The sequence below is a fragment of the Citrobacter sp. wls827 genome (assembly GCF_005280875.1).
GTDB lineage: Bacteria > Pseudomonadota > Gammaproteobacteria > Enterobacterales > Enterobacteriaceae > Citrobacter > Citrobacter youngae.
Map to the genome: position 1 here is coordinate 270,211 of NZ_SZWR01000001.1, position 40,634 is coordinate 310,844.

General features: G+C 52.7%; 29 protein-coding genes. 19 read left to right on the forward strand and 10 right to left on the reverse strand.

Annotation, left to right across the window (positions count from 1 at the left end; genetic code table 11):
* The 3 genes from entF to fes form a co-directional block, all read right to left on the reverse strand.
* On the reverse strand, positions 1–3,877 hold a 3,877-nt coding region (gene entF / locus FDX03_RS01290), incomplete at its 3' end, for an enterobactin non-ribosomal peptide synthetase EntF (protein ID WP_137345454.1).
* The gene (locus FDX03_RS01295; RefSeq protein WP_061067489.1) at positions 3,874–4,092 is read right to left on the reverse strand and encodes an MbtH family protein; all 219 of its coding nucleotides are present in this window, start codon (positions 4,090–4,092) and stop codon (positions 3,874–3,876) included. The genes entF and FDX03_RS01295, both read right to left, overlap by 4 nt.
* A 30-nt stretch (positions 4,093–4,122) precedes the next feature.
* Positions 4,123–5,340, reverse strand: a complete 1,218-nt coding sequence (gene fes / locus FDX03_RS01300; RefSeq protein WP_137345370.1) for an enterochelin esterase — start codon at positions 5,338–5,340, stop codon at positions 4,123–4,125.
* Positions 5,341–5,592: 252 nt separating this feature from the next.
* Between fes and FDX03_RS01305 the strand changes: the two genes are divergently transcribed.
* From FDX03_RS01305 to FDX03_RS01330, 6 genes are all read left to right on the forward strand, one after another.
* Complete coding sequence (locus FDX03_RS01305) at positions 5,593–7,884, forward strand: TonB-dependent siderophore receptor (RefSeq protein WP_061067488.1); 2,292 nt, start codon at positions 5,593–5,595, stop codon at positions 7,882–7,884.
* Positions 7,885–7,934: 50 nt separating this feature from the next.
* A complete protein-coding gene (entD, locus tag FDX03_RS01310; protein WP_061067487.1) occupies positions 7,935–8,597 on the forward strand; it encodes an enterobactin synthase subunit EntD in 663 nt (220 codons plus the stop codon).
* A gap of 117 nt (positions 8,598–8,714) precedes the next feature.
* The gene (locus tag FDX03_RS01315) at positions 8,715–9,656 is read left to right on the forward strand and encodes a D-ribose ABC transporter substrate-binding protein (protein WP_048212337.1); all 942 of its coding nucleotides are present in this window, start codon (positions 8,715–8,717) and stop codon (positions 9,654–9,656) included.
* Between the two features lie 11 nt (positions 9,657–9,667).
* Positions 9,668–10,276, forward strand: coding sequence for a DUF2291 family protein (locus tag FDX03_RS01320; protein WP_048212338.1), 609 nt, complete (start codon positions 9,668–9,670; stop codon positions 10,274–10,276).
* Positions 10,276–11,802 (forward strand): sugar ABC transporter ATP-binding protein, encoded by a 1,527-nt coding sequence (locus FDX03_RS01325; RefSeq protein WP_170971279.1) that lies wholly within the window; start codon positions 10,276–10,278, stop codon positions 11,800–11,802. Before FDX03_RS01320 ends, FDX03_RS01325 begins: the two co-directional genes overlap by 1 nt.
* Position 11,803: 1 nt before the next feature.
* Positions 11,804–12,892, forward strand: a complete 1,089-nt coding sequence (locus tag FDX03_RS01330) for an ABC transporter permease (RefSeq protein WP_048212339.1) — start codon at positions 11,804–11,806, stop codon at positions 12,890–12,892.
* Between the two features lie 127 nt (positions 12,893–13,019).
* On the opposite strand, the gene FDX03_RS01335 is transcribed toward FDX03_RS01330, so the two are convergent.
* Positions 13,020–13,970: a sugar-binding transcriptional regulator gene (locus FDX03_RS01335; RefSeq protein WP_115600791.1), complete on the reverse strand. Its 951-nt coding sequence runs from the start codon at positions 13,968–13,970 to the stop codon at positions 13,020–13,022.
* Between the two features lie 316 nt (positions 13,971–14,286).
* Here FDX03_RS01335 and FDX03_RS01340 point away from each other — a divergent pair, with 316 nt between their 5' ends.
* Genes FDX03_RS01340 through FDX03_RS01355 form a run of 4 tightly spaced genes read left to right on the forward strand, consistent with a single transcriptional unit; the run spans position 14,287 to position 19,051 of the window.
* A complete protein-coding gene (locus tag FDX03_RS01340) occupies positions 14,287–15,117 on the forward strand; it encodes a transketolase (RefSeq protein ID WP_061067485.1) in 831 nt (276 codons plus the stop codon).
* Entirely contained in the window at positions 15,110–16,057 is a 948-nt protein-coding gene (locus FDX03_RS01345; protein ID WP_048212342.1) for a transketolase C-terminal domain-containing protein, read from the forward strand. Before FDX03_RS01340 ends, FDX03_RS01345 begins: the two co-directional genes overlap by 8 nt.
* A gap of 34 nt (positions 16,058–16,091) precedes the next feature.
* Positions 16,092–17,510, forward strand: coding sequence for an L-fucose/L-arabinose isomerase family protein (locus tag FDX03_RS01350; protein WP_048212343.1), 1,419 nt, complete (start codon positions 16,092–16,094; stop codon positions 17,508–17,510).
* Between the two features lie 32 nt (positions 17,511–17,542).
* Positions 17,543–19,051 (forward strand): FGGY-family carbohydrate kinase, encoded by a 1,509-nt coding sequence (locus FDX03_RS01355; protein WP_137345371.1) that lies wholly within the window; start codon positions 17,543–17,545, stop codon positions 19,049–19,051.
* 79 nt (positions 19,052–19,130) lie between these two features.
* Here the strand turns inward: FDX03_RS01355 and FDX03_RS01360 are convergent, their stop codons facing one another.
* Positions 19,131–19,835 carry a GNAT family protein gene (locus FDX03_RS01360; RefSeq protein ID WP_115600793.1) on the reverse strand — a complete coding sequence of 235 codons (705 nt, stop codon included), beginning with the start codon at positions 19,833–19,835 and terminating at the stop codon, positions 19,131–19,133.
* A 144-nt stretch (positions 19,836–19,979) separates the two neighbouring features.
* Between FDX03_RS01360 and FDX03_RS01365 the strand changes: the two genes are divergently transcribed.
* The gene (locus FDX03_RS01365; RefSeq protein ID WP_048212346.1) at positions 19,980–21,098 is read left to right on the forward strand and encodes a YbdK family carboxylate-amine ligase; all 1,119 of its coding nucleotides are present in this window, start codon (positions 19,980–19,982) and stop codon (positions 21,096–21,098) included.
* Between the two features lie 66 nt (positions 21,099–21,164).
* Positions 21,165–21,413 carry a DUF1158 family protein gene (locus FDX03_RS01370; RefSeq protein ID WP_137345372.1) on the forward strand — a complete coding sequence of 83 codons (249 nt, stop codon included), beginning with the start codon at positions 21,165–21,167 and terminating at the stop codon, positions 21,411–21,413.
* 22 nt (positions 21,414–21,435) lie between these two features.
* Here FDX03_RS01370 and FDX03_RS01375 read toward each other — a convergent pair whose 3' ends face one another.
* The gene (locus FDX03_RS01375; RefSeq protein WP_005122005.1) at positions 21,436–21,777 is read right to left on the reverse strand and encodes a RamA family antibiotic efflux transcriptional regulator; all 342 of its coding nucleotides are present in this window, start codon (positions 21,775–21,777) and stop codon (positions 21,436–21,438) included.
* 17 nt (positions 21,778–21,794) lie between these two features.
* Complete coding sequence (locus FDX03_RS01380) at positions 21,795–22,907, reverse strand: MBL fold metallo-hydrolase (RefSeq protein ID WP_048212347.1); 1,113 nt, start codon at positions 22,905–22,907, stop codon at positions 21,795–21,797.
* 191 nt (positions 22,908–23,098) lie between these two features.
* Here FDX03_RS01380 and FDX03_RS01385 point away from each other — a divergent pair, with 191 nt between their 5' ends.
* From FDX03_RS01385 to FDX03_RS01400, 4 genes are all read left to right on the forward strand, one after another.
* Entirely contained in the window at positions 23,099–23,680 is a 582-nt protein-coding gene (locus FDX03_RS01385) for a TetR/AcrR family transcriptional regulator (RefSeq protein WP_048212348.1), read from the forward strand.
* Entirely contained in the window at positions 23,680–24,048 is a 369-nt protein-coding gene (locus FDX03_RS01390) for an MmcQ/YjbR family DNA-binding protein (RefSeq protein WP_137345373.1), read from the forward strand. Before FDX03_RS01385 ends, FDX03_RS01390 begins: the two co-directional genes overlap by 1 nt.
* A gap of 119 nt (positions 24,049–24,167) precedes the next feature.
* Positions 24,168–24,821: an oxygen-insensitive NAD(P)H nitroreductase gene (nfsB, locus tag FDX03_RS01395; RefSeq protein WP_061067479.1), complete on the forward strand. Its 654-nt coding sequence runs from the start codon at positions 24,168–24,170 to the stop codon at positions 24,819–24,821.
* 64 nt (positions 24,822–24,885) lie between these two features.
* Positions 24,886–26,130 (forward strand): mechanosensitive ion channel family protein, encoded by a 1,245-nt coding sequence (locus FDX03_RS01400; protein ID WP_061067478.1) that lies wholly within the window; start codon positions 24,886–24,888, stop codon positions 26,128–26,130.
* Between the two features lie 54 nt (positions 26,131–26,184).
* On the opposite strand, the gene pheP is transcribed toward FDX03_RS01400, so the two are convergent.
* The 3 genes from pheP to FDX03_RS01415 all read right to left on the reverse strand — a co-directional run bounded on the left by pheP (position 26,185) and on the right by FDX03_RS01415 (position 31,045).
* Positions 26,185–27,579 carry a phenylalanine transporter gene (gene pheP, locus FDX03_RS01405; protein ID WP_137345374.1) on the reverse strand — a complete coding sequence of 465 codons (1,395 nt, stop codon included), beginning with the start codon at positions 27,577–27,579 and terminating at the stop codon, positions 26,185–26,187.
* Between the two features lie 125 nt (positions 27,580–27,704).
* Positions 27,705–29,903 carry a TonB-dependent siderophore receptor gene (locus tag FDX03_RS01410; protein WP_061067476.1) on the reverse strand — a complete coding sequence of 733 codons (2,199 nt, stop codon included), beginning with the start codon at positions 29,901–29,903 and terminating at the stop codon, positions 27,705–27,707.
* A gap of 59 nt (positions 29,904–29,962) precedes the next feature.
* Positions 29,963–31,045, reverse strand: a complete 1,083-nt coding sequence (locus FDX03_RS01415) for a YncE family protein (RefSeq protein WP_061067475.1) — start codon at positions 31,043–31,045, stop codon at positions 29,963–29,965.
* A gap of 300 nt (positions 31,046–31,345) precedes the next feature.
* Between FDX03_RS01415 and FDX03_RS01420 the strand changes: the two genes are divergently transcribed.
* The 3 genes from FDX03_RS01420 to FDX03_RS01430 form a co-directional block, all read left to right on the forward strand.
* The gene (locus FDX03_RS01420) at positions 31,346–32,521 is read left to right on the forward strand and encodes a DnaJ family molecular chaperone (RefSeq protein WP_048212354.1); all 1,176 of its coding nucleotides are present in this window, start codon (positions 31,346–31,348) and stop codon (positions 32,519–32,521) included.
* 737 nt (positions 32,522–33,258) lie between these two features.
* Positions 33,259–33,837, forward strand: coding sequence for a LuxR C-terminal-related transcriptional regulator (locus tag FDX03_RS01425; RefSeq protein WP_137345375.1), 579 nt, complete (start codon positions 33,259–33,261; stop codon positions 33,835–33,837).
* Positions 33,838–34,033: 196 nt separating this feature from the next.
* The coding region (locus tag FDX03_RS01430) for an autotransporter-associated beta strand repeat-containing protein (RefSeq protein ID WP_249356961.1) at positions 34,034–40,634 on the forward strand (6,601 nt) is incomplete at its 3' end.

Here is a 40,634-nt window from a genome sequence, read left to right on the forward strand (position 1 = left end):
TGAGCAAGTCACGCATGACTGGCCCAATCTTCTCGAAAGCCATTGGCGTAATGATATCAACGTGCGCGCAGTCCTGGCGATAAATATCCAGACTGGAAATCCACGGCGACCAACTGCGTTCCGGGCTGACTCCTGGCGGTAACGTGCGTTCAGCAACAAACAGCGTCGCGTGTCCCGCAAAAGGTACGCTATGTGCCGTACTCAGCAGTCGAACCGCATCGGCGTAGTTACCTTCAATGGCGCTAAACAATGCGTCGGATGCATTGCCCTGCTGAGCAGTCAGAAACGCCTCCCGCTCACGATCAATTTCCGCCAACACTTCCGGGTCGAGTCCATTGGCCTCTTTTTCCGACCAATTTTGCGTTTCCGGCGGCCAGGTATCCAGCAGGCCGAGAAACGCGACCGTTTCTCCACGCGCGTGTAATCGGGCAGCAATGCCCTGCGCCAGCGTACCGCCCAACGAGTACCCAATCAGATAATAAGGTCCATGAGGTTGCTGACGAAGTAACGTTGCCAGGTGCTGTTCGCACACCGCATCCAGGTTTTCTGCTGTCTGCATCGGGCCATCCGGTCGCGGTGACTGGATACCCATAATCGACCACTGTGGAGGAAGATAGCGTGACAACACGCTAAACTGCCAGGCGAAACCCGATGCCGGATGGAAGCAGAACAACACAGGACCATCGCTTTCACGCAGCGGCAGCAGCGTTTCAAATCCCAGCCGTTGCGACTGCTCGTCATCATTGCTATCCAGCAATGCGCTGAGCTGTTCGACGGTCGAGGCCACCATAATCTGCCCAGGCGTTACCTGGCGCGCAAAAATGCGGCTCAACTGCGCGGCCAGCTTCATCGCCAGCAGCGAATGCCCGCCAAGCGCAAAGAAATCCGCTTCAACATCATTGACCTCGCAGCCCAGCAAGGCCGTGAACGCCTGAGCAATCGTGGTTTCAGTCCCTGCTCGCGGCGCCCGCCCTTCCTGACGTGACGTCAGTTGTGGCATTGGTAACGCTTTACGATCCAGCTTGCCGTTGGCGCTGAGCGGGAGCTCCGCCAGTTGCAGCAGCACTGTCGGTACCATATGTGCAGGCAGGGTTGCGCGCAGACTCTCGCGCAATGCCGAAATATCCAGCGGTAAACCCGATTGTGACACCAGATAGCCCACTAACTGGCGCGCATCGCCGCCTGTCGCTACCGCCTGATTGAATACGCAGGCATGGGCAACAGCATGCTCCACATCTGGTAGTTGCTGCATCACCCGATCAATCTCGCCCAGTTCAATACGCTGCCCACGAATTTTTAGCTGGTCATCACTGCGCCCAAGATATTCCACCGCACCATTTTCCAGCCAGCGCGCCACGTCTCCGGTACGATACATACGTTCGCCTGGGCTAAAGGGATCGGCAACAAAACGGCTCGCCGTCAGATCCGGACGCCCCAGATAACCTTGCGCCAGTTGGATCCCTGTCAGGTACAGGTCACCGGCGACACCAATGGGCACTGGACGCATCATGGCATCGAGGATCCGCAAACCGGTGTTCCAGACCGGATAGCCGATGGGTACGCTGTTGCCGGTTACGGCAGCGAGCTCCTCACCCCAGGCTGGATACCAGCTTACATCTACCGCCACCTCGGTTGGCCCATACAAATTGTGCAGCGGCGCGTGGGTCAGTTGCTCCCATTCGCGGCACAATTCTGCCGGCAGCGCTTCACCGCTACAAAACACCTGTTTCAACGTGGAGCAGCTTTCCCGCGCCGTTTCTGGCGTCAGTGAGCTCACAAATGCCGCCAGCATCGACGGTACAAAGTGCGTTGTCGTCACCCCAAACGTCGCGAAGAACTGTTGCATCGCCAGCGGGTCACGATGTGCCTCTGGTTCAGCCATCACCAGTTTTGCGCCGGCAATGAAAGGCCAGAAAAATTCCCAGACCGAAACATCAAAACTGCATGGCGTTTTTTGCGCCACCACATCGTCGGCCGTCAGCGGATAGTGATTCTGCATCCATAGCAGACGGTTAACGATTGCGGTTTGCCCCACCATCACTCCTTTTGGTCTGCCCGTCGATCCGGAAGTGAAGATGATATAGGCCGTATGATTCGGTCGCGATAAAGCGAATGGTGTGTCATCTTGCTCTGGCAGCGGAGCGGTGTAGCACAGGCTTTCCAGCCCAGGGATACCGCTAAAACGAATCCGTTGTTCATCAGTGGTGATAAGCAACGTAGGTTTGGCGTCTTCCAGCATCATCCGCAGACGATCGTCCGGATATCCGGTATCCAGCGGTAACCAGGCTGCGCCCGCTTCGACGATGCCGTGCAGCGCCAGCGTCAGGAAAACGGAGCGCGGTAAGGCAACCGCCACGCTGTCCCCCGGGCGCACACCGCGTTCGCGCAGCAGTTTTGCCAGTGCCACCACCTGCTGACGCATTTCGCGATAGCTAAACTGATAGCGGGCATCGGCCAGCGCCGGGGCATCCGGTGTTTTATCGGCCTGTTGCGCCACCAGCGCGCTCAGCGTAGTGGACGGGATCTCCACGCTCGTGTCGTTAATCTTCGCCAGCCGCTCATGTTCTGTCGGTAACAACATTTCGGCGTCGCCGCAGCATAGCGATGGATTGTCGGCAAACTGCTCGATAAGCGCGATTAAACGCGAAGCATGCTGCGCCAACGTAGCGGCGTCATATCGCTGCTTATTCGCCAGAATTTCAATGCTCAGCCCACCGTTTTCATCCGGGAACAGCGCCAGCTCCAGATCGTTCACCGGTCCTGTCGCCAGCGTATGGGTGTGCGCCTGTACGCCGGGAATATTCAGCTGATAATCGAATATTTTCACGTTCAGTACCGGGCCAAACAGTGGCTCAGCCCCGGCCGCACGCCCGCTGTCACGGACAATTTGTTCGGCATCATAGCGCTGATGTCGGCGCATTTTCTTCATCTGCCCGGCCAGCCGTTGCGCAAGCGCAGGGAGACTTTCTGCTGCATCAAGTCTCACGCCAAAGGGCAGGACATTTAACACCGGTCCGGTAGCGGTAAGCGCAGCTGATCCCATACGGCGCATAAAGATAAACCCGGCAGCATAGTCCATTCGGCTGCATAAACGACCGAGCCACAATGCAACCAGCGCCAGCGCCAGATCCGCACGCTGAACATCTGGCATACGTGACGCAAGCTGGCGGAATGAACCTTCAGGTGCAGTTAACTTCATGCGAATAATATCCGCGCTGGCTGAGCGACCTGGCAGCGGTTTGTTCGACAATGAAGCCGGCGGCGGCAGTTGTTGGCGTTGCTCAGCCCAGAATGCGCTATCACGTTGCCAGGCATCGCTTTGACGATACTGTTGATACTCTTCCACGACCTCGGCAAACGGCGTAAATGGCGAGGCTGGCGTGGATTCACCGCGCAGCCACGCTGTGTAAATTGCAGCAATCTGGCGAGTAATAGCCGGGAAACTAAAGCCATCAACCAGTAAGTGATGATAGCGCTGATACCAGTACCAGCGTTTATCTCCCACCTGAATGAGCAGATGGAAGACCAGCGGCTTGCCACCGTCAGCGCGCAGATCCTGTTGCAGATCCGCCCGCATCAATGCACGTGCCGCCTCGTGCGGACTGGATTCATTGCGTAAATCGAGAATGTCAGGTTCAGCAAAGGTGAGCGTAGGATCAACCCATTGCCAGATTTCACCGTTATCCTCAGTGAACTGCATCCGCAGGGTATCCGCATGCTCCAGACCGGCCACGACTGCCTTTGCCAGCAGTGGTGCATTCAGTTCACCGGTTAATTCGACATAGTGTGCAACGCTCCACGCCGAGGGCAATGTGGAGAGCTTTTCTGCCATCCAGATCCCCGGCTGGGCTGCAACTAAAGGTAAGCGCTGAGTCATTGCGCCTCCTGTACATCGACATAGTTCGCTGGCGTCAGCGTGGTCCAGTTCGCATCCAGCCATTGCTGGCAGACTTCCTGCGACTGCGGTTCGCACACAACCGTCCAGCCAGCAGGAAGTGAGCACTGCTGAGGCCAAAGGCTGAATTGACGTTGTGGGTTTTGCAGAATGTAAAACTGTCCCTGCGGGTTATCGAAGGGGTTACTGAATTCCATACTCAACTCCTGTCGTGGAACATCGTCCGGTTAAAGCGTGTCGGTGAGCGGTTGCCAGAGCGTCATCAGCCCTTGCATTAAGCCGCCGCGCCAGCAAAGCGCATCATGACCACCCTCAACCTGACGCCAGAAAATAGACTGTGGTGCAGAGGGAAATTGGGCGAATAGCGCCTGATTAGCACGAAAAATAATCGGCTCGCGGGTCCCGGCTTCCAGCACAATACGTAGACCCTGAACGCTTACCGTTCCGGCCTTCAGTTGTTCAATAATCACGCCATCCTGATGACCACCGCGATGCGGCCACCAATAAGATCCGGACTGACTGAGTACGCAGCCAAACCGTTCCGGCCAGTTCAGTCCAGCATACAGCGAAGCCAAACCGCCAAAACTTTGCCCGGCAACCACCGTACGCTGCGGGTCATCGGTGAATGGCGTCGTGGTTTTGACCAGCGGCAATAATTCCTGCTGAACTGCCAGCCAAAAATCAGCGTTACACGGCAACTCATGGCTGCGATGCGGCGTATCAATGGCATCAATCAGGAGATATACCGCGGGAGGAAGCTGGCCACGATGAGTGAGTGAGGTCAGCGCCGGCCAGACAGGCAGACTCTGTGCCCAAAATTGTCCGTCCAGCAGAATAGCCAGGGGACGTTCTTGCGGGTTGGCTTCACCGGTGGTGAAAACCCACACCCGGCGCGTATTACCCAACCGATCGCTGTGCCATTGCAGGCATACTGCGGGCAAGTCGGGATTTTCAGGGCGATCCCATCCTGGCTGTACGGGAGCATCTGGCATCTCCAGCGCGGACACCGCATGCCCCCGGCCCCCTTTCCAGCTTTGAGTATTGAGAGGATCCGCAATAGCCTGTGGCAGCAGTTGTCGCCAGCCTTCGCGTAGCACAGTGCGATCGGGTGTTTCACCCGGTGCCAGCGTAGCAAAAATATCGTTCCGTTCTGTTGGAATAAAACAGTAACTGCCGCGCCAGTTGGCGCTGAGAGAAACACACCAGCACCAAACATTTGTTCCATCAATGCGTTGCATCGACTGAGGGGTAGCGTTTTGATGATGATCGGTGACGCCGGTGATATAGACCCACACGCGACGAATGGCGGACTCTTTTTCCGTTCCCTGCGGGTCACGCCACCAGAACGTTACCCGATAATTTCCGTTGTCTTCACGCTCCCACTCCGGGCCTTTTTTCGACTGCCACCACGCCTCGCTTCCCATCATTAACGTCGTCACCGCCATAACCCCATGTTTATTGTGAAATTTTATATCTGAGCGTGAAATATATTGATAATATTATTGATAACTATTTGCATTTGCAATAGCGTATTGACGCGCTGTGGGAAGCGCGCACAGTTTTTCACCACTTATAAACCGACCTGGCGCTGCGTACTTTTTCTGGAACGGAGGGGTTTACGCAGATGCGGGCGACATCAGGCCTGGTGCCCAAAACGGCACACGGGTACTCGTGGCTAAAAGAAAGCAGGACATACAATGAACAACAAGATTCATTCACTGGCCTTATTGGTCAATTTAGGGATTTACGGGGTAGCCCTGCCCGCGATGGCAGAAGATAAAACCGATAGCGCCGCCGTCTCTCATGAAGACACCATCGTCGTCACCGCCGCTCAGCAGAACCTGCAGGCTCCAGGCGTTTCGACCATCACCGCAGATGAAATCCGTAAGAACCCTCCGGCTCGCGACGTGTCGGAAATCATCCGTACCATGCCAGGCGTTAACCTGACCGGTAACTCAACCAGCGGTCAACGTGGCAACAACCGTCAGATAGACATTCGCGGCATGGGCCCGGAAAACACCCTGATTTTGATCGACGGCAAGCCGGTCACCAGCCGCAACTCTGTGCGTCAGGGCTGGCGCGGCGAGCGTGATACCCGTGGTGATACCGCCTGGGTGCCGCCAGAAATGATCGAGCGTATTGAAGTGCTGCGCGGCCCAGCCGCGGCACGCTACGGTAACGGTGCTGCGGGTGGCGTGGTGAATATCATCACCAAAAAAGGCAGCAGTGAATGGCACGGCTCCTGGGATACCTATTTCAATGCCCCGGAACACAAAGACGAAGGTTCGACCAAACGCACCAACTTTAGCCTGAACGGCCCAATGGGCGGAGATTTCAGCTTCCGTCTGTACGGTAATCTCGATAAAACCCAGGCCGACGCATGGGACATCAACCAGGGTCATCAGTCAGAACGTACCGGCACATATTCAAATACCTTACCCGCCGGTCGTGAAGGGGTGATCAACAAAGACATCAACGGTATTGTGCGTTGGGATTTTGCCCCACTTCAGTCACTTGAACTGGAAGCGGGTTATAGCCGCCAGGGCAACCTGTACGCGGGCGACACGCAAAATACCAACACTAACCAGTTGGTGAAAGATAACTACGGTAAAGAAACTAACCGTCTGTACCGTCAGAACTACTCGCTGACCTGGAACGGCGGCTGGGATAATGGTGTCACCACCAGCAACTGGGTGCAGTACGAACATACGCGGAACTCTCGCACGCCGGAAGGTCTGGCCGGTGGAACAGAGGGGATCTTCGACCCGACTGCTTCACAAAAATATGTCGATGCCGACCTGAATGACGTCATGCTGCACAGTGAGATCAGCATTCCGTTGGATCTACTGGTCAATCAAAACCTGACGCTGGGTACTGAATGGAACCAGCAGCGCATGAAGGACATGCTGTCTAACTCGCAGACCTTTATGGGCGGTAATATTCCAGGCTACAGCAGCACCGATCGCAGCCCATATTCGAAAGCCGAGATCTTCTCTTTGTTTGCCGAAAACAACATGGAGCTGACCGACAGCACCATGCTGACACCGGGTCTGCGTTTCGACCACCACAGCATTGTGGGCGACAACTGGAGCCCGTCGTTGAACCTGTCTCAAGGTTTGGGCGACGACTTTACGCTGAAAATGGGTATCGCGCGCGCCTATAAAGCACCAAGCCTGTACCAACTCAACCCGAATTACATTCTGTACAGTAAAGGCCAGGGCTGCTATGCCACCGGTTCTGCCAGCGGTATTGGCTGCTACATGATGGGTAACGATGACCTGAAAGCTGAAACCAGCATCAACAAAGAGATTGGTCTCGAGTTCAAACGTGACGGCTGGCTGGCTGGCGTCACCTGGTTCCGCAACGATTACCGAAACAAGATTGAAGCGGGTACGGTACCGTTTGACAGAACCTCTATCAGCAAGAAAAACGCAACAACGGGCAAAACTACAACAACCTACACCGATATCTATCAGTGGGAAAACATTCCTAAAGCGGTGGTAGAAGGCCTGGAAGGAACGTTGAACGTGCCGGTTAGCGAAACCGTTACCTGGACCAACAACATCACCTACATGCTGCAAAGCAAGAATAAAGAGACTGGCGAACGTCTGTCGATTATTCCTGAGTACACGCTGAACTCAACATTGAGCTGGCAGGCGCGTGAAGATCTGTCACTGCAATCCACCTTTACCTGGTACGGCAAACAGCAGCCGAAGAAATACGATTACCAGGGTAAACCGGTAACCGGCAGCTCGGCACAAGAAGTGAGTCCGTACAGCATCGTCGGCCTGAGCGCGACCTGGGACGTGACCAAAAACGTCAGCCTGACCGGCGGCGTGGATAACGTCTTTGACAAACGTCTGTGGCGTGAAGGCAATGCCCAGACCACTGGCGATATCGTTACCGGTAATTATATGGCGGGCGCTGGCGCGTACACCTATAACGAACCGGGTCGTACGTGGTTCATGAGCGTGAATACACACTTCTGATAGCGTTGTTCCCTCTCCTCCCGGTGGGGAGAGGGAAACGATACAAAATCATGCGTACAACACACACATCGTTGCCTTTCGCAGACTATTCGCTGCAGATCATCGAATTTGATCCCAACAGCTTTCACGAGCACGATCTGCTCTGGCTCCCTCACCATGCCCAGCTAACCGCTGGCGCACGTAAACGTAAAGCAGAGCACCTGGCAGGACGTATCGCCGCAATACATGCTTTACGTGAATACGGTATCAAAACGGTGCCCGGCATCGGCGAGCAGCGACAACCGCTGTGGCCACATGGCCTCTTTGGCAGTATCAGTCATAGCGCGACAACGGCACTGGCTGTCGTCTCACGCCACCCCGTCGGACTGGATATTGAGGCTATTTTTTCGCCGCAGGTCGCAGCTGAGCTGGCTGACAGCATTATAGACAACACTGAGAGAAAGGTTTTGCTTCATGCGTCACTCCCCTTTCCACTTGCCTTAACCCTGGCCTTCAGCGCCAAAGAGAGTCTGTATAAGGCATTCTCCACCCAGGCAAGCGGGTTACCTGGTTTCGCCAGCGCAAAAATTACCGCCCTCACGACTCAGCATATAACCCTGCAAATTATGCCATCATTTTCGGCAAACCTCGGCAATCAGGACGTCAACGTGCGTTGGTTTCAGCGTGGTAACAACATCATTACGCTGTGCCCGGCCTCGCCATCAGGATCGTGATCCTTTTCTCCTTTTAAGAAATTAGCTGCGCAAATCGTAGACAGTTCGATTATCTCGATTTATCGTTAATTTGAATAATAAATCATATTTGAATAAATATTCAAAGTGGAGAAAAAGATGAACAAGACCCTGGTTAAATCCGTATTACTGGCCTCGATCCTGACCGCCTCGGGTTCGCTGTATGCTGCTGACAACGGATTGATTGCGATTATTACCCCTTCCCACGACAACCCGTTCTTTAAAGCCGAGGCCGACGGCGCGGTTGCCAAAGCAAAAGCGCTGGGATACACGACGCTGGTTGCCTCTCATGATGATGACGTCAATAAACAAAACCAGCTGATTGAAACCGCCATTGCCCGTAAAGCGAAAGCAATCATTCTCGATAATGCGGGTGCGGATGCCACCGTGGGTCCGCTGGAAAAAGCCAAAGCAGCAGGCGTGCCTGCCTTTCTGATCGATCGCGAAATCAATAAAACCGGCATCGCCGTCGCACAAATCGTGTCGAATAATTATCAAGGCGCACAGCTCGGTGCGGAGACGTTCGCCAAACTGCTGGACGGAAAAGGGAAGTACGTTGAACTACTGGGGCGTCAGTCCGACACCAACGCTCATGTACGCTCGCAGGGATATCACGATGTACTCGACGATTACCCGGACATGAAAATGGTGGCCCAACAAACAGCAAACTGGAGCCAAACCGAAGCCTTTACCCGCATGGAATCCATTCTGCAAACCAACCCGGATATCGTAGGGGTGATCTCAGGGAATGACACTATGGCGCTGGGTGCCGAGGCCGCACTGAAGGCTGCCGGGAAAAATAATGTCATCGTGGTCGGTTTTGATGGTAGCGACTACACCCGCGATTCAATCATCAATAAAAGCAATATCAAAGCGACCGTGCTGCAACCCGGCTGGCAACAGGCACAAATGGCGGTTGAGCAGGCAGATTATTACCTGAAAAACGGCAAAGCCCAGAAAGAGGAAAAACAGCTTATGGATTGCGTGCTGATTGATGAAACCAATGCCAGCAAGCTGAACTCGTTTAATTTGAGCCACTAAACGGAGGCACTATGTCGTTAACACAATGGGGTGCCGCACTGGTTGGGTGCGCCGCCCTGTTGCTGACGGCCTGCACGGTAGTTGACCTCGACGAAAACGGCAAACCCATCATCCCGGCCGATCCACAGGCCAAAGCCAGTTTCGACAACCAAACTCCCGATCAGATCGCGCAACAAACCTGGCAATCCCGTGTTCTGGAGGCGGCGCAGCAACATGCTCTGGATGCTTCAGCGCTGACCACTCGCCTGAAGGCCCCCTCACCCGCTCCCGAAAGCGTGTTTGTACGCCTGACCAGCACGATTGATAGCATCGACACCACCAATGGGCGTGAACGCACCATCGTGGTGAAGGTCAATGACATGCCCGTCACAGTCCAGATTGGTCCGGTAATGCGCGGCAATGCTATTCGTGATGCCAGCGGTTTCAAGTTCGAAGATTTTACTAATCAGGTTCAGTTTGCCCAACTTTCACGGGCCTATAACCGCGAAGCGGCAAAACACTTATCCGCCGTAGACACGAGTTGGCAAGGGAAGACTGCGACAGTGCTGTTCGCCGTGACGTTGAATGCTGGAAAAGCGGAAAACGCGGCAGCGCTGACGCTTGAACAGGAGACTCATTAATGCGCAATACCTCAGCTGATGACATCATCCTGCGCACCCATGCTATTTCCATGTTGTTTCCTGGTACGATTGCGCTGGACAGCGTGGATTATCAGGTCTGGCGCGGCAAAGTGAACGTGATTATTGGTGAAAACGGCGCGGGAAAATCCACACTGATGAAGATCCTCGCGGGTGTTCAGCAGCCCAGCAGCGGCGAGATGTCGCTTAATGGAAATCCCGTGCGCTTCGCCAATACCCGGGACGCAGCGGCACACGGAATTGGCATGGTGCATCAGGAACTAAACCTGTTTGAGAACCTCACCGTCGCGGAAAATATTTTCCTCGGTCGGGAAATTCAAACGGGCATGGCTCCCATTGATGAGGCCGAACAGGAAAAACGTACCGCCGAACTGTTAACCCGACTCGATCAGCCAATATCACCACGCGATCTGGTTGGCAATCTCAAAGTGGGACAGCAACAACTGGTCGAAATCGCGAAGGCCCTGGCTGAAGATGCGGATATCCTGATCCTTGACGAACCCACCTCAGCGCTCAGTAAAACTGAAGTCGAGATCCTGTTCCGTGTCATTCGTGAACTGACCCGCCAGGGGGTGTCAATTATCTACATTTCCCATCGTCTCGAAGAATTGATGTCGATTGGCGATGTGATCACCATTTTACGCGATGGTAAATTTCAGGCCGAAGCCAGGGTGAGCGAGATCGATGTGCCATGGATTGTGCGCGAGATGTTGGGCAGCGATCCGGTGAGCAACTTTCTCGAACCTGGCCGCACGTTTGGCGCCCCGGTTCTGGAAGCGGAACATATTACCTGCGTCAATACTGCGGGCAACGCGGTCGTCAATGATGTCACCTTTAACGTTCACGCGGGTGAAATTGTCGGTATCTATGGGCTGATGGGAGCCGGACGAACTGAATTGTTCGAGTGCTTGTTAGGTACTGAGCGCAACTATCTCGGCAAACTGTGGCTCGACAGCAAACCGGTCCCGCAACGCTTAACGACCGCCGATCGCATCCGTATGGGGATGAGTCTGGTGCCAGAAGACCGCAAACGCACGGGGATTTTCCCTATTTCATCCGTTGCCACCAATCTGACCATTGCCAGCCTGTGGCGCCGTTTGCAGCGCGGCTTTGCCATTGCCCGTAAAGATGAAGAGGCGGTAGTCGCCAGCACAATTGGTAATCTGTCGATAAAAGTCTCCTCACCCGATGTGGAAATTCAGGCGCTGAGCGGCGGTAATCAGCAAAAAGTGGTGATTGGTCGCTCTCTGCTCACCAATCCCAAAATTCTATTTCTTGACGAACCGACACGTGGCATCGACGTCGGGGCAAAAGCCGATGTGTTCCGCATGATGGTCCAACTTTCACAGCAGGGGATTGCTGTGGTCTTCTCCACCTCGGATTTAAAAGAAATTATGGCGGTTTCTGACCGCATTCTGGTGATGTCCGGCGGCAAGCTAACGGCCGATATCGCCCGCGATCGTGCCGAAGAGTCGGCGCTGGTAACCGCAAGTGCTCAGGGGTTCTGACATGAAAACACTACAATCTGCTGTCGTCGCGCCTCGCTCCACAGTCGCTTTCTCACGGGAAAATATCCTGCTGTTGATCCTAAAATTACGCACCTTTATTGCACTGTTTTTGATAGTCGGCTTTTTTGCTTTTACCGTACCGGGATTCCTTTCTGGCGGCAGTATGGTCATTATGATCAAGCACATTGCCATTAACGCATTTCTGGCACTGGGGATCACGTTTGTCATTATTACCGCCGGGATTGATCTCTCGATTGGCGCGACGCTGGGGCTGTGCGGCATGATTGCCGGATGGCTTATCACCAAAGGTATTGTATTACCGATGTTCGGCATAGCAATTTTTCCCAGTGTCTGGGTAATTGTACCTGTCGTTCTGTTGATTGGTGGACTGATTGGCGCGACGAATGGCTGGATCATCACCCGGTATAACGTTGCGCCGTTTATTTGTACGCTTGGCACCATGTACGTTTTGCGCGGCGCGGCAATGCTGACCTCCGATGGGCAAACCTTCCCAGGGCTTTCCGGTAATCCTCAGCTCGGTAATACCGGTTTTGATGAGATTGGTGCTGGAACGTTGTTTGGCATTCCGTGGGCCATCTGGATGATGATAGCGCTGGCCCTGGTCATTGCTTACGTCGCCCGTCGCCTGCCTTTTGGTCGCCACGTGTACGCCATCGGCGATAACGAACGCGCTGCTGAGCTGTCAGGAGTAAAAGTAAAACAGGTGAAAATCTGGGTCTATACCCTGTCAGGACTGTGTGCCGCCATTGCCGGTATTGTGGTCTCAGCGCAACTTTCCGCCAGCCATCCGGCGAACGGTACGGCATTTGAGATGAACGCCATTGCCGCCGTTGTACTTGGTGGTACGTCGCTGGCGGGTGGGCGGGGCACGATTTTAGGGACATTAATTGGTGCCTTCGTCATCGGTTTTTTGGCCGATGGTCTGGTCATGATGGGGGTCAGCGAATTCTGGCAGATGGTGATTAAAGGCATCGTGATTATTGTCGCAGTCATCATCGACCAGATGCAAAATCGCATGCAGCAAAAAGCCGCCGTGGTCGCGCAAAAAGCAGCGATGGAAACGCAGTAGCCCTCAAGGTGCTGTGCTTATCAGGCCTACGTCGCGTATGACAGTAGGCCTGATAAACTACGCTTAACAAAACGCTGATGACTATAACCAGCCCCTGGGGCTGGTTATAACTGAACTCGCCGCGACATCACCCTTTTACCAGACTACGCGCTGTCGGGTAGTCTGTGATCAGTACGTCAATATAATTTCCCTGCAGTGCGCCGCGAATCGCATTCTGTTTTTCCACTCCGCCCGCCAGCGCAATCACATGGTTGCAGTCGCGGATCTGCGAAAGCTCCATGCCGATGACCGGATCTTCCTCATGGCTAAGTACCGGATTTCCCGCTGCATCGTAATAATGCAGACAGATATCCCCGACCGCGCCGCGTTCGGCCAGCAGTCGCAACATTTCTTCGTTGTAGTAGTTGCCTGAGTTTTTCAGCAGTTGAGAAGGCTCGAGTTCACCAATGCCGACAATCGCCACATCCACTTCGGCAAACTTTTCAACCACAGCAGCAACGTCCGGGCTGTTAACCAACCGCGTACGTTCCTCCACCGAATGTTCAATGCTTTGTGAAGGCAGTAGCCAGGCCGGACAGCCAAGATGCGCCGCCAACTGCTGGGTAAGAATCGTGGCCTGCACGTTGCCGTTCGGCCCTACGCCCCCCAGCAACTGAATGACGCCCGCTGCACGGATATTTTGCGGGTGCATCTCATCAACCATGCAACGAATGGTGCTACTCCAGGAGGAAATCCCAACCAGGTCCTCGGCACGCAGGCGGGTTTCAACATAGTGTGCCGCCGCGCTGCCAATAGCATGTTTGATTTGCGTACTGCTGGGGTTATCTCCAACATCAACGACAATCGCCTGGCGAATACCAAACTGCTCTTCAATGGCTTTTTCCAGCTCCACAAAGATATTGGTCGGCTGTACGACGGTGATTTTCACCAGCCCTTCTTTCTGGCAACGCGTCAACGCACGGGAGACAAAGGACTGCGACAAGTGCAGCAGCGTAGCGATCTCAGACTGTTTTTTATTTTCGGCATAGTAGAGTGTGGCTATCTTAACCAGCAACCGCTGTTCATCCTGCTTTGACATGGCATTCCCCCTGGTAAACTACCTGTTATTTTTATTCATACCTGAATAGATAACAAGCCATCTGCACCTTTCCTGTTAACTCGTTAGTGTGATCCTTTTCTCTTTTCTCCAAAATTTGGTGGCATAAGCCGTAGACAAACTGCCAGACAAGGCATATCTTCAATAATGAATAATAAATCAGTAGTGAATATTTATTCTAACCAATAACGACAGACTGTTTTATCTGCAGATTACGCAGTGAATAGAGAGACAGTTGCACTACTGCACCCGTACGGAATATTTATTCAACTAAGATTAAACATTCAAGAGGTGTCTTATGAATCCGTTTTTGCTCTCAATACCAGAGCTAGAAAAGAAAGCACGTGCCGTGCGTCGCCGCATAATCGTGTTGAATGCTGAAAGCCCGGCTGGCGGGCACACTGGCGCTGACCTGTCGCAGGTTGAACTGCTGACAGCACTCTATTTTCGCATCCTGAACTGCTCTGTGGCGCTTAAAGAGAGCGACGAGCGTGATATCTACATCCAGTCGAAAGGTCATGCCGTGGGGGGGTACTACTGTGTACTGGCAGAAGCGGGGTTTATTCCGGTGGACTGGCTGGCGACCTACCAACACGCCGATTCGCATCTGCCAGGCCATCCGGTAAAACATAAAACACCAGGAATCGAACTGAACACAGGGGCTCTTGGCCACGGCCTACCGGTTGCAGTAGGGATTGCGTTGGCAGCTAAACGTAGCAATAGCAAGCGCCGGGTATTTGTCGTCACCGGTGACGGAGAACTGGCCGAAGGCAGTAACTGGGAAGCGGCCCTGGTCGCCGCCCACTATAAACTCGATAACCTCATTATTATCAACGATAAAAATAACCTCCAACTCGCCGGAGCAACCAAAGAGATCATGAACACCGATCCGCTGGATGAAAAATGGCGTGCCTTCGGCATGCAGGTTACAGAGTGCCGTGGGAACGATATGAATGATGTGGTGCGCACGCTGGAAGGATTAACACCCGAAGGCAAACCGCACGTTGTCATTGCACACACCACCAAAGGGGCCGGGATCTCCTTTATTCAGGGCCGCCCGGAATGGCATCACCGTGTGCCAAAAGGAGAAGAAATTGAACTGGCGCTGGAGGAACTGAAAGATGCGTAATAGCGAACACCTCGCCACCGTGATGGTGAACACGTTAATTGCCGCAGTCAAACGCGGGATGGATGTTGTACCCGTCGTGGCCGACTCAACATCAACAGCTAAAATCGCCCCATTTATGCAGGAATTTCCCGGCCGTCTGGTCAACGTAGGTATTGCCGAACAGACGCTGGTCGGCGCCGCTGCTGGTCTGGCGTTGGGCGGTAAAATCGCCGTCACCTGTAACGCCGCGCCCTTCCTGATTTCACGGGCTAATGAGCAAATTAAAGTCGACATTTGCTACAACAATACCAACGTGAAGTTGATTGGTCTGAACGCGGGGGCCAGCTACGGCCCGCTCGCCAGTACGCACCACAGCATTGATGACATTTCCGTGCTGCGAGGCTTTGGCAATATTGAGATTTACGCCCCATCCTGTCCAGTGGAATGCCGACAAATTATCGACTATGCCTTAAGCCACGTTGGTCCGGTTTATATTCGCCTTGATGGCAAAGCCTTGCCCGAATTGCACGACGAAAACTACCGCTTCGCCCCGGGGAATATCGATATTCTGCGGGAAGGAAAAGATGTTGCGCTGGTCGCGATGGGCTCAACCGTGCATGAAATTGTCGAGGCTGCCACACAGCTGGAACAGGCTGGTATTGATGCCAGCGTAATCAGTGTACCGTCAATTCGCCCCTGCAATACCCAACAGTTGCTGGCGGCATTAGCCCACTGCAAGGCTGTGGTCAGCGTAGAAGAACATAACGTGAATGGTGGCGTGGGTAGTCTGGTGGCTGAAGTGCTGGCAGAAGCAGGCAGTGCGATTCCACTGCGTAGATTAGGCATTGGCGATGGCCAATATGCCATCGCCGCCGATCGTGCGGCAACACGCGCGCGCCACGAAATTGACGCAGCGGGCGTCGTGAAAAACGCCACCGCGCTGTTACAGGCAACACGATAAAACAATAATAACAGAACACTTACTGGAGAAAGCTATGTCCCGAATTCCTCAACAACTGACCATGGCTGTCATCATTGGCAATCGGGGATTTTTCCCGAGCTATCTGGTTGCTGAAGCCCGCGAACAGGCCAGCGCACTCTTTGACCGGCTGGGCATTAAAACCATTATGCTCGACGATACGCAGACCGAGCTCGGTGGGGTTGAAACCCGTCAGGATGCGAAAATTTGTGCTGAATTATTCCGCACACACCGCGATGACATTCACGGTGTGGTGGTACTGTTGCCTAACTTTGGCGACGAAAAAGCGATAGCGGAAACGCTGCGTCTTTCTGGTTTAAATGTGCCGGTGCTGGTACAGGCGCAGGAGGACAATCTTGATAAAATGGGACTGGCCACCCGCCGTGACAGCTTCTGCGGCAAGATCTCCCTGTGCAATAACCTGCGCCAGTACGGTATACCGTTTACGCTGACCACTCAGCATGTCTGCGATCTGTCAGGCGAAGTGTTTGAACAGGATCTGAAACGCTTCGAACAAATCTGCCGGGTTGTTACCAGCATGCGCGGTGTACGCGTCGGCGCAATCGGTGCACGTCCGGCCGGGTTTAATACCGTCCGCTACAGCGAAAAATTACTCGAAAGGCTGGGGATCGCCGTGGAAACACTGGACCTGTCTGAAGTCTTTACCCGCATCAAACGACTGCGCGACGACGATATTCGCGTGGATGAGAAGCGACGTCTGTTGCTGGATAACGCCGACGCCAGCACCATTCCAACTGACAAACTGGTCACAATGGCAAAACTGTTTGTCGTTATCAGCGAATGGGTTGTTGCCAACGATATTGATACGACAGCCATCCAGTGCTGGACCTCGCTGCAGGAAAATTTGGGTATCAATGTTTGTTCGATCATGAGCGTAATGTCCGGGCAGTTAATGCCCAGCGCCTGCGAAGTGGACGTGATGGGTGCATTGTCAATGTACGCGCTCGCCAGCAGTAATTTAAGCCCTGCATCGATTGCTGACTGGAATAATAATTTCGGCGACGATCGTGATAAATGTGTCCTGTTTCACTGCGGTAACTTCGCATCAGCCAGTCTGGATAACCCGAAGATGGGCACGGCAGATATTATCGGCACCACGGTGGGAAAAGAAAACACCTGTGGTGCGGTACATGGACGCATGAAAAGCGGTGCGCTGACCTACTTCCGCCTGAGCACCGACGATTTAACCGGTGAAATCAAAGCCTACGTCGGGGAAGGGCAATCGGTTGACGATCCACTGGACACTGTTGGCTGCCGCGCGGTAATTCAGGTGCCTCATCTGGAGGATCTACTGTCCTGGATCTGTCGCAACGGCTTTGAGCATCACGTGGCCATGAACCATTCCGCCAGCGCCGAGGTGCTGCATGAAGCCTTCACCCGCTATCTCGGGGTGGACACCTTTTTCCATCGCTAATACTCAGGGAATCAGAGGGGCTGGAGAAAACAATGTCAGCACAAAAAGACATTATTGTTGCGCTCGATGAAGGCACCACCAATGCCAAAGCCGTCGCGCTGGATAGCCAGGGAAATGTGGTCGCGAAATTCTCCCGGGCGTTGGCGATCCACACGCCCCGCGAAGGCTGGGTTGAACAGTCGGGCGATGCGCTGCTGGAAGCATCGCTGGCTGTGGTGGCACAAGCCATTGCTGCCGTTGGCGCACATCGCGTCGCCGCGCTGGCGATCAGCAATCAACGTGAAACGGCGATCGGCTGGTATCGTACCAGCGGACGCCCCATCGGCCCTGCCATCACCTGGCAGTGTTCGCGGACGGCCGATTTTTGTCGTGCATTACGTGAACAGGGCCGAGAGGCACACATAAAATCCGCCACCGGATTACCCGTCGCCCCGCTCTTTTCTGCCTCTAAAATGCGCTGGCTACTGGAGTCTGTTCCCAACGGTATGGCGCTCGCACAGCAAGCCGAAATATGTCTCGGAACCATCGATAGCTGGTTATTGTGGAACCTGACACACGGCCAGTCATTTCGTTGCGACATCTCGAACGCTTCGCGTACGCAATTGCTCAATCTGAACAGTGGCCAATGGGATAGCGAGATGCTGGCGCTGTTTGGTATCCCACGACAGGCACTGCCTGAAATTTGTCCTTCCAGCTACCCTTTTGGCGTCACACAAGGCCTGGCGACGATACCTGATGGCATCCCTATTCTGGCGATGATCGGCGACTCTCATGCCGCGCTGTTTGCTCATGGACTGGGGACCGAAGGCTGTGTCAAAGCCACCTATGGCACCGGATCTTCCGTTATGGCTCCTGTATTCACGACACAGTCTGCGGTGAACGCGTTGGCAACGACCATCGCCTGGCATGATGGTGATACCCTGGTCTACGGTCTGGAGGGCAATATTCCGCATACCGGGGACGCCGTCGCATGGATGGCCGATAGCACAGGTCTTAGCGAATTACCGGACGCGCAATTGCTGCACGAGCTCAATACACTGCCTGCTACGGTTGACTCGACACTGGGCGTCTATTTTGTTCCGGCACTGACCGGACTGGGCGCCCCCTGGTGGGATGAAGATGCCAGAGGATTGATTCACGGTCTTAGCCGCGGAGTAAAGCGCGCACATCTGGTACGTGCAGCACTAGAGTCCATTACCTATCAGATTGCCGATGTTGTATCCGCGATGCGCCAGCACAAAGGCTTTCAACTCAGTGCGTTAATGGTTGACGGTGGACCAACAAAAAATGACTGGCTGATGCAGTATCAGGCTGATTTGCTGGGCTGTCCGGTCATGCGCAGCGATATCCCTGAACTTTCCGCGATAGGTGCAGGACTGCTGGCACGCAAGAACCTGCTGGGTATAGCAACCAGCCAGTTACACGACTACCTGCCCGATCACGTGTCGTTCCAGCCCGATATGGTACGCCATGGAAGACTGCAAAAACGCTGGCATGAATGGCAAAGCGCCGTCGAACGTACCCGCTGGCAAACCCGTTAGTGAATCAGCACCCATAATAAATGCGCCCATGCCATGACTGTACTGACTGCGGGCGCATCGTTAATTTTTCTGAAGCGTACTATTGCTGCCGACATGCCGCCAGTGACTGGCGCTGCAGCCCTTTTTCATCAAAGTTATCCGCTGCCAGCCAACGCTGCAAAACAGCGTCACACTGTGACCACTCATCGTCAATCATTGATAGCCAGTCGCTGTCGCGATTACGGCCCTTGCGCACCATCTTTTGGCGAAAGCGCCCTTCATGGATAAACCCTAAACGCTCCGCCGCACGTCGGGATGCGATGTTCAGGGAATCACATTTCCACTCCACGCGGCGATAGCCCAGCGCAAACGCCTGGCGCAGCAACAGCCAGACGGTTTCAGTACCCAGCACCGTATTCTTCATTCGTGGCGACCAGGTCACATGGCCTATCTCGACCGAGCCATTTACAAGGTCGATCGCCATAAATGAGACTAACCCCACGGCGCGCCCGGATTGTAAATCAATCACCGCATAGGGAACCAAAGTGGCATCCGTTGATTTGCCCGTGACCCAGCGCACGGCCTCCTCTACGCTCGCAGGACGCGTGCTGGCAAGCCAGGTCCAGTCACGTTCGTCAGGTGCCTGCGCGTAGGCGTCAAACAAATCGGCGGCATGGCGGTCAGCATTCAGGGGCTCCAGACGGCAATATTGTCCGATAAGCACACTCCGTGGCAGCGCAGTTGCGCCATTCCAGTCCGGTAGGGCATCACCCACCGTTTGCCCATACAGATTTATCTCTGGCACTGTTCACCCCCTGTTATGCAAGCAAAAACCACGTTATAGCACCCGCCATTTCACCTTCAAAGCGCTGGCCAGGGATTTTTCACGCAGCACAGAAAATCGCCGCCCCTTCTATACTGATTAGAAATCAACGCTCAGGAGAACACGATGTCACTACCCGATTTTCATGTCTCAGACCCCTTTACGTTAGGTATTGAACTGGAAATGCAGGTAATCAATCCTCCGGGCTACGATCTGAGTCAGGACGCGTCCAGGTTGATTGACGCCGTGAAGTCAGAACTCACTGTCGGCGAGGTGAAGCACGATATCACCGAAAGTATGCTGGAAATGGCGACCGGGGTGTGTTGCGATGTTGACCAGGCGGCCGCGCAGTTTTCCACCATACAACACCTTGTTTTGCGCGCAGCCCAAACGCTTCACCTCGAAATCTGCGGTGGTGGTACGCACCCATTTCAGACATGGCAGCGTCAGGAAGTGTGTGATGACGAACGCTATCGGCGGAACCTGGAGAACTTCGGCTACCTTATTCAGCAGGCAACGGTTTTCGGTCAGCATGTTCATATCGGTTGTGCCAACGGTGACGATGCGATTTACCTGCTGCACGGCCTGTCACGATTTGTCCCCCACTTTATTGCGCTCTCTGCGGCCTCCCCCTATATGCAGGCTGCCGATACACGCTTTGCCTGCGCACGGCTGAACATTTTCTCCGGATTTCCCGATAATGGCCCGATGCCGTGGGTAAGCAACTGGCAGGAATTTACCAGGCTCTTTCGCCGACTGGCGTATACCAGCATGATTGACAGCATTAAAGATTTGCACTGGGACATCCGCCCCAGTCCGCATTTTGGCACGGTAGAGGTACGGGTGATGGACACCCCGTTGACCCTTGAGCACGCCCTCAACATAGCCGGGCTAATTCAGGCTACCGCCCACTGGTTACTCACCGAACGGCCATTCAGGCATCAGGAAAATGATTATCTGTTGTACAAGTTCAACCGTTTTCAGGCCTGTCGTTTTGGTATGGAAGGAATTCTCACCGACGTGAATACCGGGGATCACCACTGCCTGGCGGATGACACGCTACGCTTACTGAACACTGTCGCTGCGTCGGCTGAAAAAGTAGGGGCAGCGAGTGCCGTTCACACCTTACATCAGCAGGTGAAAAAGGGTCACAATGAGGTGCGGCACATGCGTGATTTTGTGGCAAACGGTGGCTCGCTGAGTGGACTGGTGAAAAAACACTGTGAGATCTGGGCGGGGCATTAAGCGTGACGTTTGCGTTAACCAACGAGATCCCGGACAATGGCTTTTTAACTCAAGTTTAACAATGCCATGAAACACCCGCTTGAATCACTGATTACCGCCGCCGGGATACTGCTGTTGGCTCTGCTTTCCTGCCTGCTGCTGCCCGCCCCTTCGCTTGGCCTGGTGTTGGCGCAAAAGTTAGTCACAACCTTTCATTTAATGGATCTTAATCAGTTTTATACTTTGTTGTTTTGTCTGTGGTTCTTGCTTCTCGGGGTGATTGAATATTTTGTACTGCGCTTCATCTGGCGGCGTTGGTTCTCGCTGGCAGAATAGACCCGCGAGAACCCGTATACCGTTAATGCGTGCGGCTGTGATTTTCTTTACGATACGCCCCAGGCGGCTGGCTAAACGTACGGGTAAAAATACGCGTGAAAGTCTGCTGCGAATCGAAGCCATACTTCAAACAGATATCGTAAACTTTTTGGTCGGTATCGCGCAGATCGCGTGCCGCTAATAATAGCTTACGTTCACGAATATAACGCCCGAGGCTCTCGCCTTTGTACTGCAAAAAAAGGCGTTGCAGATGCCATTTTGAATACCCCGCATGGCGCGCAATATCATCAATGCGCAAGGGTTGGTTCAAATTATCATCAATCCATTCAACAATCGTATCAATTACCTGAGCAGAAATCGTCATCATGCTCTCCCCTCTGTTCATTGCGTTGCCTGCTGCCACCAGGCCGTAAACTGTTGGTCCGGTTCGGACAGTGCTACCGGCTCACCCAGCATCGGCGTCAGCAATCGGTAATGTTGGCGGCGACTGGCAAGTGCCAGTCTTTTGTAGGGATCATCCCAGGTGTGTTTTGCCAGAACGAAGCGACCCGCATGTCCGGGTAATACCGCTTTCGCGTGGAGATCGGCCGCGGCCTGGGCGGTTTCTTCCGGCATCATATGAATGAACTTCCAGTCCGGGTCATACTGACCATTTTCCATGATTGCCAAATCGACCTTGCCAAACTGCTCGCCAATCGCTTTAAAATGCGGCCCGTAGCCGGAGTCACCGCTGTAGTAAACGTTCTGTTCCGGCGTTTCAAACATGAAACTGGCCCACAGCGTTTGGTTACGTTTAATCCCCCGGCCAGAAAAATGGCGGGCCGGCAGGACATGGACGATCAGCGAGTCCGTCACTTTGACGGATTGATTCCAGTCACGTTCCTCAATAATCTCGCTGTTCATTCCCCAGTAACGCAGGTGCGATCCCACGCCAAGTGGCGTAATCACGCGCTTAATCTTCGGCATCAGGGCCTTGATGGTGGCAAGATCCAGATGGTCATAATGATCATGCGAGATAATAAGAAGATCGATCTCCGGCATCGTCTGCGCGGTCCACGGATACTCACCAGCAAAAGCTTTATTCAGGAATGAAAACGGTGCGGCATAATTGCTCAACACCGGATCAATAAGAATACGCTGGCCCGCCAACTGTAAATACCACGAGGAATGTCCCAGCCAGACAAGGGTATCCTGCTCTGGCGATAAACTGGCGAGATCGGTCGCAACCAGTGGTAACGGCTGCGCGGGTCGCGCGTTTTCTCGCTTCGCGATCAGAAACTCCCACCAGGCCGCCAGCATACCTTTGTTGCCGGTATAGCCCGGGGTCGGGACCTGATTATGAAACTGTCCATCACGATAGTGTGGCGACTGTTCAACCTGACTCAGTTGTGCTCCTTGCGGCGCCTGACCAAATCCGGCATTGAGGACAAACGGTAAACTTGCTGCTGCGGCAATGAGCATAATAACAACCACACAAACTGTGAGACGCTTCATATCCTGACCTTAAACGCGCCCCCTTTCCGCTGGGTTGCGCGACTGACTCTTGATTATGAGTGAGTAAGCACTCATTATAGAAATCGAAAGTTTGTCGTCAAGATGATTTTCAATCTTTGACATTCGCCGTTGCGGTGCTGCAAAGGCCGTGATTCAATCCTATTTTTTTACAGACTTAGGGGTAAAGTGTAGTGGCTCGTCCGAAGAGTGAAGACAAAAAACAGGCATTACTGGAAGCTGCAACCGCAGCATTTGCACAATCAGGCATTGCGGCCTCTACCGCCGTAATTGCCCGCAATGCAGGTGTCGCAGAGGGAACATTGTTTCGCTATTTCGCAACAAAAGATGATCTGATCAACGAGCTTTACCTCCATTTAAAGCAAGACCTCTGCCAGTCAATGATGGCAAATCTGGATCGCTCAGTGACCGATGCCAAAACCATGACTCACTACATCTGGAACAGCTACATCAGTTGGGGTCTGGACCATACTTGTGGACATCGCACTATCCGCCAACTGGCCGTCAGCGAAAAGATCAGCAAAGAAACCGAACAGCAGGCTGATGATATGTTCCCGGAACTGCGCGATTTATGTCATCGTTCCGTTCGCCCTGAATTTATGTCTGACGAATATCGTGCCTTCGGTGATGGGCTTTTTCTTTCACTGGCAGAAACAACCATGGAATTTGCCGCCCGCGATCCTGCCCGCGCGAATGAATATATTTCGATGGGGTTTGAGGCCATGTGGCGCGCACTGACCCGCGAGGAAAAATAATGGACGGCCAAACGCTGCATGCTTGTGCTAAACGTATTGCGCTCGAACTGCCTTTTACTGAGCAATGCTGGCCGTTCGGCCCGGAATACGATGTCTTCAAAGTCGGCGGTAAGATTTTTATGATTGTCTCAGAGCAGCGCGGTCATCCGTTGGTTAATTTGAAATCAGACCCACAAAAATCACTGCTGAATCAGCAGATTTACCGCAGTATCGAACCGGGCTATCACATGAATAAAAAGCACTGGATATCCGTCTACCCCGGCGATGATATTAGCGAGTCATTACTGACTGACCTGGTGAACGACTCATGGCATCGGGTGGTAGACGGCCTGCCTAAGCGGGATCAAAAACGCCTGCGGCCTGGCTGATTTATCGTTAGCGTCGATAAGTGTTTTTGCATTTTTCGGTCTTATCATTTTCCCGCTAACCCTGTACCCTGCTGAAACAAAACGTACCCGCAGGGTATAAAAAACCACCAGGAGTAGTTATGGATATTGTTTCTGTCGCCTTAAAACGTTACTCCACTAAGGCATTCGATCCGACTAAAAAACTGACCGCTGAGCAGGCCGAAAAATTAAAAACGCTGCTGCAGTTTAGTCCGTCCAGTACCAACTCTCAGCCATGGCACTTTATCGTTGCCAGCACTGACGAAGGAAAAGCGCGGGTGGCCAAGTCCGCAGCCGGCGGCTTCGTGTTCAACGAACGTAAAATGCTGGATGCTTCCCACGTCGTGGTGTTCTGCGCCAAAACGGCGATGGACGATGCGTGGCTGGAGCGCGTGGTGGATCAAGAAGAGCGCGATGGACGCTTCGCCACCCCTGAAGCCAAAGCCGCAAACCACAAAGGTCGTACCTTCTTTGCTGATATGCATCGCAAAGAACTGAAAGATGACAACCACTGGATGGCAAAACAGGTGTACCTGAACGTCGGTAACTTCCTGCTGGGCGTTGCAGCAATGGGTCTGGATGCAGTGCCGATTGAAGGCTTTGATGCGGCAGTGATGGATGCAGAGTTTGGTCTGAAAGAAAAAGGTTACACCAGCGTTGTCGTGGTCCCGGTGGGTCATCACAGCGTAGAAGACTTCAACGCCGCCCTGCCAAAATCACGTCTGCCGCAAGAAACGACGCTGACAGAAGTCTGATCCCCACATTTGCATAAGCTCCACACAGCGGTCATCATAGACCGCTGTTTATTAAGGAGACATTATGCAGGAATTGATATCTCAGGTAGAAGAACTCGGCATTGAAATAAATCACACCACCTCGCTGGTGATGATTTTTGGCATTATTTTTATCACCGCCATTATTGTTCACGTTATTTTGCACTGGGTGGTATTACGCGCATTTGAAAAACGTGCCAGCACCAGTTCCCGTCTGTGGTTGCAAATTATCACGCAGAACAAATTATTCCACCGTCTGGCGTTTACGCTACAAGGTATCATCGTCAATATACAGGCCACACTCTGGCTACAAAAAGGCAGTGAAGCGGCAGATATATTAGTGACTTGCGCACAGCTGTGGATCATGATGTACGCCCTGCTGTCCCTGTTTTCTCTGCTGGACGTTATTCTCAACCTGTCGCAAAAACTCCCTGCCGCATCCCAGTTACCCTTGAAAGGTATATTTCAGGGTATCAAACTGATTGCCGCCATCCTCGTCGGGATCCTGATGATTTCCCTGCTGATAGGCCAATCGCCGGCAATACTGATAAGCGGTCTGGGTGCCATGGCAGCCGTATTAATGCTGGTGTTTAAAGACCCGATTCTCGGTCTGGTGGCCGGAATACAGCTTTCAGCCAACGATATGCTCAAGCTTGGTGACTGGCTGGAAATGCCGAAATACGGCGCAGATGGTGCGGTTATTGATATTGGCTTAACCACCGTAAAAGTGCGCAACTGGGATAATACCATCACCACGATCCCCACCTGGTCGCTGGTATCAGACTCGTTTAAAAACTGGAGCGGGATGTCGGCTTCCGGTGGTCGGAGGATTAAACGCAGCATCAGCATCGATGCCACCAGCATTCATTTTCTTGATGAAGATGAACGCCAGCGATTGCATAAAGCGCATCTGCTGAAACCGTATTTGACCACGCGTCACCAGGAAATCAGCGAGTGGAACCAGCAATTAGATGCGCCTGAGTCCGTATTGAATCATCGCCAGATGACCAATATCGGCACCTTCCGCGCTTATCTGAACGAATATTTACGCCACCACCCGCGTATTCGCAAAGATATGACATTAATGGTGCGCCAACTTGCACCAGATGACCACGGTTTACCGATTGAAATTTATGCGTTTACCAATACGGTGGTGTGGCTGGAATATGAAAGTATTCAGGCTGATATCTTCGACCATATTTTTGCCGTCGTCGAAGAGTTTGGTTTACGCATTCATCAATCCCCTACCGGAAATGATATTCGCGCCCTGGCAGGTGTCTTTCAGCGTTAATCGGTAGCATGAAGAAAGGACCGATCTCATCACCAGGATGAGATCGGTTAGATATTAGCGGGACTTGCGACGCAGCAGTTTGAAGGCCACGAACAGGAACAGGATCCACACGGGCAGCAGGATAGCGGACAGGCGCATATCATCCATGGTGCACATCAGCACCAGAATCATACCAAGGAAGGCGATGCACACGTAGTTACCCGCCGGATACAGCAACGCTTTAAACTGAGTATCACGCCCCTTACGACGCATTGCCGCCCGGAAACGCAGGTGCGCCAGACAGATCATAATCCAGTTCAATAGCAGCGTCGCAACCACCAGCGCCATCAACAGGCTGAAGGCTTTTTGCGGCAACACATAGTTGATCAGCACCACCAGCGACGTAATCGCGCCGGACAGAATCAATGAGTTTACCGGTACGCCACGACGGCTGACTCGGGTTAAGAACTTCGGTGCATTTCCCTGTACCGACAGACCAAACAGCATACGGCTGTTAGAGTAGACGCCACTGTTATACACCGACAGCGAAGCCACCAGGATGACAAAGTTCAGCGCAGAAGCCACCACGTTGCTGTCAAGATTATGGAAAATCATCACAAACGGGCTGCTGTTGGATTTCACTTCCTCCCACGGATACAGCGCCAACAGCACCACCAATGAGCCGATGTAAAACAGCAAAATACGATACACCACCTGGTTTACCGCTTTCGGGATACTTTTTTGCGGGTCCTGCGCTTCGGCAGCGGTAATTCCGATCAGTTCCAGACCACCAAACGAGAACATAATCACCGCCAACGACAGGATCAGTCCATTCCAGCCAGTCGCGAAAAAGCCGTTATAACGCCAGAGGTTATCGATGCTTGCATGTTCGCCACCGTTGCCGGAAACCAGCATCCAGATACCAAAGCCAATCATGCCGATAATCGCCAGGACTTTGATCAGCGCAAACCAAAATTCCGTTTCGCCATACAGACGCACGTTGACCAGGTTGACCGCATTGATAATCACGAAGAAAGCCGCGGCCCAAATCCAGGTTGGGACATCAGGCAGCCAGTACTGCATATAAATTCCGGCTGCGGTGAGTTCTGCCATGCCAACCAGCACAAACATCACCCAGTAGTTCCAGCCAGACAAGAAACCCGCGAACGGACCCCAGTATTTATAGGCAAAGTGGGCAAACGATCCGGAAACGGGTTCTTCAACCACCATTTCGCCCAGCTGACGCATGATCAGAAACGCGATAATCCCGGCAACACCGTAACCGAGTAATACAGCAGGTCCCGCCATCTGAATAGCCGGGCCGATTCCCAGAAACAAGCCTGTACCAATTGCGCCGCCCAGCGCAATTAACTGAATATGGCGGTTTTGCAACCCCCGCTGAAGCGTCGGTTCATTCGTCGACGCGGCATCAGACACGCTGGTGTCAGATGCAGTTGACGCGTTTTTCACGCCCTACCCCTGTGTGGTTTTTATTGAAGGGGCTTCTTTTAACATTTCAACCTGGTTGTCGCAAGGCGCAATCGTTTGGATACGCCGGGCATCCTTGCCCAACGCACCGAGGCCCAGGAAAAAAATCAGAAGTCGTAACTGACGGAAACCTTCAGCGTGCGTGGCTCGCCCTGGAACAGATAAGTCCCGGTATCATCAATACCTGACCAGTAATTCTCGTTGGTGACGTTATCGACCCCTGCACGCAAAATCATCTGGTTCTGATTTTGATTGAGTGACATACGGTAACGCACACCTAAATCCAGTGTGGTAAAACTGTCGAGTTTCTTGGTATTTGCCGCGTTGGCATACTGAGCGCCAGAATGGTTCAGCCGTGCCGTCGCGGTGAGTCCTTCAACAGGTTTAATATCATATTCAGCCCCCAGCACCGCATAGAAGTCCGGTACGCCGATTGCCGTCTTACCGTTGTTGACACCGTTTTGATTTTTACTGAGCGTCGCATCCAGCCACGTTGCACTGGCGTTCAGCCGCAGTCCTAACACCGGTTCACCAAATACATTCAGCTCCACGCCACGATTACGCTGCTCACCGTTGATTGCGTAATACCGGGTCTGGCTATCCAACTGCGCAACCGGCATTTTGATTTCAAACAGCGCCAGTGAACCGCCTACACGCCCAAAGTCTGTTTTGACCCCAACCTCATTCTGTTTTGCATGGATGATTCCGGTGCTTTGACCGTAGTTCACCGCACTGCTTGGCGCGGTGCTGCCAGGCTGTAGCGATTCGGTATGATTCGCATAAAGAGAAAGTTCCTGCCACGGCTTATATACGACACCGTACGTCGGCATCCAGCGGCTGTCATCAAAACTGTTCTTAACGTTTTCAGCGCCTGTTTCTTTGTTGTAATCACGTACCACGACCTTTTGGTGGCGGGCACCGACGGTAAACAGAAGCTGATCATCAAGCACGCCCAACGTATCGCTGAGTAACCACCCCTGGCTACGCGTACGTCCACTGGTTAACGGATCGCTATAGTTACCTCCCGTCGCCGTCACCGCTGGTTTTGCTACAGCTTGCGTATCGTAGATATTGACGTCCGGACGTGCGGCACGTGACCCCATGCGCCAGGCGATTTTGTCTTCTTTAGTGACGGCGGAATAGCCTACATTAACCTTATGTGACACAAAACCCGTATCAAAATTCCCGCGCAGCCCTGCCATCCCGCTGAACGCATCAATAATACGATTGGTATCAAGGCGTCCGGCTTTGGCGTCACCGGCCTGGTTGTATATTTCCGGGGCACTGTACAAACCAATTTCATGCGCGTGCTGCGCACCTAAACCAGCGTAAGCGGTCCAGTTATCGGTCAGATCATATTCCGTGCGCGCCATTCCGAACTCATTTTCAATATCGCTATAACCCCATCTCTGGCTATAGTTGTGCGTATTTTTCGGCAGATCGGGGACAAATGGTACATAGTAGACATTGATCCCCATGTTACCGCCGTGAAACGTCTTTTTTTGATACCCGACGTCTAATGAACTGCGGAAACGGTCGCCACGGTAATCCAGTCCCAGCGATGCCAGCGTGGTACGACGTTTATCGTCGTCAACCGCCCCCTCCCCTTCACGATGCAACAGATTCACACGGGCACCGACCTGGTTATTGTCACCAAAACGACGTCCGGCATCGAGCGACGTTCCCACCTGTGAGTCACTGGTGTAGTCCATACCAAGGCGTGTGATCGGCGTATCGTCTGCATGCTTGGGTTCAAGATTAATCATTCCGCCAACGCCGCTACCGGCCGCGCCATTGAGCAATCCATTCGCGCCTTTAAAGATTTCAACGCGATCGATCATCTGCGTATCCACCACCTGGCGCGGCAGCACACCTGATAATCCACCAAAGGTCATATCATCGCCGTCAAGTTTCAGACCGCGAATACGGTATGTCTCTGCGTAGTTACCGTAGCCTTGCACCGCCTGCACGCTCGCGTCATTGGCGACAACATCGGCTACGGTCTTAGCTTGCTGATCTTCGACCAGTTTTGAGGTGTAGCTTATAACGTTAAATGGCACATCCATGGCATTTTGCTGACCAAGCATCCCCAGCCTGCCGCCATTGGCGACCTGGCCGTCGAGGAAAGCAGGCAGTAACGTATCGCCACCGGGTTTAAAATCACGTCCCTCTGCAGCCTGTACGACAATGGTATCTTCCGCTTCTGTCGGGGTTTCAGCAGCATTCACCGTGCCGGAAAGCGCGCCAATAGTAGCAGCCAGCACAGTTTTTCTCATTAATTGTGCGTATGTTTTAGTCTTGTCCATAGCCATGCCATTAAAAGTCTGACGACGTTGCCGGAGAGCGCCCCGGCAACATGTTGTTATTATTTATTCAGATCAATACGCACCACGTTATCTGGCGCGGAGGTGGAGTGGTCTTTATTGAATTTCTGTTTCACGGTGACAAACAAGGTTTGGCCATCAGCAGAGAGCAACAGGCTGTTTGGATTGGGGAGGAGCTCCCAGCTTTTCTTCACGCTGTAATCCGTTGCGTTCAGGCTAAGCAATTTTCCGGAATCACGCTGGGTAATATAGATTTCATTACGCTTCGCATTGAATTTCACCGCCAGAGAATCCCCGATATCCAGTTGTTTGAGCAGCTTGCCCGTATGAATATCCAACACCAATGTCGTTTTCGCTTTGGAATTGTCGGTGACAAACAGGCGACCGGTTTGCGGGTCTTCCGCCATATTCAACAGCAACGCGGGTTTATCGCCCAGCGGCTGCCAGCGTTTTTCAACGCGCTGAGTACGCGGGTTGATAACCAGGATTTCACCGCCGCCATTTGCCGCATAAATACGCTGCGTCATTTCTGAGTAATGCAGTCCGGTCATCCATTTACCGGTATTTTTAATCCGGGTTTTTAGTTTCAGCGTTTCGGCATCAACCACCCAGATCACCGCCGGATCGGCAACGGCGCCAATATAGAGCAGACCGTTATGCAGCAGTACCTGACGCGCACCGTATGGGAAACCTTGCGGGTTACGTTCCGGGAACAGCACGCGATTCTTCACTTTGCCGTCTGCGGCATTCAGCGCGCTTAGACCACCATCCAGAGAGTTGGTGACATACACCGTTTTACCGTCTGGCGAGATAGCCATACCAAAGTTTTTCAGATCGGTGTGGCTCAGACCGATGGTCTTCAGCGTTTGCGGATCCAGCTTGTAAACCACCCCACCCTGAACATCTTTGAACCCTTCCGCGCTGGCGACGTACAGCGCATCACCCGCAGGACTCAGCGCCATTTCATACAAGCCGTCAGCCAGTGCGCGTTGCTGAATATCCGTTGCTGCCGGTGCGATTGCTTTTTCCTGTGCCAGCGGGTTACTGGCTGGCGTGGCGTTAGCTGTGCAGCCGCTCAATGCAACGGCAGCCAACAATGCCAGAGCGGATGTTGTTTTTTTCATTGTCAGGATCCTTACCAGAATTCACGCAGATTGTTAATATCAAAAGAGAATGAGAACTATACGCATTATCTTTATCAGATCAAGAATAATTAGCCGGTGAATAAAAAAGATGAAACGAGGGTTTAAAGACATGAAGAAGTGCGCGCCAGTACCGCTTTTTCATAATTACAGTTAATTATTCTGGACGAAAAGGCATCGCAGGCCACAGAATGCACTTTACTGTTTTTCCAACATTTTCAAACGGGTGAACCTGTCGTGGTTCAGTCACTCGTTTTTGAACCACGCCAGGCAACGACTGTCATGAATAAGATCATTAAACGACTTGAGATCGTCAAAAGCGCCATCGAACTGGAAGATGAAGAGATTATTTTCCAGCAGCTGGCGCATCTGAAAAATGAACCTTTGCCAGTCATTCCCGGCGTCATCGTGCAGGCGATTGAAGAACGGCGTTTCGGCGATGCCCTGCGTGAAATTACGCACTGGCTACAATCCCAGCGCGCAGTATCAACGTGGCAGGACCCCGGCATTGCCGCCAGTAAGCTCGAACTGAAAGCGCTTGAAACCCAACTGCGTGATCTGATTGATAAGCGCAACACGCGCATTCAAATCCTCGATGATTTCAATGACCTGTATCATCTTCGCCTCGGACCGTTAATGAGCCGAATTCTCGAACTGCGTAAGCAGTTGGCCGCCAGCGCACAACGTAAGCAAGAAGCAGAACGAAAACGTCGCGAAAAAGATTATCAGTCCTGTCTGCACTATATTTCACAGGCCGTTGATCAACTGGCGAAACTCAAGCAGCACTGGGTAAATCTGAGTTCGGACTCCCGCGAATCCGTGGAAACTCGCCAGCGCATTCAGCAACAGACTGAGCTTATCACCGCCCTGCTGGCGGAAATTCGTGAACTGGAAAACGACTTTTCTCGCCAGGACGACAGCGCGACCCGTCAGGCACAGGAGGAAGCCAGCCACGAATATGATGAATATCAGGAACAACAGCAGGATGCGCAGCACCGCTACACCCGCGACCAGCGGCTTTCAGCGGATGAACGTAATGAGTTAAAACGCCTGTGGCGTCAGGCCAGTCGCCTTTGCCACCCGGACGTGGTAGCGGATGACCTGAAAGAGAAAGCCCATCAGATGATGGTGCAGCTTAATCAGGCACGACAAAATGCCGATCTGGCCGCAGTTCGGGCATTGCTGACCCAGTTACAAAGCGGACTCGAACCGATGATGGCAAGTGATCGATTAAACGATCTGCAGCATTTACGTAGCAAGATTCAGCAGCTCAGGGAGCAAATTAATGCGCTGCTCAAAGAGATTAGCGATCTGGAAGCAGAAAACGCCTGGCGTCTTGCTACTTCAGTAACAGACAAAGAAGCCTACTTCTCCGATCAGCAACGGGCACTGACCGAAATCCGCACTACGCTGGAAATGCAGGTACAACAAGTGGAGCAAGAGCTATTGGCTGGCTGAGAAAATGCGCGTACAAAAAGCAGACAAAAAAGCGGCTGCAAGACTGATTTTCAGATTAAGCACAAAAAGCTTACTTCAGATTAAACACCTTAAAATATTAACAAAACAAGAATATAAATCTAAATTATTTTCATTTTCAGCCCATTAATTCAAATTAAACACTATTTTCCCCTTCCAAACATTTAGCTCCTTCCCTGCCCGGCCTTTGATTAAGAATTCTCCTGGTTGTTTCCTACCCCGTTAAGAAAATCACATATCTGTTTGAAATTAATAACAATTAACAGTATTCCCCCTCTAAACCTATAGGAATCCCCTGTCATTATCGAATCGACGGACACAAAACTTCGCCGATCAATAAGCGAAATCTATCAATCATCTTCACAGAGGTGATATAAACGATTTATCTTAAATTTTAACAAAGTGTAATATCCACTTTAAGAATAGTTAATGATTTAAATAAAGACAGATATTATCTGTTGATATCCGAATAAATAAGGATACGTTCAAAGCAAAGAGCGAAATATACCCGTCATACTTCAAGTTACATATGCGTTGGCTGCGTTAGTTCACCTCAGCCACATAGTATCTGTACGCCAGGGAATTCTCTCCCCGGACTTCCTGTAACTTGAATTATTTAGGGCATACGAGAATTAATTAACATTTCATGCATCGCGAGAAACTCTTTTTTAACCAAAAAAAGAGGCGACTGCTTGCACCAAAATTTCAAGGAGATCGTTATGTCTAAAGCTATTTTTTTGGGTGACTCAATTTACCCCTGGCTAGGCATGCGAGAAATCCTACGTGGCTCATCATTATATATTGATATCGCGTACCATTCCTCCCAGACGCTTTCTGCCGTCCAAACGCTATCTTATAAAACGGATTGCATCATTATTAATCCTGACAAGTCAGATTTTTTAAAATATGCCAGGATTATCCGCAACATGGCTATACGACCATCCACAACGATCATCGTGTTAGCCGATGAAGCCACTTTTTCTATTTTTCAAACAGTGTGCGGAATGGCCCTGCAGTTCCTCGATCAGGACACCAGTCTTGATCAGCTATTGCAAACAATCACTCGTATCATCGACAGAAAAAATCCACGCAATATCAAAGAACTACAAACAAAAATAACGACCAACGAATTCAATGTGATGATGATGCTAGCCCGCGGGTGGTCACTGGCACAAATCGCCGGAGTATCGCAAAAAAGCGAAAAAACAATCGGGGCGTACAAAAGCAACATTGCCAGAAAGCTGGGTAAAAGTAATACCCGGCTCAAGTACACCATTTCTCACTATAGCCAGCCGTAACTGACTTATTTAAGGATAGTAATCACAGTTAATTATTAACAGATTTTCTTTCGGCTCATTTTTTAATTCCGCCTGGCCCGGAAGGGATCGCTATTTTCGAAAATCGACATACCGGGTAGCACATCCGCGTGCCAACCATCGCCAACAACTCAACGCATTAACACATACATAACAGGAATGTAAACGAGGGTTATATATGAATAAGGTTTACAGCATTATTTGGAACGCGGCACTCGGCATCTGGGTTGTCGTCTCTGAATTAACCAGAGGTAAGAAAAAAAGCAGTTCACGTAAAACTGTTGCGGTACTGGCCGCCAGCGCATTAAGTGGCGCTACGATGATGGCCTCAGCTGCGCAGATTACCACTACGGGCGATCGAAATATTTCTGACGACTTCCAGAACGGTATTTCTGCAGGCGTTTATCAGGTTCCCCACGACTACGGCTTCTTATATGAAAATAATACTGCCAGTCAGACACTCAATATCAGCGGCGCAATCCCGACGATTAATCCGGGTCAAAGCGGCGTTGTAGAATCAACCACCATCAGTGAGTTACTGCGAACAGGAAAAATCACGCTGCAGGCTACCAGCCCAGGCCAGGGTGCAAAAACAATCACCACAGCAGAAGAGCTGGCGGAATACCTGACGTATAACCAATCGGCTACGCCTTCTCAAAGCGAAAACTTCGAGGTGGTTGACCCGGCATTCCCGGACGGCACAGAAACCATTAAGGTCTATGATACCAATGTGTTAAGTAGCTTTCTTACTAAATCGCAAATCGGCGATTCCGTATTAAATACTTATGATGCAACCAGGTCTGAAATCTATAAGCAGTTTGGTATCGCGCTGGCAACCGATGGTGCTACGGCCAACCTGAACATAGGTAATGACACCCTCAATGTACGCGACAAAGCCAATACCATCGAGTTACTGGCCAAAGACTCCTCCTTACTGGAAGCACAAGGCGCCAACAGCCAGGTAAACTGGCAGTCTGACAACTATATAAAATTTAACGCAGCACCCGTGATCCCCACACAAACGTTCACCGGCTCAGCGCAAACCTCTGTCTTTGGCGATGATGTGTCGCTGATGACTTATGGCTATGATGCAGATGGCAAGGTTATCGAAACCGGGGTGCGCACATTCACCATTACCAGTACGCAGGAGTTGGCTGATTTTAACGACTTCCTGTTGGGCAGAAGTGCCGACGCCGCAGAAAATGCCAATGGCGATAAGGTCAGCCAAATCCAATTGTGGCTGGAGGCTGAAGAGGTCACCACCGTCACAGCAGCACAAGCAAAGTATGCCGGGTATATCGATAGCTTAATTAATTCCAGTCAGCCGTCTGATGAACTCACCTGGGACTACAAAGTCTGGACCGATGGAAAGTCACATATCAACAACGCCACTGCCGCCCGCGGTGAGTTGCATGCCATTTATGCCAACGGCGCTGGCACCACCGGTACTCTGAACAAAGAGGCGATAATTGCCGTTGACGGCAGTATCAATGGCGTCATGAAAGCCATTGATGGTGGGGTTATCAACAACCTCGGCGAGCTGAATGCGCTACGCAGTTCTGGCGGGCAAAGCCTGGCGATTGGCATGTTGGCGCAAAACGCCGAGGCAACCAACCGCGGGACTATCAACTCAGGTCTGTTCATTGATAAAGATGGTAATCAGAACGTTAACAGCTACGGCGCATTCGGTATGCAGGGACAAGGTACCAGCGTTATCACCAACGAAGGCACCATCAACCAGGCGATCACCACCGATAACTTCGGCACCGCATCTGCCGCCGATCCCTGGAGCAAGGATAAACCTGATACTTCGCTGACGTTGGCTATTGGTATGCAGTTGTCCGGCGAGGCAAAAGGTGTCAATAACGGCAATATTAACGTCGTCGACGGACGTAAAAACGGTGCGTCTTACGGTGACGGCACCGCCTTTGGCGTGGAAGTCGCCGGAAATGCGACCTTTACCAACAGTGCTGATGCCGCTATTTACCTTGGTCGTGACGCAAGTAACCTGACCCAGGATGTCATCATGCCAGGTGGTGCCAGCCTGAGCGCCGGAATTATGACCAAAAGCGCCAAAGAGGTGATTAACAACGGTCTCATCACGTTGGGCACCGGTGTCCGTAACGCGGCAGGAATTTTGATCGGCAACGCAACAGGCAACGTACTGAATACGGGCAACATCGTCATCAATGGTAATGGGGATGCGGGGAACAACAAGAACTACGGCATCTCCGTGCGTGACAGCGGCACGGAAAATAATCAGGAAATCCGCAACGACGGCAAGATTAACGTCAACGGCACGAATAACGTGGGGATCCACGTCAGCGCCAATAACAAAAATGCCGAAGTAACCACCAGTGCCACAGGCTCTATTATCGTGGGCGGTACGGGTGGCATCAACGATCGTAACTACGCCATCTGGGCTGAAGGAGGCGCCAAAGGTCAGGCCGTGGTCAACGTCTACTCCAACATTACGCTGGACAAGGCCGGGAACATCGGCGTACACGTGCGTGATAACGCCATTGCTAACGTTGATAGCCTGAGTAGCCCGGTGTTCAACAACACCGATCAGATTGGCTATTATCTGTATGGGAAAGACGCGATCGCCAATATTGGTCAGGCGGTGATGAATGACAACGGTCAGGATCGCACCACCATTTTCCGTATCGCCAATGGCGCATTGCTGGCCGGTAACACCACCCCTCCTGGCGGCCAGGCCAGCTCCAACCTTGACCTTACCCTCAGCGGTAAGAACTCCGTTGGCGTTCTCGCTACCGGTGCAGGCAGTCAAGTCGATACTGGTGAAGCCACATTTACCGTGCAGGGTAGCGATTCCGCAGCACTGGTCATCGAAGGCGGCGCCAGCGGTAATATCAGCGACAAAACCACCATTAATTTAACAGGTGAACGTACCGTTGCCGGGGTGGTTGATGGCCAGGCGCATCGGTTGAATGGCAGCGCAGAGGGTAATGCCACCAGCACTACGCTTACTTCAAACGCGAAGATCACCTCTGAAGCCAGTGGCAATGAAGTGATCGCCTATATAGCGAGAAATCTGGGTAACCTGATCCTCGATACCAAATCAATTATCGATCTGGCCAGCATCGACAGTATCGGCGTGGACGTTCAACAAGGCGGTAGCTTAACCAACAACTCCTCCAGCGCCCTGCATGTCAGCAACGGCATCGGCGTTCGCGCGTCGGGTGCCAGTGCGCAAATTAATCAACTGGGCCAGGTTAAGGTTGATGATGGCACCGCTGGCGTATTACTGACGGAAGGGGCCAGCCTGCAGATTAACGGCATTAGTGGCGACAGCATTACCACCAACGGTACTGCTGATGGCATTCGCCTGGCAGATAAAGCCGGCGACCTGTCAGCGCAGCATGTGAAGATCCGTGCTGATGGCACGGGCGCAGGCATTCAAAACGATGCTAACAACACCAATATCACACTGCAAAATGTGACCATCGATTCCAACGACGGCGCGGGGATCCGCACCAGCGTAGCCCTGAACATGAAAGATGGGCTTAACAACATCCTTAACGTTAACGGTAAAGGTACCGGCTTCGCCTTTGAACAGCGCAATGGTGACGCAGTAACGGGCAATCTGACCATCGGCACAGGCTATACCATTGAGGTACTGAACAGTGAAGGCAGCGGTATCCGCGCCAATACTGATGGCCGCATCGACACCAAGGCCGACATTAACGTACACGACAGCGCTGGCGGTTCGGCAATCATCGCGAAAAACGTCAGCGCGTTAACCAACCGTGGCAAGATTATCTCTGCCAGCACCACCTCCCCGGTAATCGACGCCAGCGGTGACAGCAGTAAAGCCATTACCAACACCGGCACCCTGCAGGCCATCACCGACACTGCGGTGGCCATTCAGTCTGGTAAAGGCAATGACACCATTGATATCAGCGGCGGTGTCACCAGCGGCGTAATCAATACCGGTGAAGGTATGGACACCTTCAACTGGCGTAGCGGCACCTATGCCGGTGAAGTGAATTTCGCCGGTACTGGCGGTAACAATAAAGCCAACATCGGCAATGTGACGCTGGAGAACACGCGCCACATCATTACCGCTGCCGGTACGGGCAACGCCCTCACCTTCACCGATACAAAAGATGCGAAGATTGGAACGCTGGTCAGCGACAACCTGACTACCGGCACGAATATTGGCACCGGCTGGGATTCGCTGACCCTCAGCGGGTCAAACGCGGATGTCCGCATCGTTGAAAACCTGAATCTGGCAAGCAAAACTATTGCTGTAAACAATGGTGCAACGCTGCGCACCGGCGACCATGTCGAGCCAACCAGTACTGCCGCCAGTATTGGCGACTACAATGTCACAACCCAGGGCGCAGGCAGCAGGGTTATCTTCGATACCCAGGGTGATAACACCGCGGCGCAAATCTATAACGGTACTATCAGCGGTGACGGGAAGTTTGAACGTGCGGCGGGCGGCACCACGGTCTTTACCGCCAACAACAGCTACACAGGCTCTACCACCATTGCGCAAACAGGTACGTTGCAGTTAGGTTCCGGCGGAAACACGGGCGAAGTCAGCACCGAATCTGACATCATCGATAACGGCATACTGGCAATTAATCGCGCCAACAACGTCCTGCTGAACGGCGTTATATCCGGTATCGGTGCACTGCAGCAAATAGGTGGCGGCATTACCCGTCTGACCGGCAACAACACCTATACCGGCGACACAACTGTCACCCATGGCACGCTGTTGGTGAATGGCGATCAAAGCGCGGCACGTGGCGCAACCACCGTCAGCGGCACCTCCACACTGGGTGGGAATGGCATTATCGGCGGCAACGTGTTGATGAACGACGCCACAACGATTAGCGCTGGTGACGGCGGTGCGGGTACGTTATCCATTAACGGTAATCTGCAGCTTGGCAGCAAAACGACTTCCGCCTTCGAACTGGGCCAGGCCTATACGCCAGGCGGTAAGCTGAATGACCTGATTAACGTCGCAGGCAATTTGCAACTGGACGGGACTCTGGATGTCACCACGTCATCGGGCGGGAATTTCGGTCCTGGTGTGTACCGTATTTATAACTACGGCGGTACGCTGAATAACCAGACGCTGGAGTTAGGAGCTGTACCGGACACTCAGGATAAGAGCAACATCTTTGTCCAGACCTCTATCGACAAACAGGTCAACCTGGTGAACGCCAACGGCGTTACCCTACAATTCTGGGATGGCGCAACCGTCAATCAGAGTCACGGCGCATCCGGCATCGAAGGCAACAGCAAGATTGACGGCGGCGACGGTAAATGGATGGCGATCGGTGCTCAGGGCGACAACAACTGGACAACATCCACCGGTGAGGGCAACGCCCCGTGGGCGCAGAAGTCATTTGCCGTCTTCACCACCAAAGGCGGTACCGTTACCGTGGATAACGCTGCAGGTGAAGTTAACTTCTCCGGGGCGCAGTTTGATGCCGATGGTTACGTCGTAAAAGGCGATGCACTTAACGCCTGGGCCACCACAGAAAATGCCACCCATGCGGGGCAGACGCCGGGGACCGGTGAACTGTTGCTGCGCGTAGGCGCCGGCGGTGCGGGACAAAACTTTACGGCAACCATTGAGTCAATCCTTCGTGAAGCCAGCACCAACGACAAACTGACACTGGTGAAAACCGACCTCGGTCGTCTGATCCTCAGTGGTGATAACGCGTATCGCGGCGGGACGCGCATTGATGGCGGTACGTTGCAAATCTCCTCCGACAACAACCTCGGACAGAGCGGAACCGATTTGGCGATTAACAACGCCTCGACGCTACAATTAGGCGCGGATTTGATCAGCAATCGCACCATCGAGCTGGGCGCCAATGCTAATGCGGCCGTATTCGATCTCAATTCGCACCACTTCACGCCGACCGGGGAGATTACCGGTGATGGCAAACTGAAAGTCACCAGTAGCTCAAGCGATGCCGGCAGTATTCTGACGCTCGACCGTGCCAACAGCTACAAAGGCGACACAGAAATTGCCGGTACCGGTAATAGCAACAATGTGACGGTCAATGCCAGCAAAACCGGCGTGTTCGGCAGCAACGAGAGCAGCACCATCACGGTTAATAATGGGGCAACGCTCAACATCAGCGGCGCAGACACCCGTCTGCAATCACTGACCATGAACATTGCCGACAGCCTGTTAACGCTGGCCGATACCGTCACAGCAGCCAGTGCCAAACTGAATCTGACAGGTAAAGCCAAAGCCGTACTCTCAAACAATGCAACAGCCGGTGACGCGACGGTCAGCGTGGCAAAAGACAGCACGCTGGCGCTGGAAGACAATGCCAGCGGCGGGAATGCCATGGTGACCAACAGTGGGCTGATGACCATGGCCGATGAGGCGATGGCAGAAAATACCCGCGTGGTCAACCTTGCAGGCGGTCTGGTAGATGTCAGCGCAGTCAACAGCAAGACTTCCATAGGTTCATTGTCCGGTGCGGGTAATGTCGAACTGGGTAGTAAGCAACTGTCGCTGGGGAATCTACACCTTCCAGACACCATCAGCGGCATTATCAGCGGCAACGACGGCAGCCTGGTGAAAGTGGGTAACGGTACGTTAATCCTGACAGGCGACAACACCTACACCGGTATCACGGATGTCAATGAGGGTGTGTTGCTGGTCAACGGCAATCAATCTGCTTCTACCGGACAGGTCACAGTGAAATCGGGTGCCACCCTCGGCGGAAACGGTATTATCGGCGGCGCGGTTGATGTGCTGGACGACGGTCATATTACCG

Excerpts from the sequence above, each read along its gene's own strand:
- FDX03_RS01370 (WP_137345372.1), top strand. The coding sequence starts at position 21,165 with ATGAAACACCCGCTTGAATCACTGATTACCGCCGCCGGGATACTGCTG.
- entD (WP_061067487.1), top strand. The coding sequence starts at position 7,935 with ATGCGTACAACACACACATCGTTGCCTTTCGCAGACTATTCGCTGCAG.
- FDX03_RS01325 (WP_170971279.1), top strand. The coding sequence starts at position 10,276 with ATGCGCAATACCTCAGCTGATGACATCATCCTGCGCACCCATGCTATT.
- FDX03_RS01410 (WP_061067476.1), bottom strand. The coding sequence starts at position 29,903 with ATGGACAAGACTAAAACATACGCACAATTAATGAGAAAAACTGTGCTG.
- FDX03_RS01295 (WP_061067489.1), bottom strand. The coding sequence starts at position 4,092 with ATGGAATTCAGTAACCCCTTCGATAACCCGCAGGGACAGTTTTACATT.
- FDX03_RS01315 (WP_048212337.1), top strand. The coding sequence starts at position 8,715 with ATGAACAAGACCCTGGTTAAATCCGTATTACTGGCCTCGATCCTGACC.
- fes (WP_137345370.1), bottom strand. The coding sequence starts at position 5,340 with ATGGCGGTGACGACGTTAATGATGGGAAGCGAGGCGTGGTGGCAGTCG.
- FDX03_RS01415 (WP_061067475.1), bottom strand. The coding sequence starts at position 31,045 with ATGAAAAAAACAACATCCGCTCTGGCATTGTTGGCTGCCGTTGCATTG.
- FDX03_RS01380 (WP_048212347.1), bottom strand. The coding sequence starts at position 22,907 with ATGAAGCGTCTCACAGTTTGTGTGGTTGTTATTATGCTCATTGCCGCA.
- FDX03_RS01390 (WP_137345373.1), top strand. The coding sequence starts at position 23,680 with ATGGACGGCCAAACGCTGCATGCTTGTGCTAAACGTATTGCGCTCGAA.
- FDX03_RS01425 (WP_137345375.1), top strand. The coding sequence starts at position 33,259 with ATGTCTAAAGCTATTTTTTTGGGTGACTCAATTTACCCCTGGCTAGGC.
- FDX03_RS01335 (WP_115600791.1), bottom strand. The coding sequence starts at position 13,970 with ATGTCAAAGCAGGATGAACAGCGGTTGCTGGTTAAGATAGCCACACTC.
- FDX03_RS01375 (WP_005122005.1), bottom strand. The coding sequence starts at position 21,777 with ATGACGATTTCTGCTCAGGTAATTGATACGATTGTTGAATGGATTGAT.
- FDX03_RS01350 (WP_048212343.1), top strand. The coding sequence starts at position 16,092 with ATGTCCCGAATTCCTCAACAACTGACCATGGCTGTCATCATTGGCAAT.
- FDX03_RS01320 (WP_048212338.1), top strand. The coding sequence starts at position 9,668 with ATGTCGTTAACACAATGGGGTGCCGCACTGGTTGGGTGCGCCGCCCTG.
- FDX03_RS01355 (WP_137345371.1), top strand. The coding sequence starts at position 17,543 with ATGTCAGCACAAAAAGACATTATTGTTGCGCTCGATGAAGGCACCACC.
- nfsB (WP_061067479.1), top strand. The coding sequence starts at position 24,168 with ATGGATATTGTTTCTGTCGCCTTAAAACGTTACTCCACTAAGGCATTC.
- FDX03_RS01345 (WP_048212342.1), top strand. The coding sequence starts at position 15,110 with ATGCGTAATAGCGAACACCTCGCCACCGTGATGGTGAACACGTTAATT.
- FDX03_RS01330 (WP_048212339.1), top strand. The coding sequence starts at position 11,804 with ATGAAAACACTACAATCTGCTGTCGTCGCGCCTCGCTCCACAGTCGCT.
- FDX03_RS01340 (WP_061067485.1), top strand. The coding sequence starts at position 14,287 with ATGAATCCGTTTTTGCTCTCAATACCAGAGCTAGAAAAGAAAGCACGT.
- FDX03_RS01400 (WP_061067478.1), top strand. The coding sequence starts at position 24,886 with ATGCAGGAATTGATATCTCAGGTAGAAGAACTCGGCATTGAAATAAAT.
- FDX03_RS01365 (WP_048212346.1), top strand. The coding sequence starts at position 19,980 with ATGTCACTACCCGATTTTCATGTCTCAGACCCCTTTACGTTAGGTATT.
- FDX03_RS01420 (WP_048212354.1), top strand. The coding sequence starts at position 31,346 with ATGAATAAGATCATTAAACGACTTGAGATCGTCAAAAGCGCCATCGAA.
- FDX03_RS01305 (WP_061067488.1), top strand. The coding sequence starts at position 5,593 with ATGAACAACAAGATTCATTCACTGGCCTTATTGGTCAATTTAGGGATT.